Annotated in this window: 35 protein-coding genes (1 of these 35 only partly in view); 22 read left to right on the plus strand and 13 right to left on the minus strand. The window is 71.8% G+C overall.

Features of this window, described 5'->3' with window-relative positions; all coding sequences use genetic code 11:
- Positions 1-59: 59 nt before the first annotated feature.
- The gene (locus WMF46_RS14810) at positions 60-2,627 is read right to left on the minus strand and encodes a polynucleotide kinase-phosphatase (RefSeq protein WP_437986205.1); all 2,568 of its coding nucleotides are present in this window, start codon (positions 2,625-2,627) and stop codon (positions 60-62) included.
- Positions 2,624-4,123, minus strand: coding sequence for a 3' terminal RNA ribose 2'-O-methyltransferase Hen1 (locus WMF46_RS14815; protein WP_437986206.1), 1,500 nt, complete (start codon positions 4,121-4,123; stop codon positions 2,624-2,626). Before WMF46_RS14815 ends, WMF46_RS14810 begins: the two co-directional genes overlap by 4 nt.
- Before the next feature lie 107 nt (positions 4,124-4,230).
- Here WMF46_RS14815 and WMF46_RS14820 point away from each other — a divergent pair, with 107 nt between their 5' ends.
- Positions 4,231-5,265, plus strand: a complete 1,035-nt coding sequence (locus WMF46_RS14820; RefSeq protein WP_437986207.1) for a sensor histidine kinase — start codon at positions 4,231-4,233, stop codon at positions 5,263-5,265.
- Positions 5,262-6,017: a LytR/AlgR family response regulator transcription factor gene (locus WMF46_RS14825; protein ID WP_437986208.1), complete on the plus strand. Its 756-nt coding sequence runs from the start codon at positions 5,262-5,264 to the stop codon at positions 6,015-6,017. Before WMF46_RS14820 ends, WMF46_RS14825 begins: the two co-directional genes overlap by 4 nt.
- Here WMF46_RS14825 and WMF46_RS14830 read toward each other — a convergent pair.
- Positions 6,001-7,068: a serine hydrolase domain-containing protein gene (locus tag WMF46_RS14830; protein WP_437986209.1), complete on the minus strand. Its 1,068-nt coding sequence runs from the start codon at positions 7,066-7,068 to the stop codon at positions 6,001-6,003. The genes WMF46_RS14825 and WMF46_RS14830 overlap by 17 nt on opposite strands.
- Positions 7,069-7,341: 273 nt before the next feature.
- On the opposite strand from WMF46_RS14830, the gene WMF46_RS14835 reads away from it, so the two are divergent.
- The 7 genes from WMF46_RS14835 to WMF46_RS14865 all read left to right on the plus strand — a co-directional run bounded on the left by WMF46_RS14835 (position 7,342) and on the right by WMF46_RS14865 (position 15,484).
- Positions 7,342-8,457 carry an STAS domain-containing protein gene (locus WMF46_RS14835; protein ID WP_437986210.1) on the plus strand — a complete coding sequence of 372 codons (1,116 nt, stop codon included), beginning with the start codon at positions 7,342-7,344 and terminating at the stop codon, positions 8,455-8,457.
- 44 nt (positions 8,458-8,501) lie between these two features.
- A complete protein-coding gene (locus tag WMF46_RS14840; RefSeq protein WP_437986211.1) occupies positions 8,502-9,182 on the plus strand; it encodes a cation diffusion facilitator family transporter in 681 nt (226 codons plus the stop codon).
- A 196-nt stretch (positions 9,183-9,378) separates the two neighbouring features.
- Positions 9,379-9,735, plus strand: a complete 357-nt coding sequence (locus WMF46_RS14845; RefSeq protein WP_437986212.1) for a hypothetical protein — start codon at positions 9,379-9,381, stop codon at positions 9,733-9,735.
- A 317-nt stretch (positions 9,736-10,052) separates the two neighbouring features.
- A complete protein-coding gene (locus tag WMF46_RS14850) occupies positions 10,053-10,382 on the plus strand; it encodes a hypothetical protein (protein WP_437986213.1) in 330 nt (109 codons plus the stop codon).
- A 1-nt stretch (position 10,383) separates the two neighbouring features.
- On the plus strand, positions 10,384-11,757 hold the full coding sequence (locus WMF46_RS14855; RefSeq protein ID WP_437986214.1) for an efflux RND transporter periplasmic adaptor subunit: 1,374 nt from the start codon (positions 10,384-10,386) through the stop codon (positions 11,755-11,757).
- A 10-nt stretch (positions 11,758-11,767) separates the two neighbouring features.
- Complete coding sequence (locus tag WMF46_RS14860) at positions 11,768-14,902, plus strand: efflux RND transporter permease subunit (protein WP_437986215.1); 3,135 nt, start codon at positions 11,768-11,770, stop codon at positions 14,900-14,902.
- Positions 14,903-14,905: 3 nt separating this feature from the next.
- On the plus strand, positions 14,906-15,484 hold the full coding sequence (locus WMF46_RS14865) for a TlpA family protein disulfide reductase (RefSeq protein ID WP_437986216.1): 579 nt from the start codon (positions 14,906-14,908) through the stop codon (positions 15,482-15,484).
- Between the two features lie 12 nt (positions 15,485-15,496).
- On the opposite strand, the gene WMF46_RS14870 is transcribed toward WMF46_RS14865, so the two are convergent.
- Together WMF46_RS14870 and WMF46_RS14875 are read right to left on the minus strand one after the other, a co-directional pair.
- Positions 15,497-17,128 carry a hypothetical protein gene (locus WMF46_RS14870; protein ID WP_437986217.1) on the minus strand — a complete coding sequence of 544 codons (1,632 nt, stop codon included), beginning with the start codon at positions 17,126-17,128 and terminating at the stop codon, positions 15,497-15,499.
- Positions 17,129-17,287: 159 nt separating this feature from the next.
- The gene (locus tag WMF46_RS14875; RefSeq protein WP_437986218.1) at positions 17,288-18,415 is read right to left on the minus strand and encodes a hypothetical protein; all 1,128 of its coding nucleotides are present in this window, start codon (positions 18,413-18,415) and stop codon (positions 17,288-17,290) included.
- Between the two features lie 308 nt (positions 18,416-18,723).
- On the opposite strand from WMF46_RS14875, the gene WMF46_RS14880 reads away from it, so the two are divergent.
- Positions 18,724-20,622, plus strand: coding sequence for a hypothetical protein (locus tag WMF46_RS14880; protein ID WP_437986219.1), 1,899 nt, complete (start codon positions 18,724-18,726; stop codon positions 20,620-20,622).
- Positions 20,623-20,664: 42 nt separating this feature from the next.
- On the opposite strand, the gene WMF46_RS14885 is transcribed toward WMF46_RS14880, so the two are convergent.
- Complete coding sequence (locus WMF46_RS14885) at positions 20,665-21,708, minus strand: MBL fold metallo-hydrolase (RefSeq protein WP_437986220.1); 1,044 nt, start codon at positions 21,706-21,708, stop codon at positions 20,665-20,667.
- A gap of 1,002 nt (positions 21,709-22,710) precedes the next feature.
- Here WMF46_RS14885 and WMF46_RS14890 point away from each other — a divergent pair.
- A complete protein-coding gene (locus WMF46_RS14890; RefSeq protein WP_437986221.1) occupies positions 22,711-25,515 on the plus strand; it encodes an RICIN domain-containing protein in 2,805 nt (934 codons plus the stop codon).
- Between the two features lie 182 nt (positions 25,516-25,697).
- Here WMF46_RS14890 and WMF46_RS14895 read toward each other — a convergent pair whose 3' ends face one another.
- From WMF46_RS14895 to WMF46_RS14905, 3 genes are all read right to left on the minus strand, one after another.
- Positions 25,698-27,182 (minus strand): IS4 family transposase, encoded by a 1,485-nt coding sequence (locus WMF46_RS14895; RefSeq protein WP_437984921.1) that lies wholly within the window; start codon positions 27,180-27,182, stop codon positions 25,698-25,700.
- Between the two features lie 289 nt (positions 27,183-27,471).
- Entirely contained in the window at positions 27,472-28,845 is a 1,374-nt protein-coding gene (locus WMF46_RS14900) for a FecR domain-containing protein (protein WP_437986222.1), read from the minus strand.
- Positions 28,838-29,479 carry an RNA polymerase sigma factor gene (locus tag WMF46_RS14905; RefSeq protein ID WP_437986223.1) on the minus strand — a complete coding sequence of 214 codons (642 nt, stop codon included), beginning with the start codon at positions 29,477-29,479 and terminating at the stop codon, positions 28,838-28,840. The genes WMF46_RS14900 and WMF46_RS14905 overlap by 8 nt, the downstream gene beginning before the upstream one ends.
- Before the next feature lie 264 nt (positions 29,480-29,743).
- On the opposite strand from WMF46_RS14905, the gene WMF46_RS14910 reads away from it, so the two are divergent.
- A complete protein-coding gene (locus WMF46_RS14910; protein WP_437986224.1) occupies positions 29,744-34,885 on the plus strand; it encodes an AAA family ATPase in 5,142 nt (1,713 codons plus the stop codon).
- A 20-nt stretch (positions 34,886-34,905) separates the two neighbouring features.
- On the opposite strand, the gene WMF46_RS14915 is transcribed toward WMF46_RS14910, so the two are convergent.
- Entirely contained in the window at positions 34,906-35,262 is a 357-nt protein-coding gene (locus WMF46_RS14915) for a hypothetical protein (RefSeq protein WP_437986225.1), read from the minus strand.
- A 351-nt stretch (positions 35,263-35,613) separates the two neighbouring features.
- Between WMF46_RS14915 and WMF46_RS14920 the strand changes: the two genes are divergently transcribed.
- Positions 35,614-37,941, plus strand: a complete 2,328-nt coding sequence (locus tag WMF46_RS14920) for a PilZ domain-containing protein (protein ID WP_437986226.1) — start codon at positions 35,614-35,616, stop codon at positions 37,939-37,941.
- A gap of 139 nt (positions 37,942-38,080) precedes the next feature.
- Here WMF46_RS14920 and WMF46_RS14925 read toward each other — a convergent pair whose 3' ends face one another.
- The 3 genes from WMF46_RS14925 to WMF46_RS14935 form a co-directional block, all read right to left on the minus strand.
- Positions 38,081-38,782, minus strand: a complete 702-nt coding sequence (locus WMF46_RS14925; RefSeq protein ID WP_437986227.1) for a hypothetical protein — start codon at positions 38,780-38,782, stop codon at positions 38,081-38,083.
- A gap of 1,059 nt (positions 38,783-39,841) precedes the next feature.
- Complete coding sequence (locus WMF46_RS14930) at positions 39,842-41,128, minus strand: patatin-like phospholipase family protein (protein WP_437552608.1); 1,287 nt, start codon at positions 41,126-41,128, stop codon at positions 39,842-39,844.
- On the minus strand, positions 41,125-45,609 hold the full coding sequence (locus WMF46_RS14935; protein WP_437986228.1) for a serine/threonine-protein kinase: 4,485 nt from the start codon (positions 45,607-45,609) through the stop codon (positions 41,125-41,127). Before WMF46_RS14935 ends, WMF46_RS14930 begins: the two co-directional genes overlap by 4 nt.
- Before the next feature lie 488 nt (positions 45,610-46,097).
- Between WMF46_RS14935 and WMF46_RS14940 the strand changes: the two genes are divergently transcribed.
- From WMF46_RS14940 to ftsH, 9 genes are all read left to right on the plus strand, one after another.
- Entirely contained in the window at positions 46,098-47,831 is a 1,734-nt protein-coding gene (locus WMF46_RS14940; RefSeq protein WP_437986229.1) for a fumarate reductase/succinate dehydrogenase flavoprotein subunit, read from the plus strand.
- A 40-nt stretch (positions 47,832-47,871) separates the two neighbouring features.
- Positions 47,872-48,156 (plus strand): 4Fe-4S dicluster domain-containing protein, encoded by a 285-nt coding sequence (locus tag WMF46_RS14945; protein WP_012235387.1) that lies wholly within the window; start codon positions 47,872-47,874, stop codon positions 48,154-48,156.
- A 21-nt stretch (positions 48,157-48,177) separates the two neighbouring features.
- Positions 48,178-49,164 carry a HEAT repeat domain-containing protein gene (locus tag WMF46_RS14950; protein ID WP_437986230.1) on the plus strand — a complete coding sequence of 329 codons (987 nt, stop codon included), beginning with the start codon at positions 48,178-48,180 and terminating at the stop codon, positions 49,162-49,164.
- A gap of 4 nt (positions 49,165-49,168) precedes the next feature.
- Positions 49,169-50,608 carry an ABC transporter substrate-binding protein gene (locus WMF46_RS14955; protein WP_437986231.1) on the plus strand — a complete coding sequence of 480 codons (1,440 nt, stop codon included), beginning with the start codon at positions 49,169-49,171 and terminating at the stop codon, positions 50,606-50,608.
- Positions 50,605-51,582 carry an ABC transporter permease gene (locus tag WMF46_RS14960; RefSeq protein WP_437986232.1) on the plus strand — a complete coding sequence of 326 codons (978 nt, stop codon included), beginning with the start codon at positions 50,605-50,607 and terminating at the stop codon, positions 51,580-51,582. The genes WMF46_RS14955 and WMF46_RS14960 overlap by 4 nt, the downstream gene beginning before the upstream one ends.
- Entirely contained in the window at positions 51,579-52,424 is an 846-nt protein-coding gene (locus WMF46_RS14965) for an ABC transporter ATP-binding protein (protein ID WP_437978005.1), read from the plus strand. The genes WMF46_RS14960 and WMF46_RS14965 overlap by 4 nt, the downstream gene beginning before the upstream one ends.
- Positions 52,425-52,554: 130 nt before the next feature.
- Positions 52,555-52,980 (plus strand): DoxX family protein, encoded by a 426-nt coding sequence (locus WMF46_RS14970; RefSeq protein ID WP_437986233.1) that lies wholly within the window; start codon positions 52,555-52,557, stop codon positions 52,978-52,980.
- A gap of 232 nt (positions 52,981-53,212) precedes the next feature.
- Positions 53,213-55,594 carry a PAS domain-containing sensor histidine kinase gene (locus WMF46_RS14975; RefSeq protein ID WP_437986234.1) on the plus strand — a complete coding sequence of 794 codons (2,382 nt, stop codon included), beginning with the start codon at positions 53,213-53,215 and terminating at the stop codon, positions 55,592-55,594.
- A gap of 356 nt (positions 55,595-55,950) precedes the next feature.
- Positions 55,951-57,671: the 5' portion of an ATP-dependent zinc metalloprotease FtsH gene (gene ftsH, locus WMF46_RS14980; protein WP_437986235.1), read on the plus strand. The gene runs 67 nt beyond the window's last position; 1,721 of the gene's 1,788 nt are visible here — the first part of the coding sequence; its start codon is at positions 55,951-55,953; its stop codon lies off the right edge, out of view.

The raw sequence follows: 57,671 nt of genomic DNA on the forward strand, positions 1-57,671 counted from the left end.
CGCCGAGCTCGATGGCCAGACGTCTGGCGATGGATAGCCAGGCGTCTGGCCGACCCCCGTCACAGCCGCGGATCGACCGGCTCGCTCTCCAGCGCCAGCACCCCGAACACACACTCGTGCACGCGATGGAGCGGCTCGCCCTCCACGAAGCGGTGGAGCGCCTCCAGGCCGAGCGCGTACTCCCGCAGCGCGAGCGCGCGCTTCCCCGACACGCTCCGGTGGCGCAGCCGCGCGAGGTGCTGCGGCGCCAGGTACTCCGGCCCGTAGATGATGCGCAGGTACTCCGGGCCGCGGCACTTGATCGCCGGCTGGACGAGCCCGCGCGGGCCGCGGACCACCCACTCCCACGACTTGATCACCATGCCCTCGCCGCCGCGCTCGACCATCTCCGTCCAGAAGGCCACCGCCTGCGCCTCGCTCTGCGGGTCCGAGAGATCGACGACGCGATGCGGGGTCTCCACGAAGAACGCCGGATCGACCTCTGCGAGCCGCGCGAGCTGCCGCAGGTGGAAGCCGTGGTCCCGCGCCGCGTGCACCGCGCCCTCGCTCGCGAGCAGGTGGAACGGCGCCAGCCGGATGTCCGCCAGCGACCGCACCGGCCAGCAGTAACGCCGGTAGGCCGCCACGTACCCGTCCATCGCCGCCTTCCGGGCCGCGTGCCGATCGAGCAGCTCCCGCGCGCTCTCGTCGCGCGCGGCGGTCGTCGTGAGCGCCCGCACCGCCGCGTCGAGCGACGCGCGGCCCGACGAGCCCACGGCGGCGTACTGGCCGCGCAGGAGATCCTGCGCCTTCGCCGACCAGGGCAGGAGCTCCGCGTCGAGGCAGACCCAATCCGTGCGCAGCTCGGCCCACAGATCCGCCCGATCCATCGCCGCCCGCACCCGGTCGATGAGCTCCCGGCTCCGCGCCTCGTCCGAGAAGAACGGCCTGCCCGTGCGCGTCGTGCACACGCCGAGCGGCCCCTCGTCGAGGCGGAACCTCCGCCGCCGCGCGGCCTCGTCGCGGCACACGACGAGCACCGCGCGGGACCCCATGTGCTTCTCCTCGCAGACGACGCGGCCCACGCCGTTCTGCCGGAAGTACGCGAACGCCTCGCGCGGGTGCTCGAGCAGGCCCCCGTCCTTCGCCGTCTCGCTCGGCGACATCGTCGGCGGCAGGTAGATGAGCCACCGGGGATCCACGGCGAAGCGGCTCATCGCCTCGAGCGCCGCCGCCGCGTTCTCCTCGCGGATCGTCACCATCCCGTGCACCCGCGTCCGGATCGCGCGCCGGCCGCGCACGTCGTCGATGTCGAGCACGTCGTACGCATGCCCGCGCGCGCCGGCCTTCGGCTCGCCCACGAGCGGCGCGAGCGGCTTCGCGGGCTCGTAGTACACGCGGCGCGCCTTGACCTCGACGAGCTCGCGCTCCGGGTAGCGGAGCGCCGTGAGCGCGCCGCCGAACACGCACCCGGTGTCGATGCAGATCGTGCGGTTCTCCCACTCGGCCACCGTCGTCGGCGTGTGGCCGTAGACCACCATCGCCTTGCCGCGGTACTCCGAGGCCCAGTTGTACCGCACGGGAAGGCCGTACTCGTCGGTCTCGCCCGTGGTCTCGCCGTACAGGCAGAACTCGCGCACCGCGCCCGAGCCCCGGCCCTGGAACGCCTCCTTCACGCCCGCGTGCGCGACCGCGAGGTTGCCGTCGTCGAGCACGTAGTGGCTGACGAGCCCGTCGATGAAGTCCGCCGCCTTCGCCTTGAAGGCGTCCGTCTCCGACTCGAGCTGCTCGAGCGTCCGCTCGAGCCCGTGCGTCGGCTTCACGTCGCGCCCGCGCAGCTTCTTCAGCAGCTTCACGTCGTGGTTGCCGGGCACGCAGAGCGCGGCGCCCGACGCGACCATCGCCATCGCGAGGCGCAGCACGTCGGGCGAGCGCGGCCCGCGGTCCACGAGATCGCCGAGGAAGATCGCGCGCCGGCCCTCGGGGGGCGACACGCGCGGCGCGTCCGGCAGCCCCTCCAGCTTGTAGCCGAGCGCCTCGAGCAGCTCGACAAGCTCGTCGAAGCAGCCGTGGACGTCGCCGATGATGTCGAACGGCCCGCGCTCGTCGCGGCGATCGGTCCACAGGCGCTGCCGCTCGATCGTGGCCGCCGCGACCTCCTCGGGCGAGGAGAGCACGTGCACGTAGCGGAAGCCCTCGCGCCGGAGCTCCTTGAGCGAGCGGCGCAGCTCGCGGCTCTGGCCCCGCACGACGTGCGGGCCGAACTGCCGGTCCGACCGGCCGGCGTTGCGCGCGTGGCAGAGCTTCTCCGGCATGTCGAGCACGATGGCCACCGGCAGCACGTGGTGCTCGCGCGCGAGCGCGACGAGCGGCCTGCGCGCGTCCGCCTGCACGTTGGTCGCGTCGACAACGGCGAGCCGCCCCGAGGCGAGCCGCTTGCCCGCGATGAAGTGCAGGACCTCGAAGGCGACCGCGCTGGCGGCCTGATCGTTCTCGTCGTCGGACACGACGCCGCGGTAGTGATCGGACGAGAGGATCTCGGTCGGCTTGAAGTGCGCCCTCGCGAACGTGCTCTTGCCGGAGCCGGACGCGCCGACGAGCACGACGAGCGAGAGGGAAGGGACGATGAGGGGGGCCTGCTCGCTCACGACGCCACCTCCGTCGCCTGCGCGAGGGCGCTGCCCGCGCCGCCGTCCTGGGCCTCTCCGCCGCCCGCGCCGCCCGTGCCGCTCGTGCCGCCCGCGCCGCCCTCACGCGTGAAGATCGCCATCTGCGTCGGCGCGCCGAGCGATGGATCCATCGGGCCGATGGGCAGGTGCTCGACGGCGTAGCCGTGCGCGGCCGCGACCCCCTCGCAGAAGGCGTGGAACTCGGCGCGCGTCCACTCGAAGCGGTGGTCGCCGTGGCGGAGCGCGCCGCGCGGCAGCCCCTCGAACAGCGCGTTGTACTCGGCGTTCGGGGTGGTCACGAGGACGACGCGCGGCCGCGCGTGCTCGAAGACGCTGCGCGTGAGCGCGCCGAGCCGCGAGAGGTCCACGTGCTCGATGACCTCGACGAGGGTCGCGGCGTCGTAGCCCGAGAAGCGCGCGTCGCGGTAGGTGACCGACGCCTGGAAGAGCTGGATGCGCCGCCGCTGCTTGTCGGGCAGATCGTCGAGGCGCAGGCGGTTCTTCGCGATCTCGAGGCTGCGCATGGAGACGTCCGCGCCCGCGACGCGCTCGAAGACGCGCTCGTCGACGAGGCGCTTCAGCAGCTTGCCCTCGCCGCAGCCGAGGTCGAGCACGCTCCTCGCCTCGGCCCGGCGGAGCGCCGCGACGACGGCCTCGCGCCGCGCCTCGTCGAGGCTGATCCGCGCCTCGCCCCGGTCCTCGGGCGCGGCCTTCTCGTCCTCGGCCTCCTCGGGGCTCGCCTCGTCGTCGGCCACGAGCCGCGCGAGCGCGGCCCGGAAGAGCGGCCGGCTGTGCTTCAGGTAGCGGAGCGCGATCGCCTCGCGCTCCGGGTGCTCCGGGAGCCACCCCTTGCCCTTGGCGAGGAGGTTGTCGACCTCGGCGTCGCCCACGTAGTAGTGCTTCTTGTCGTCGAGCACGGGCACGAGCACGTAGAGGTGCGCGAGCAGCTCCCTGAGCCGGCACGTCCTCGCGAGCGAGACGCGCAGGTAGGTGCTCTGGCCCCACTCCGGGAACGCCTCGTCGAGCGGGAGGCGCTCGGCCGCGATCTCGTAGCCGAGCGGCTCGAAGAGCCGCCGGAGCAGCGCCTCTCCGCCGCGGCACGGCAGGGCCTCGATCGTGGCGGAGAGGGGGATCGGCGCGTCCGCGAGCTCCGGGCGGTCGCGGCACTTGCCGCCGAGCGCCGAGCCGAAGACCTGCGCGATCGCCACGGAGAGGAACGACGAGGCGACGTAGGGCCGGTCGTTCACGTACTGCGCGAGCGTCCCGGGCTCGCCCGCGCCGCGCCCGCGCACGAGGTCCACGGGATCGACGTCGAGCAGGAGCGCGGCGGTGCACCGCTCCTCGGTCGCCTCCGGATAGAACACGTGCGCCTTGCCGAACGACAGCGGGAACGACTGCGTGTACGCCGGGTTCTTGACGAGCAGGTAACCGAGGTCGGTCGCCGGCCGGTGCGTGGTGGTGAGCGTGAGGAGCATCGGGGGCCCGAGTCTACGCGAGAGGGACGACGAGCGACACGCTCGGCGCGACCGCACGGAGGCGGCTTCCCCGACGTGGGGGGCCCGGCGCTGCTAGCGTTGAACGGGTGACGCAGGAGCCCGCAAGCCAGGGAAAGGCTCACGTCGGCAAGGCGGTGGTGATCACCACGGCCGTGCTCTGGCTCCTCGACTGGATCGACCATGGAAGCTTCGATCCCTGGCGCGGGCTGGGCACCGCGGCGTGGGTCGCGGCGGTCCTCGGCGCGCTCACGCTGGTGGCGCGCCGCATCGAAGCGCGGCGCGCGCCGATCTGGCGTCAGCTCGTCGTGCTCGCGTTCACCGCCGGGATCGCCAGCTCCATCGCCACCACCTTCTTCTCCCTGGTCGCCGCGGCGCTGCCCGAGGTGTTCCCAGAGGGACCGCGACGGCCGCTCGTGGCCACCGCCGTCGTGGGCTTCTTCGACGGTGACGCCTTGTTCGGCTTCTGGGCCCTCCTGATCGAGCTGCCTCGACAGATCGGCGCCGAGCGGAGGCTCGAGGACGAGCGGCGCGCGCTGCGCCAGGAGGTCGAGCTCGCGCACATCCGCGCCGCGCTCGAGCCTCACTTCGTGTTGAACACGCTCAACACGATCGCCGGCCTGGTGACCGAAGAGCCGGCCGAGGCTCGCACCCTGATCGCGACGCTCGGCGACCTGCTGCGGGACATCATGCAGGGATCGCGGCGATCCCATCACACCGTCCGCGAGGAGGTGAGCTGGCTGCGGGGCTTCGCGCGCATCCTGGAGTCCCGGCACTTCGGGCGGCTCGCGTTCGAATGGGACGTCGACGCCTCGGTGGACGACTGCGTGCTCCCGGTGCTGCTGCTCCAGCCCCTGCTGGAGAACGCGGTGCACCACGGCGCGCTGCGCCGGCGGGAGCGCGGCCGTGTCGTCCTGCAGATCACCGGGGAGGCAGGACACCTGCGCTGCGCCGTCGAGGACGAGGGCCCCGGCTTCGACCTGGCCGCTGTCCCGCCGGAGGGGCGGGGGCTCGCGCTGGTGCGGCGCCGCGTCGCCCTGGAGTCGGCCGACGCGTCGCTGAGCATCGACTCGAAGCCCGGCCGGACGCGCCTGGAGGTCACGCTGCCCAGGAGGACCGCATGAAACAGCTCTCCGCTCTCGTCGTCGAGGACGAGTGGCCGGCGCGCAACTTCCTCGTGGAGCTGCTGCGCGATACAGGGAGCTTCGGCTACATCGCCGCGGTGACGGACGTCGAGGCGGCTCGAGAGGCGCTCGATCGGTTGGAGCTCGGCATCGACGCCGTCTTCGTCGATATCCGGCTCGTCGATCGCCCTGGAGACACGTCGGGCCTCGACTTCGCCCGCTCCCTCTCGGCTCGCGCGAGCCCGCCGGCGGTGGTGCTCGCCACCGCTCTGGCGCACCACGCGCTCGATGGGTTCGAGATGGGCGCTGTCGACTATCTCCTCAAGCCGTTCACGCTCGACCGCGTCACCACGTGTGTGGCGCGGCTCCTCGAGCGACGCCGGGCGCCGTCCCCCAGCGCGGGAAAGCCGCGCCTGGTCGCGCGAAAAGACGACCGCCTGGTCTTCCTGGACCTCGACGGCATGCTGGCGTTTCAGGCGGCGGAGCGGCTCACCTATCTCCACCACGTCGAGGGCGTGTTCTCGGTGGACCTCTCGCTCAACGCGCTCGGGGCCACGCTGGGCGACCGTGTCCTTCGCGTGCACCGCAACTGGCTCGTCGCCCCTGCGTACGTGCGCGGGCTCGGCCGGCTCGACGGGGAGCTGATCCTCGAGGTCGGTCCAAGTCTCCGCGTGCCCGTCTCGCGCGATCGCGCGCGCGAGGTCCGGCAGCGGCTCCTGGAGAACACCGTCGGCATCACTCTGCCCGACTGAGCTGGCCTCTCTCGGCCGAGAGGACCAGCTTCGCCAGCTCGATCCCGAAGCCCTCGATGTCAAACACGTCGTACGTGTTCGTCCCGAGGATCACGCGCGTGTTCGCCGCCGGGCAGTCGACCGCAACCCCTCCAAGGCCATAGTCCCCGGCGCCGGCCACGGCGTAGACCGTCTTGCCCTCCAGGTCGTGGGCGCCGCCCGAGAGGTAATGCGTCTCGTACGACGCGAATGCGGCCGGACCGAGCACCTCCCCCTTCCAGACGGCGACCAGCCAGCGCTCGAGGTCGGACACCGTCGTCACCAGCCCGCCATTGCCGACGAGCGACCAGGTGTACGGCCATCCGGCGGGGTCGTTCTCCCCGAAGGTCGAGGCGTCGTATCCGATCGCGGTGTCGACCTGCTCCCAGATCGGGTCACCGAAGAACCCGCTCTGTCGCATGTGGGCGGGAGCGAAGAGCTCGTCACGCACGTAATCCATGAACGCTCGTCCCGAGACGGTCTCCACGACGTCGGCGAGCAGCGTGTAGCCGGAGTTCGAGTATTGCTCGTCGCTCCCCGGCTCGAACAGCAGCTCCTGCGCGAAGATCCGCTGGCGTGCTTCGAGCCGCGTCATCGGCTCGAAGTCCCCCTCCGTGTCGTGGTACTCGTCGAACCCGGCGCGGTGCTGGAGGATCTGAACGAGCGTGATCTCGGCCTTGTCGGCCGGCACGTCATCGAAGAGGGTCGCGAGCGAGTCGGTGACCGCGAGCGCGCCGTCGCCTTCGAGCTTGAAGATGGCCGTCGCGGTCAGGTCCTTCATCACGGAGCCGAAGTCGTACGCCGTGCCGGCGACGTTGGGGATGTTGCTGTCTCGATCCGCCAAGCCGTAGCCGCTCGCGAGCACCTCGGCCCCATCGACCGTGACCAGCACCGACCCGGAGAAACCGGCCGCGGCCGCGTCCGAGAGACGACGCTCGAGCTCCTCGCGGAGCTCGTCCCGCTCGGGAAGTGCGGTCGAATCCCCGCTGCACGCGGTTTGTGGGACAGCCAGCGTGACCAGGCCGGCTGCCATCAGCCATTGCGAGATTGGTTTCATGCCGCGCCAGACTGCCAGCCGGGCTCGCGAAGATCAGGGACGAACGGACGAGCGCCAGGTTCTCGGCCACGAGCGGCGGGTTCTGCGGGACGAGCACGTGGGGGCGGCGGCGGCCCGTCCCGAGCCCCAGAGCGCCGTCTTGGCCGGATCGAGGACAGTCGTGGCTCGCCCGTCGAGGGCGACGCGCGCCGGGTCGAGCCGGTACACTGCGGCAGGCGGGCGGGGGGCGCTCGTGGACCCGGAGAATTTATGAGCACAAGCTCTGAGCTTCTGGACAAGAAGATCCGCGTCGTCGTCGGGGGAATGGCGATCGAGTGGGATCTCGAGAACGGGCAGTGCACCTGGGCCGGCGTCCCCTCGGTGTCGATGTTCCTGCCGAGCAGCGTGGTTGGGCTGATGTCCGGCTTCCAGCGGATGGCGGGGACCGAGCGCTTCAACCTCGCCGTGGAGAGCGGCGGGCGGCTCAGCATCGACGACGACTGGAGCTACATCTCCGGTTATCCGACGTTCGAGGAGGGCTTCAAGGCGCTCGGCGTCGGCGCGGCCACGGCGGGCTGGGGTGTGTGGCACGTGCTCTCCCTGGACAGGGAGCGGAAGGAGGCCCGCTTCCGCGTGGTGAACGGGTGGGAGTCGGTCTACCAGAAGGAGCTCGATGTCTGCTGGGGCAGCAGCATGATCGCGGGCAAGCTGGCCGGATACTGCACCCGGCTCTTCGGGGAGGAGTGCGACGTCGAGCAGACGTCGTTCGCCGCCCGGGGCGACGCCCACGACGAGTTCACGGTGCGTCCCGCCACGACCAGCCTGGAGGACCGGCTGCAGCACCTGCTCGACGAGGAGCGGGCGACGAAGACGGATCTGGCCATCGCGCTGCACAAGCTGAAGCGCGAGGTCGAGGAGCGCGCCCGCATCGCCGAGGAGCTCCAGCGGACCGAGCAGGAGCTCCGCGACAAGCTGTCGCTCATCGAGCGGCAGCAGCACGAGCTCCGCGCGCTCGCCACCCCGATCATCCAGGTGTGGGATGGCGTGCTGACGCTCCCGTTGATCGGCACGCTCGACGGCGTGAGGGCCGGGGTGATCACCGAGGAGCTGCTCGACGCCATCGTCAGGACAGGCTCCCGCTATGCGATCCTCGACATGACCGGCGTGGACAGCATCGACGGCGAGACCGCCGATCACGTGATCCGGATCATCCGCGCGGTCGAGCTGCTCGGCGCCAAGGGGGTCATCACCGGCGTGCGCCCCGCGGTGGCCGCGCTGATCACGTCGCTCGGCCTGGAGCTGTCCGCCGTGACCACGCTGCGGAACCTCCGCGAGGGGCTGCGCATGTGCATCCAATCGCTCTCGGACAAGGCTGCAGGGGTGTAAAGACGGCGGCTGGCCCGTCGATCCCTGCGAGGTGGAGGCCTGCGATGGAGATGATCAAGGAGGCGAGCTGCAACCACTGCACGAGCTGCTCCTCGGAGACGGAGGAGCGAGGGCGCCCGGAGCACGTGACGCTGGCGCTGCGGCTCGAGTACCTGACCGTCGGCTGGAACGTCGTCGAGGGCGTCGTCGCCGTGACGGCGGCCGTCCTCGCCGGGAGCGTGGCGCTCCTCGGCTTCGGCATCGACAGCTTCGTCGAGTGCGCCTCCGGCTTCGTGATGATCTGGCGCCTCCGCGCGGAGAGAACACGCCGGCTGACGAGCCAGGCCCTCGATGCCGTCGAGCACCGAGCTCAGCGACTCGTCGCCTCGTCGTTGTTCTTGCTCGCCGCCTACGTCGCCTTCGATGCCGGTCAGGCGCTCTGGAACGGCGAGCGGCCCGAGTTCACGCTCGCGGGGGTAGGGATCACGGGTCTGTCGCTCCTCGTGATGCGCTGGCTGGCGCGCGCGAAGCGTCGCGTGGCTCGGCGGCTCGGCAGCCGGGCCATGGAAGCGGACGCCTTCCAGACCACCGCCTGCGTCTGGCTCTCGCTCGCGACGCTCGCCGGGATCGGGCTCAACGGGGCGCTCGGCTGGTGGTGGGCGGACCCGATCGCTGCCTTGCTCATCGCCGTTCTCGTCGTCAAGGAGGGCGTCGCGGCGTGGCGCGGCGATCACGGCTGTTGCTGAAGGCGTTTCCTGGCCTGGATGAGGCTCTCCGGATGTCGAGGCACAGGAGCGCGGGGCTGCTCCCTCGTGCGGGTGCCCCATCGAGATCTTGCCAGGGATTGCATGTCGCGCCCGGTCATCCGGCATCGTCGATCGCGCGGCCTGGCGGCTGTTGTGGCTCGCGCCGCTCGAGACACATGGTAGGCTCTGTCGGCTCGTGACTCGGCAGCGAAGGCACCACCCACGCTCCAGGTGGACGCGGCGGCTCGTCCGGCTGCTCTCCGTCCTCGTGCTCGCCCTGCTCGCGAGCCAGCTGACGGTGGCGTACGCCTTTGTGGCCGTCGACGACTGCGGTGAGTCGTGTCCCGACGATGACGACGAGGGGGACTGCCCCTGTCCCCTGGACTGCGCCTCGGGGTGTTGCGCGGCGAGGGTGCCGGCCGTCCCGCCCTCGCTCATCGTGCCGGTCTTGCTCGCGCCCTCCTCCGCGGACCTTGCGCTGCTCGTGTCCGAGCGCGCCCCTCCATCGCCAGAGGTGCGCGAAGTGTTCCACGTCCCAAGGCACCTCGCCTAGCACGGCGCTGATGGCCGCTTCGCGGCCCGAGCCGTCGATCGCGCTTTTGCGAGCTCCACATGGGCCTTGCCGGCCCCCGGTGGCCTCAGCGCGGCGTGGCTCAGCGCCCTGCTAGTTCCGAGCGGAGGGCGTGATCGCGGCGCGCGTCGTCGCGCGCCCGCTCCAGCGCGTCGGTTCAGCGCTGATCTACCCAGCTTGCGCGCCGCGCTCGCGGTCAGATCGGCGGTGGTGGCGCCGCTGCGCTGGCGCGCGAGAGCGACCGCATGCCCGAGGCTCGTCCGTCACGTGACGTCGTGAACAACAAGGAGAAAAGTCCCATGAAGTTTCGTTCCATCTCGCTCGTGATCTGTGTCTTCGCCCTCGGTGCTGCGTCGTGCTCGAAGGAAGCGCCGAGCGCTGGCAAGGCCGCGCCCGAGCAGACGCAGGCGAAGGCGGCGCACGCGCCGGCCGACGTGAAGCCCGGCTCCCACGAGGACTGGTGCGGAGAGCACGCGGTGCCCGAGTCTCAGTGCACCCGCTGCAACCCGGATCTGACCCCGGCCTTCAAGGCCACGGGCGACTGGTGCGCGGAGCACGGGCTGCCCGAGTCGCAGTGCCTCAAGTGCAACCCTGACCTGAAGATCGTCCGGCCGCCGAAGGGGAGCTGACATGCCCGGCCGCGTTCACATCGTGGTGCTCCTGCTCCTCGCGGCCAGCTCGGGGTGCGGGTCCAAAGGGTCGAAAGGGACCGACCTTGCCGCGCAGGAGAAGGCTGAGGCCAAGCCCAAGGCCGCGGCGGCCGTCGAGGGCGCCATGTGCAAGGAGCACGGCGTGCTGGAAGCCCTCTGCACGAAGTGCAATCCGAGGCTCGTCCCGGTCTTCCAGGCCAAGGGAGACTGGTGCAAGGAGCACGAGTTTCCGGAATCCATCTGCCCCATCTGCCACCCCGAGCGCGGAGGCAAGCCGGCGGCCGACGTGGCGAGCGACGGCGCGCCTGCCGACGGGACGAAGGTCAAGCTCAAGACCAAGGACACGGCCCGGCTCGCCGGCATCCTCACCGCGAAGGCCGTCGAGCGTCAGGGCGGCGGCGGCATCCCCGTGACCGCCAGGATCGTCTACGACGCGCTCAAGGTGGCGGAGATCAACGCCCGCGCCCCGGGGGTCGTCCGGCAGCTGCACGTGGACGTCGGCGCGGAGGTCAAGAAGGGTGCGCCGCTCGCGATCATCGACAGCGCAGACGTGGGTGCGGATCGATCGCGGCTGGCCAGCGCGCAGTCGCGCCTCACGATCGCCGAGGAGAACCTGAAGCGCGAGGAGCAGCTTGAAAAGGAGGGGATCTCGTCGCGCCGGAGCGTCCTCGCCGCGCAGCAGGAGCTCGACGCCGCCCGCGCCGAGCGCGCCTCCTTCGCGGCCTCCCTGGCCGTCGTGGGCGCGAGCGCGGGCGGGAGCGGGGGCTACACGCTCACGACCCCGCTCGCCGGCGTCGTGACGCAGCGAAAGGCCACCGTGGGCAGGTTGGTCGGCGTCGAGGAGACCTTGTTCGAGGTGGTCGACGTCTCGAGCATGTGGGCCGAGCTCGACGTCCCCGAGACCGATCTACCGGCCGTCTCGCTGAAGCAGCCGGTGGTCATCGAGGTCGACGGCATCGAGGGGCGCGAGCTCAGAGGGGAGATCACGTACGTGGCGCCGGCCATCGACCCGGCCTCGCGCACGGCCAAGGCGCGCGTCCCGCTCGCGAACCCGGGCGGCGCGCTGCGGGCCAACATGTTCGGCCGGGCGCGCATCCTCGCCCCATCCCGCGCGGCGGTCGTTGTGCCCCGCGCCGCGGTGCAGCGCGCGAAGACGGTGAAGCTCGTGTTCGTGCGGCTCGCGGACGATCAGTTCGAGGCGCGGCGGGTCGAGGTCGGGGCGACCGAGGGCGACCTTGTCGAGGTGACCAGGGGCGTGCGCCCGGGCGAGGAGGTCGCGACCGAAGGGAGCTTCCTGCTCAAGACCGAGACGCTCAAGGAGAGCATCGGCGCAGGCTGCTGCGGCGAGGACTGAGGCGCGGGCCATGCTGAACGCCGTCATCACCTGGTCGCTCCGCCACCGTTTCCTCGTGATCCTGGCCTCGATCGGCCTCTCCCTGGCGGGCATCCTCGCGTTCCGCCGCCTGCCTATCGACGCCTTCCCGGACACGACGCCTGTGCAGGTGCAGATCAACACCGTCGCGCCTGCCCTCTCCCCGGTCGAGATCGAGCGCCAGATCACGGCCCCCGTCGAGCAGGCGATCTCGGGATTGCCCAGGATCGAGGAGGTCCGCTCGCTCTCCCGCTTCGGCCTCTCGCAGGTCACGGCGCGCTTCGAGGACGACACGGACATCTACCTGGCCCGCCAGGTCGTCATGGAGCGGCTCCAGACCGTGACGTTGCCGCCGGGGATCCATCGCCCGGAGCTCGGCCCGGTCGCCACCGGGCTCGGCGAGGTGTTCCACTACGTGGTCACGGGCAAGGGCAAGTCGCTGAGCGAGCTGCGGACGGTCCACGACTGGGTCATCGCGCCGCAGCTCCGCTCGGTGCGCGGCGTGGCCGAGGTGAACGCGTGGGGCGGCGATGAGCGGCAGATCCAGGTGCTCGTCGACCCGGCGGAGCTCACCGCGCGGGGGCTCTCGCTCCACGACCTCTCCGAGGCCCTGGAGCGCAACAACGCCAACGTGGGCGGGGGCAACCTGGACCAGGCCGGCGAATCCAGCCTGATCCAGGGCATCGGCATCGCCACGCGCGTGAGCGACATCGAGGACATCGTGGTCGCCGCCAAGGGCGGGGCGCCCATCCGGGTGCGCGACGTCGCCCGGGTGGTCGAGGGGCGCGAGATCCGGCGGGGCGCTGTCACCGCCGACGGCCAGGGCGAGGTCGTGCTCGGCCTCGGCTTCATGCTGATGGGCGAGAACAGCCACGACGTCACGACGCGGCTCAAGGCGCGCCTTTCGGAGGTCGAGAAGAGCCTGCCACCCGGGGTCGACGTCGCCGTCGTGTACGACCGCACCGAGCTCATCGACAGGGTGCTCGGCACCGTGGAGAAGAACCTGCTCGAGGGCGCGCTGCTGGTCGTGGCGGTGCTCTTCGCCTTCCTCGGCAACCTCCGCGCCGGGCTCATCGTGGCCTCGGCCATCCCCCTGTCGATGCTCTTCGCGTTCGACCTCATGCTGCGCGCGGGCGTCGCGGGGAGCCTGATGAGCCTCGGCGCGATCGACTTCGGCCTCGTCGTCGACAGCTCGGTGATCATGGTCGAGAACTCGGTCCGGCGGCTCTCCGAGGATTCGAGCGACCGGAGCACGACAGAGGTCGTGCGCGACGCCTCGATCGAGGTCCGCAAGCCGACGATGTTCGGCGAGCTGATCATCATGATCGTCTACCTGCCGATCCTCGCGCTCGAGGGGGCGGAGGGGAAGCTGTTCCGGCCGATGGCGCTCACCGTCATCTTCGCGCTCATCGGCTCGATGATCCTGTCGCTCACGCTCATGCCGGCGCTCGCGAGCCTGCTCCTGCCGCGCCGCATGAAGGAGCGCGACAACGTGCTCGTGCGCCTCCTCAAGCGGGCCTACCGGCCCGTGCTGCACCTGGCGCTGAGGTGGCGCTGGGCGGTGCTCGCCGGCGCCGTGCTGCTCCTCGGCAACGCCGCCTTCCTCGCGACGCGGCTCGGCGCCGAGTTCGTGCCGCGGCTCCGTGAGGGCACCCTCGTCGCCAACACCGTGCGGCTCTCGGGGGTCTCGGCGGGCGAGTCGATCCGCTACGGCACCCGGCTCGAGCGGGTCCTCCTCGACAGGTTTCCGGACGAGATCGAGCGCGTCTGGACGCGCACGGGCACCGCGGAGGTGGCGACGGACCCGATGGGGCTCGAGCTGTCCGACATGTTCATCACGCTCAAGCCGCGGGAGGCATGGAAGCGCGCCGCCACGCAGGACGAGCTCGTCGAGGCCATGGAGTCCGAGCTCGCGGGGATGCCGGGCATGCGCGTCATCTACACGCAGCCCATCGAGATGCGGGTCAACGAGATGGTCGCGGGGATCCGGGCCGATCTCGGGGTGAAGCTGTTCGGCGACGACTTCGACACGCTCAAGCAGAAGGCGCGCGAGATCGAGGCCGCCCTCAAGACGATCCCCGGCGCCGCGGACGTCGTGACCGAGCAGGTGACAGGCCAGCCCGTGCTCGAGATCGAGGTCGACCGCGCCGCCATCGCCCGCCACGGCATCGCGGCCGCCGACGTCCTGGATGTCGTCGAGGCGCTCGGCGCGCGGGAGGTGGGGCAGCTCCAGGAGGGCGAGCGCCGCTTCCCCGTGGTGCTGCGCATCGACGATCGCTACCGGGAGGATCCCGCCTCCATCGGCCGCATCCTGGTCACCGCGGCCGGCGGGGAGCGCATCCCGCTCGCGCGGCTCGCGAAGATCCGCTCGACCGAGGGGCCGGCCGCGATCAACCGCGAGTGGGCCAAGCGCCGGATCGTCGTGCAGGCGAACGTCCGGGGCCGCGACGTGGGCACCTTCGTCGAGGAGGCGAGGGCGAGGCTCGATCGGGAGGTCGAGCTCCCGCCCGGCTATTACGTCCGCTTCGGCGGGCAGTTCGAGCACCTCGAGCGGGCGCAGGCGCGCCTGCTCGTCGTCGTGCCCATCGCGCTCGGGCTGATCCTGCTCTTGCTCTACTTCACGTACGGGCGGCTCCTGGATGCGGTCCGCGTCTTCACGGGCGTCCCGTTCGCCGCGATCGGCGGCGTCGTCGCGCTCTGGCTCCGCGATCTGCCGTTCAGCATCTCCGCGGGCGTCGGGTTCGTTGCGCTGTCGGGCGTCGCGGTGCTCGGGGACATGGTGCTCGTCTCGACCATCCGGCAGCTCACCGCGGCCGGGATGCCGGTGCGGGACGCCATCGAGCTCGCGGCCGAGCGGCGCCTCCGCCCGGTCCTCATGACGGCGCTCGTCGCCTCCCTGGGCTTCGTGCCGATGGCGCTGAACACGGGCGTCGGCGCCGAGGTCCAGCGCCCGCTCGCGACCGTCGTGATCGGCGGCGTGATCTCCTCCACGCTGCTCACGCTGCTCGTCCTGCCGGCGCTCTACAGCGTGGTCGGCGGAAGGCTCCGCGCGGACGCCGCCGGCGAGGCGGGCGCCTCCGAGCCTCCGCGGCCCGCCGGCCCGGCCCTGTCGCCTGCGGCGGAGTAGCCGGTGCGCGCGCGCTCCCGCCTCCGCGCGATCGCCGCCGCCGCGGGCGTCCTGATCCTCGTCCAGGCGCTCGCCGTGGGGCTCTACTGGGCCGTGGAGCGCCGCCGCGGCGCCGAGCGGCCAGGTCGCCCTTTCGCGGTCGAGCGGCTCCACGACGGCCAGCGCATGCCCGACGCCGCTTTCGAGCAGCCGGACGGGACCTCGCTTCGCGCGGCCGCCCTGCGCGGCCGGCCTGTGCTGCTCCACTTCTGGGCCACCTGGTGCGCCCCCTGCCGCGCCGAGCTCCCGCGCTTGCTGGAGCTCGGCCAAGAGCTGGAGAGGGCCGGCAGGCTCCAGGTCGTGGCCGTGAGCGTCGACGAGAACTGGGAGGTCGTGCGCGCCTTCTTCGGGGGCGAGGTTCCTCCCGGCGTCGTGCGGGCCGGATCCCCTGCGGTGCAGCAGCGGTTCGGGGTCTCGACGTTGCCCGACACCTTCCTGGTCGAGGCGGACGGCAGGATGTCCCTCCGCTTCACGGGCGCGAGGGACTGGCGAGCGCCCGAAGCGACAACGCTGCTGCTTGGACAGCAGCCGCCAGCGCCCTGATCGCGCTTCCCGCTACTCGGCGCCCCCGGCAGACACCGACGAACCATCGAGGGAGCCGCCTGCGCCATTCGTGCCGCCTGCGCCATTCGTGCCGCCTGCGCCATTCGTGCCGCCTGCGCCATTCGTGCCGCCTGCGCCATTCGTGCCGCCTGCGCCATTCGTGCCGCCTGCGCCACCCGAGGCATTCGTGCCGCCGGTGCCATCCGTGCCGCCGGAGCCATCCGTGCCGCCCGCGCCATTCGTGCCGCCTGCGCCACCCGAGGCATCCGTGCCGCCCGCGCCATTCGTGCCGCCTGCGCCACCCGAGGCATTCGTGCCGCCTGCGCCATCCGTGCCGCCCGCGCCATTCGTGCCGCCTGCGCCGCCCGCGGCATCCGTGCCGCCTGCGCCACCCGCGCCACTCGTGCTGCCTGCGCCACTCGTGCTGCCTGCGCCACCGGAGGCATCCGTGCCGCCTGCGCCGCCCGCGGCATCGGCGCCGCCCGTTGCATCGGCTCCACCGGTGCCATCCGCGCCGCCCGTTCCACCGGCGCCGCCACCACCACCCGTACCGCCTGTGTCGGGGTCCTCCAGGGGGAAATTCTCGTCGAGGCACAAGCGGCCTTCAGGCGTCAGGGTGCAGACCTCGCCTTTCGCGCAGGCCCTCTGGCCCCTCGGGCACTTCGTCACGTCGAAGAGGCAGAATCCGTTGGTCTCCACGCCGAAGAACACACACGAGGCGTGCGGCAGGAGGCAGTCGCTGTGGCTGTTGCACGCGGGCGCGCACATTCCGAGGTCACCAACCCCGGGCTCGGCTGCCAGAGGATACAGGCAGAGACCGCTCTCCAGCCCTCCGCAGTCCTCGTTGGCGACGTCCCCGCCGAGCCCGCACAGCTCGGCGCACACGCCGACGTCGGCGCCGATGTCGATGCACCACCCCGCGCAGGGATCCGTGTCGTCGGCTTCGAGCGCGCACGCGGCGCCCGCCGGCAGCCCTTGCGTAGGCTCGTCGATGCAGATGTTCAGGCGGGGATCGCAGACCCGTCCGCCGCACTGGCTGTCCGATCCGCAGTTCGGCATGCACACGGACACATCGTCGATCTCCTCGCAGCGCAGCTCCTCGCGGCCGCGGCACTTCGTCGGATCGAGCTCGTCGACGATGGTCTCGAGCGGCGGCTCTCCCGGGGTGCAGCCGAGAAGGCAGAGGCCGTCGAAGCACGCGCTGCCTTCGCCCTCACAATCGCTGTCTCCCGTGCACGTGGTCGTGCAGTACCCGCCCGCCGGGCCTCCGCCGAGGAACTCGTCGCCCGACTCCGTGAAGCAGAAGCCGCGCCGGCCGCAGTCCGCGTCCCTCTCGCACCGGGCGCCGAGCCCCCGCCCTTCGCCTGAGCCGCCGTCGCCTGAGCCGCCGTCGCCTGAGCCGCCGTCGCCGCCCCCGGCGCCGCTCTGGGCGCTGGAGCCGCCGTCGTTGCCGTCGGAGCCGCCGTCGCCCGAGCCGCCGTCGCCCGAACCGCCATGGCCCGCCGCGCCCGCGCCGTTGCTGCCGGCGCCCGCGCCGTCGCTCGTCGATGTGCCTCCCGTGCCTTCGTCGGAATCGTCAGAGCAGCCGAGAAATCCCGTCGAAACGGCGACCGTGGTGAGCAAAGCCGCCGCAATTCTTCGCATTCTCATCGCTGTCACCCGAACCAGGAGGCCGTGCCCCCATCGGGCGCGCCATCGACTGATTCACAGACGGTACCGGAATCGGCGCCTCTCCAACATCGGCAAACCGCCTTGTGCCGGCGTTCGCTGCCCCCCGCCGGGCCACGCGGGCGCGGCCCCGCCTCAGAGCCGCACGAGCAGCCCAAGAAACCCGGCGAACGTCGGTCTCCCCGCGGTGCCGAGCCGCTCGCCGCCGAGCGTCACGACGGCGCGGGGCTCGGCGAAGATCGCGTGTGCATCCACCAGGAGGGCCGCGCGGTCGGTCAGGCGCAGCCCGGCGCCCCCGCCCAGGGCCGCGGCGACCGACCAGACATCGCCCGTCGCGCTCCGCAGCGGCGGCAGGGGATCACCGCTGACGAACAGGTGAATTCCGCCCACGCCGGCCGAGAGCACAGGCCAGATCGCGCCGCCCGTGTCCAGCGCCCATACCGCCTCCAGAAAGGCCATCTCCTGACGGACCGACACCGTGCCGAGCTCGCCCTCGAGCGTTGGCCCCAGCGTCGGCCCGGCGAACGTCAGCCGCGCCGCGAGCCCCGCGGGCAGCGCGCCGCCGCGGCCGTCCGCGCCGACCCCGTACGACAGCCGCAGCGCGGGCCCCAGCGCCGGCCCGACGCCGTCTGCGCTCAGGAGCGCCACGAAGCCAGCTTCCACGCCCACGCCCGCGAGCATCCCGGCCCGCTCCGGCGCAGGGGGCATCCCGGCCCGCTGCCGGACGGGCGCCATCCACCGCCGCACGTCGTCGGGAACGGCGGCGCCGCCGTCCTCCGCGGCGCGCCCCTGCGGCTCCTGCAGGCTTGCCTCCAGCAGGCTCGCCTGCAGGAGCTCGACCGCGCGCACGGCCATCACCGACGGCGCCGCCGCGCCGGCCGCCTCCACGGCGCGCACCACCGTCTTCTGCGTCACCCGATCGACGATCCAGAGGTCGGCGGTCGCGCCCGTCCGCGAGCGGACGATCGTCGCGGCCGCGAACGCGTCCGCCTCCTTCGCGGCGCGCTCCAGCCCTGCGCGCAGATCGCCCTCGGGCGCTCGCATGACGCGCACCACCTCGAACCCCGCCGCGCCGAGCTCGGCCCGCAGGCGCGTCGCCGCCTCGAGCACGAGCGGGTCGTCCACGCCGGCCTCGACGATCACCACCCGTGACGCGGCCGCCTCCGCCTTCCGTGAGGGCGCGCCGGGCGGCGCCGCGTCGGCCCGCGCCGCGGCGGGCGCCGACGCGAGGAGGAGCCAGAGCAGGAGAGTGAGGGAGCGCACGCGCCAGGGCTCTATCAGATCGCAGGCGTGGGTGGAGGCGCATCGCAGCGAACGGGACGGGGGCCAGGGAGAGGGGAAGGGCCCAGGGAGGGGAGAGGGGGCATGGGGCCCGGCGACGCACCCGAGGAGCCGAGCCACGGGGATCCCGCAGCGTCCGTCCGGACGGGCCACGACCGAGAGGACCTCCACGGTGCGGCGCGCTCTCGCGGAGGAGCGTCGATGGGCATAAGCTCGAGTGGGCCCCAACCTGCCGTCGATGCGCCGCCGCAGGGATCAGGGGCGACCGCGCCGATCGAGGGGGAAACGCCATGGCAGATGGGGAGATCGACGATCTGCAGCAGCTGCCGTCGCGCCAACTCAGCGGCTCGGAGTCGAAGCGCGACGGCGGTCCGCTGGTGCTCGTGAGCCCGACGACCGGGGGGCGGCAGGGGCAGTCAGGTCATCCGGAGGCCTCGCCGGAGGCAGGGCAGCCTCCTTCCAGGCCAGAGCGGGCGCGGCGGCCGCCCGGCGGGCGAGGGGACGTACGGCAGGCGCCGCCCGCCGAGGAGATCGAGCTCGTCAACAAGACGGCTCGCCGGATCTGCATCAGGCGCGATGGCAGCGATCTCGTCGTGGCGCCTTTCGACGTGGTGCGCACGACGGAGACGGCGGCGCAGGGGCTGGATCTGAGCGTCTGGATCGAGCGTGGTTATGTGGAGAAGCGCGCCCCGGTCCAGGCCGAAGAGCCGAGCCTCGACGCCGCCGCCATCGCGGGGGTGCTTGTCCTCGGGGGGCTCACGTCGCTGTTCATGGTCACCCTGGACGGCTGGGCCCGCCTGGCCTTCGGCACGGTCGGCGTCGGGATGATCGCGTTCACCGTGTTCCCGTCGCTGGAGCGCTGGGCCCAGCATCGCCATCGCAGCACCGCGTTGATGCTGCGCGACCAGTTCTGGCGCGCGATCGGCATGCTGGCGGTGTGCCTTGTGGGGTTCGGCATCCCCGCCGCCACGGTCCTCTTGCAGGCCGAGACGCGCCTTCACGAGATCTTCACGTTATCGATGCGCAGCATGGCGCTGCTGCTCCTCTTTGCGCTGTTCATCGGCGCCGCGGCGACGTTGCCCGCGCTCCTGTTCTTTCTGTTCGCGGAGCAGCGCCGGAACGTGGTGAAGGAGCAGTTTCACCGCGACGTGCTGCGGCTCGACCCCGCGCTCCGCACGATCGACGAGGCGGAGCGGGCCTATTCTCCGCTGATGAAGGACGCGCTGGACACCCGGCGCGGTCCGCTGTTCTTCGTCCCGATCATCCTCAGCACGTTCCTCCTCTCGGTCGGCTGGGTGATCTCGGCGCTGCCGACGGTGGCGTCCGTGGCGGAGACGCTGGGGGACAAGCCGGTCGAGCTTCACTCCCTGTTCATCCCCAACCGGACCGCCTTCACGTTCGCGTTCCTCGGCACGTATTTCTTCGCGCTCAACATGGTATTCCGCCGCTATGTGCGGGCGGATCTCGGGCCCAAGGCGTACAGCCACATCTCCGTGCGCATCATCATCGCCACGATCCTGGCCTGGGTCATGAGCAAGACGTTCGAGGGCGCCTCGCTGTCGGGCGGCGCGGCGCCCATCGACAACGCGCCCTGGCACCTGCTTCTGCTCGCCTTCTTCATTGGCATCGTCCCGGACACCGGGCTCGCCATTCTCCATGACCTGCTCAAGACGCGCATGGTCACCTTCTTCGTCCCGACCCTGAAGGACCGCGACCCGCTGACCCATCTCGAGGGCATCACGCTCTACGACAAGGCGCGCCTGCTCGAGGAGGGCATCGAGAACATCGAGAACCTCGCGCACCACAACCTGATCGAGCTGATCCTGCGCACGCGCATCCCGGCCCCGCGCCTTGTCGACCTCGTGGATCAGGCGATCCTGTATCTCCACGCGCGAGACGAGGCCGAGCCGGCCCGGAACGCGCCGTCGAGCATCCTTTCGAGGCTGAAGGCGCATGGGATCCGCACGGCGACCGATCTCGAGCTCTGCATGGCGACGCAGGAGACGCGCGACGCGGTGATACGGCTGTCCTCGGAGTCGCGCATCCTGCTCCTGCTCAGCGCGCTGCGGGACGACGAGTGGATGCCGCAGCTCCGGAGCTGGCGCGAGTTCCGCAAGACCTACGAATACGCCTACACCGTCGAGCAGCTCACTCCGCCCTCGCCCGGGACGAGGCCCCAGGCGGCGTGACCGCGCGAGGCGTGGCGCGGGAGCGGGGCTGGCCGCCGTCCGTCACCGCGGGCCTGCGACCGCTCGCCACCACGGGGTCGGCGCCCCGACGCGCTCGGGCTCGAACGCGGCGCCGATCCGGGGGGTCACGACGCGCGCGCCCCGCTCGGTGGCCAGGGAGAGCAGCGTCTCGGCCGGCTCGTCCCAGTCGTGGAGCCCGAGGTTGAAGGTGCCCCAGTGGACGGGCAGGAGCGTGCCGCCGCCGAGCATCTCGAACGCGGTCAGCGCGTTCTCGGGGCCGAGGTGGATGGTCCCCCACGCAGGGTGATACGCGCCGACCTCGAGCATCACCAGGTCGAAGGGGCCGTGTTGCTTGCCGATGTCCTCGAACCCGGGGAACAGCCCGGTGTCGCCGGAGAAGAAGACCTTGCGCCGCTCCGCCTCGATGACCCAGGAAGCCCAGAGCGTCGCGTTGCGGCTCGTCGGCCCGCGGCCCGAGAAGTGCTGAGAGGGCGTCGCGGTGAAGCGGACGCCGCCGACCTCCGCGCGCTCGTGCCAGTCGAGCTCGGTGATCCGCGCCGGGTCGACGCCGAGCGCCTCGAGGAGCGCGCCCACGCCGAGGGGCGTGACGATGGGGACGCGCGTGCGGGCCAGCGCCTCGATCGTCGGCGCGCAGAGGTGATCGAAGTGGTCGTGGGAGAGCAGGACCGCGTCGAGCGGCGGCAGCTCGTCGAGTGTGGCGGGGACCGGATGGAAGCGCAGCGGCCCGGCAAAGGAGACCGGCGAGGCGCGCTCGCCGAACACCGGATCGGTGAGGACCCGGCGGCCATCGAGCTCGAGGAGGACGGTGCTGTGGCCGAGCCACGTGACCCGCAGTCCGGTGTCGCTCTGCCGGGCCCAGGTCTCGTGGGGCCGCACGACGGGCAGCGGCGCGGGCGGCTCCCGCCGGCCGCGGCGGAAGAAGAACTCGCCGAGCACGGGCAGCGTCGAGCCCTTGGTCATGGTGGGGCCGGCGCCCGACGGGTTCTCGAACTTGCCGTCCTTGAACTGGGCTGAAGCGCGCGCCCGCTCGAGCCGCAGCCCTTTGCGACGCCGTGAATCGTTCATGAGGGGACGACCTCCTGCCAGGCGCGGTGCCTGGCGAGACAGAACACGACCTTGAAGGCGACCGTTCCGCAGCCTGGTCGCCGGAGGAGGCGTGGGCTCCTCCTGCTGGAGCGCGCGCTCGGCCAGGGTGGCTCGCTCACGCACCGGACGAGCTTTGCGATCGGCGCGCCGGCCGTCAAGGTCTGAACTTGACAAATTGTTCTCAACTTGTCAATGTTGACCATCGCCTGACGCTCTCTCCTTGCCCTGGCCCCTCGGCGATTCACCCCGTGTCCCTCCGGGTCCCGCCTCGGGGGAGCGACCTGCCTGGATGTGTGCAGGGATCGACGCACGGCGGATCCCTGGTCATCCGATGATCCAGGGGTGCCGCGGCAACTCTCGTTCAGGCGAGACTCGACCCGTTCAGTGACACGGGCGAAGAGGGCGCGAGAAGCCAAATGTCTCGGTCGATGTGGGACATTGCGGCACAAGTCATTGGCCATCAACTGCCGTGGTCGTGGCTTCGTAAATAGTCGTTCATAAATGCCGGTAAAGTGAACGAGATGGATAGGTGCGCGGCAGAATGAAGAGGATCGAGGGCGGGAGACCGGCGCGGAGATGCGCAAGTTCGTGCGTGTTTGCACGGATTTGTAGACGATCACGCGAACGATCATGCATGTGTTCGAACATGTGAACGCTCACGTGAAAGACCATGTGAACGAACACGTAAATGACCACGCAAACGAACATGCAAATGACGCGGTGGGACGCATGATGGGCTTGACTCGCAACACGATACGGGACAAGAGTAATCCTCTTAGCGGTGCCTGACCGCCTGTCGAACGAGTCCTCCAGCTCCGCACCTCGTGATCGAGATCCCCTGGGGGGGCGATGACCGATGACCACCGCGGCCGTCCCTCCGGAGCCTCCATCGCGCATTGCGTGTCGAGAGCCCCTGACCAGCGCAAGGGCAGCGTCGAGCTGTAGATAGACCGTACTTCTTACTTGACAGAGGAGAACAACATGAGATTCGCATCAAGGAGCGCCTTGCTTGCCTCCGCGACGAGCCTTCTCGCCGTCTCCTGCATCGCTGGTCTGGACGACACCGGCAGCGAGCAAGGCGACGCGCTCGGGGAGAGCCTTACGATCGACCCGAACGCGGTCTACACGCTCGTCGGCGTGCAGAGCAGCAAGTGCGTCGAGATACGCGGGGGCAGCACGGCGAGCTCGGCAGCTGCGCAGATCGCCACGTGCAACGGCGCCACGCGACAGCAGTTCCGGGCGGAGTCCGCGGGGAGTGGATACTTCCGGCTGCGGAACGTGAACAGCGGCCTCTGCCTCGGGATCAACGGTGGATCGACGGCGAACGGCGCCACCGTCGTCCAATCCAGCTGCGGCAACGCCACGAGCCAGCAATTTTCGTTCGTGGACGTCGGCAACAACGCCCAGCGGATCATGGCCCGAAACAGCAACAAGGCGCTCGACGTCACCGGGCGGTCGACCGCGGACGGCGCCGGCCTCCAGCAGTACAGCTGGGCGAACGGCGACAACCAGAAGTTCACGTTCAAGGTCGTGGGGGGCAGCTCAAGCAGCGCGAGCAGCAGCTCAAGCAGCTCAAGCAGCTCAAGCAGCTCCAGCAGCGCGAGCACCGGCGTCGGTGGTTCGGGCGGATCCGGCGGCGCTGGTGGCGCTGGCGGCTCGACCAGCTCAAGCAACTCGACCAGCTCCAGCAGCTCGACCAGCTCAAGCAGCTCCAGCAGCGCGAGCACCGGCGTCGGTGGTTCGGGCGGTGCTGGCGGCGCTGGCGGCTCGGGCGGCGCTGGCGGTTCGGGCGGCGGCGACGCGGACACGGGGGTCAACCCGGCGTCGGGCTGCACGCTCGGCTACAGCCAGATCCCGGACGGGAAGGGCGGCAAGAACGTCGAGGCCGTCTGCCTTCCGAAGGAGATGAACTTCAACATGGCCGCGTCGCTGGAGGCCTTCAAGACGACGGTCTACCCGCTCTTGACCGCCAACTGCTCTGGCTGCCACAGCTCGACGGGCAAGGCCCAGGCGCCCATGCACTCCGACGTCGATCCGGCGCTGGCCCACGAGTACGCGCTCACGCGCGTCAACTTCAAGAAGCCGGCGGACTCCAAGCTCGTGGTCCGGATGGGCATCGACCGGCACAACTGCTTCGGAACGAGCTGCAGAGACGCGAACACGCAGATGCTCAACGCCGTCACGGCGTGGGCGAACGCCGTCGCGCCGACCCTGCCGGCCACCCCGCGCCCCGTCGCGGCCGGCGAGAAGGTCACCGAGGACCAGGTCAAGGCGTGGATCGCGACGGACAAGGCCACCGTCGCCGCGGCGGACGCGGAGTTCATCAAGTACGCCTCGCTGCACGAGCTCCACAACGCGGGCGTCAGCGCAGAGGAGCTCAACGTTGCCAGGGTAGGGCTGTCCAAGGCCCTGAACTCGACAGCGCGCTGGGCCCCCACGATCGTCAACCCGGTGGACATCAACGGCAAGGGCATGGTCTACCGCTTCGATACCCGCAACTACTGGGGGTACAACAAGGGGGTCACGAAGCTCCACTTCGGCGGATCGGACGACGACGTCTTCTTCGGGAGGACCTCGGTCAACTACCTGGGTGAGCCCGTCGGCTCCGACGTCACGTTCAGGGAGCGCTACAGATACACCTCGACGGTCCAGGTGGATCCGAGCTTCGCCAGGCTCGTCTGGGGGCGCGTCCTCGCCGGCAACGTGGAGGGCGCCACGGACAGCCAGGTGCTGCCGCCCAACGTCAACGGCTTCAAGACCGATTACATCGAGGCGAGCCAGCTCGTCTACACGCTGACACGCCCGGACGTCTACAACGCCATCATGGCGATCCCCTGGTACGCGCAGGATCTCGAGGCCGAGCTCGGCGTCATCAAGGACGCGGGGATCAAGTCGTACGAGTACATGCTCACGAAGCAGGCCATCACCGTCGATTCCCGCATGTACTACAGGGCCAGGACGAAGAGCGGCGGGTTCTACTGGAAGACGTGGGACGTCTTCTCCGGGCAGCTCGACGGCGTGACCACCATCGAGCAGGCGTACGAGACGGGCCAGATCCGGTTCCCCTTCTGGGCGCACCCGATCCCCAAGTTCATCAGCGGGGCTGGCGGCTCGGCGAGCAACTACAGCTTCATCGCGACGCTGGCTCAGCCGAACGGCACGGAGCCGGCGGGGTGCGACGGGGCGCCGAGCTACGCGGGCGGTAGCTACATCAACTGCCGCTACTACACCGGGACCGACGGCCTCCAGCAGTCGGCGGAGGAGGTGATCTGGGATCTGCCGAACGGCCTGCAGGCGTACTCGCTCTGGGGCGGCATCAACCAGCGCCGCGTCGACGCCTTCGTCAACATCGTGCGCGATCCGCGCCTCCAGAAGACCGCCTCGGACGCGCAGATCAACAGCACGCTGGGCTTCGCCGCCCAGGACCGCCGCCTGAACACCGGCAGCTCCTGCATCGGTTGCCATGCCGACGGCATGAACCGAGGCAACAACGATCTGCGCGACTGGCTGGACGCCGGCGGCTCGCGCCTCCCGAAGGGCGAGCACGGGGTCGACGGGTGGATCAACGACGCGGCGACTGTGGCTCAGGTCAAGGAGCTGTATCCCCCGTCGACCGTGATGCGGCCGCGCATGGAGGACGATCGCAAGGTCTTCCTGACGGCGATGGCGAAGATGAAGCGGGGGATGGTCCTCGGCGCGGACAAGAACGTGTACGTGGAGCCGACGATCTGGACCATCGAGTGGGCGCAGAACTTCTACAAGTACCCGCTGAGCCGCTCGAACTAGGACCTTCACTTCCGAGCTCATCCGTGCTCGCCGCGCGAGAGGGCGCGGCGAGCTGACCGGCCCGAGGTGGGCAGCGGCGCGCGACAGGGCGCGCCGGATTGCCTTCCTCGGGCCTCCGCCTTCCACCACACCATTGGTCACCAACGTGAACGTGAACGTTTACGTGGTCGTCTGAGGATTGATCACATTTCCCCCTTAGTTTTCGCTGTGTTGGCGAGGGCGGCGTTCCAGCCCGTCTCCAGCATGAGCAAGGTTTGCATTCCGCGCGCAAGCGTCAGCCAGCCGGGGGGGCCGTTGCGCTTGAGATGTCCACCAAGACCGGCAACGGCGTAGAGCGCATCGACTACCGTCGCCCCCTGAGCCGGCAGCTTCTTGGGCTGGTGCTGGTGCAGCAGCTTCAGCTGCGTGGGGTTCAGGGCTCGTTCCGCGGGCGCGTTGGGCTCAAGGCGTGACAGAGAGCGCAGCAGCAGCATCTGCCACGCGATCGGGGCGAACAGCGCCATCGCGTTCGTCAGGCTCCGGAAGCTCTCGAGCTGGCGCGTCTCGAGGGCGCAGCCGGTCTTGAGCGCCTTGAAGAACTCCTCGATGAGCCACCGTGCCCGGTAATGGTCGACGATCGCTGCGATCTGGTCGGGCGTGTCGACGGGCTCGTTGGTCGCCAGCACCCACGCGACCGGCTCTTCGCCCGCTGGCGTGTCGATCTCCTGCACCAACACGACGTTGACCGCGAGCTCTTCGGCCAGCTCGGGCAGGTAGTACGGACGGCGCAGCGCCACGCGCCGAGCGCCGACGCCCAGCGTGGCGCTCCGCTCCGAGCGCGCGGGGTGCGCGCGCTTGCTCGCAGGTACCGGTCCGGCGCGGCGTTGGGTGAGCACAACCTCGCGACTGAGCCGGATCGGCAGCTCGACCAGCGCCTCGCTCAGCCGCAGCGGAGCGCTGTCGTCGAGCGATTCCTCTTCGTCCTCGGCCAGCTCCGACACGTTCCGATCGCGCGCCATGCGCACGACGAAGCGGTGGCCCTGCTCGACCATGGCGCACAGAAGCGGGTAGGCGTCGGCCTCGCGGTCCATGACGTGCAGCAGCGACGTGCGGTCGCCCACGGCCTGCTCGGCCGCCTCTACCTGCCGCAGCCAGCGCGTCGACTCCTTGTCGGTCACGCGCGCATAGTCGCTGCCCGTCCTGTTCTTCTTGCGTGGGCTCTTGGAGAGGGCGGAGGCTTTGCGGGCCCAGCAGGCAAGGCCCAGCAATCCGAGCGGCTGGTTGATCGCGTCGGTGGCCACGGCGAGCGTCGCGTGCGCCAAAAAGCCCTGCGTGTCCTTGCCGTTGAGCGGACCGAGCCCTTTGCGTGCTCCGTCGCCGTCGAAGGCGACCGCGGTGGTGTCATGCACCGCGCGAACCGTGTCGTGACCGGCCATGCGCTCGAGGGTCTGCTCGCTGTGGGCTTGCACCAGCGCACCATACGACACGCGCTTGTTGCCAAGGAGCCGGTAGAAGCCCTCCAGCTCTGCCTCTGTCTTCAGCGAGTCCGGGAAGCTCTCGCCCGGCGCGACGCTCAGCCGTGCCACCACAGCCCGGACCCGCTGATGCAGGCGCGCATCGCCCAGCTGCACCGTCTCGAACTCGCGAACGATCGAAGGCGTCGTTTCCGGCACATCGGGATTTCCCATAACATTTCAGACGCTTGGCGCGTCCGAAACGGATCAAAAAATGTGCGGGATCCTCAGACGTGGTCGTGGTCGTGGTCGTCAACGGTAGGCCGTGAACGACCACGACCACGACCACGTAAACGACCACGACCACGTAAACGAGCACGACCACGACCACGTAAACGTTCGGATGTAGGAGAACGCGGCGCGAAGCCTGGGTAACGCTTATGGGGGTAAGCCCACACCAGCGAACGTTCTCCCGATCGGATCAACCGATGGATGCCAGAACGGGGGAGTCACCCGCCGGGCGTCACGGCGTGAGGAGATCGCGCGCCACGGGCTCATGCGCGCCGCGCGGGTGGCGCTTCAGGTAGAGCTCCGCGATGGGGCGCGCCGCCGCCCGGCCGGCCGTACGCTCGATCGCCACCATCTTGCGGCCGAGCGCCTCGGCCGCGAACGGGCCGCCCGGCGACTCGGCGAGGTACGTGTCGTACCAGGCGACGGCCGCCTCGGGCGAGCCGCCGTCGTGGATCAGGCGGCCGAGCAGGAAGGCCGCCGCCTTGCCCTGGCTCGTCCCCGGGAACCGCTTGCGCGTCGCCGAGAGCGCGCGCTGCGCCACGTCGCCCCGCCGCGCGTACCGCGCCGCGTCCCCGAGGGCGACAAGGTCGTCCAGCGAGCCCCGCTCGAGCACCCCCCCGAGTCCGCGCTGCTCCGCCTCGGCCAGGACCGCCCGGAAATCCCCCGCCGCCACGCGCTGCGCCCAGCTCGGCGCCGCCGCCGCGCCGGCCGGCGCCGCCGGCCCCGCACCGTCCGTCGGAGGGCTCGCGGGCGCCCCCTCTGCCCGCGAGCCCTCCGGCCGTACGGCCCCGGCGTCGCCGCCCCCGGCGTCGCCAGGTCCGATGGTCTTCTCCTCCCGGGGCTGCGCCGCCGTGCCCGCGGGCGGCAGCGCCTTCGGCGCCGGGTCCGCCGCGCTCGCGGCGTCGCCGCTCGAGATCTGCACGTCGCCCTCGCGCATCCGCGCCACGAGCCGCTGCCCGGCGCGGAGCGGCAGCCCGTCGGGCGCGAGCGGCCCGCGCACGGTCACGCTCCCCTCGTGCAGATCGACGCGCAGCGTGCCGTCGCCGCGGCTCCAGGACACGTCGAACGCCGTGCCGGTGACCAGCACCGCGAACGGCCCCGCCTCGACGGACCAGCGCGCCCTCGGCCGCCGCGTGACGCGCAGCGACGCGCGGCCGTCCTCGAGCAGCATGCGCGCCCCGGCCGCGTCGACGTCGACCACGCGCATCGCGCTGCCCGGCGAGAGCGCGACGGAGGTGCCGTCCGTGAAGCGGAGCCGCGCCTCTCCGCCGGCCGTCGCGGCGATGTACCGGCCCGCGGCGGAAGGCGCGCCCTCGACGGCGTAGTCGAGCGGCCGCGCCGGCCAGAGCGCGACGAGCGCGAGCGCGAGCGCCGCCCCGCCGGCGAGCGCGAAGCTCCACCGCGGCCGCCCGGTCAGCGCGCTCCACAGGGGCGAGGCGCGCAGCCACGAGCCCACGCGGCCCAGCGCTCCCGCGCGGCCCGCGCCGCGGCTCACCGCCTCCACGAAGCGGGCGCGCTCGGCGGCGTCGTGCGCCGCGTCGACGTCCGCGGGGACGCCGCTCCGCACGATGTCCGCGAGCCGGCTCAGCTTCTCCGCTTCATTCATCGCGATCTCCTCCGTCGGCGGGGAGGGTCCCGGGCCGATCGAGGTCCTGCGGGGCCTTGGTGAGGTAGGCCGAGAGCGCGGGATCGCGCTCCGCGGCGGTGAGGATCCGGTGGGACGCGCGCGCCAGGTGGCGCTTCGTCGTGGCCAGGGAGCAGCCGAGCGCGGCGGCGATCTCGGTGAGCTCGAGCCCCTCGATGAACCGCAGCACGAAGAGCGTCCGGGACCTGTCGTCGACCTGGTCGAGGATGCGGTAGAGCCGCGTGAGCGCCGCGCGCCCCTGCGGATCCTGCTGCGCGCCCCCCATGTCCGGGAGCTCGCCCGAGGGCGACAGCTGGAGCCAGCGCCGAACGCGCCGGCGCCGCAGCTCGGCGCGCGCGACGCGCACCGCGATGCCGACGATGAAGCTCGAGAGCAGCGAAGGGTCCCTGAGGTCCTTCGCCACGCGGAAGAAGCGCAGGAACGTGTCCTGCACATGATCGTCGACCTCGTCGCCCGGCCCGAGGGTGCGCGTCAGGATCCGGCGCACGAGCGGCGCGAACCTCTGCCAGAGGATCGGCGCGGCGCCCGGGTGCCCCTGCGCGGCGGCGCGCGCGAGCGCCTCGTCGTCGGTCGCCATCAGCGGTAGCGCCTGCACGCCTCGCCTTTGCGTGAAGGGCGCGACCGCTGTCAAGGGCGGGACGGTCGACCGGCGCGTTGGGAACACGCCCAGCAGTGTTCTCCAGAGGTCCACCGCGGCTCAAGATTCGGCACGCCCGCGCACCGGAGGAGCTCGAGACAGGGTTAACGATCGAGGAAGCTCGATACCATGTGCGCTGGGCTAACGATTTCGGTCGCGGCGGATCCCGACGTGGTGTGAACGTTCTCACAGCAGGTTCCGTATCGGTTGTAACCTGTACGCATGACGACACCTGGGGCGGTTCATGTCATCGGATCGGCGACCTCGCCGCAGGGCTACGCCGCGGAGGCCATCCTCCACGAGGGCACGATGATCACCGTGTGCCGCGCGCGCCGCGCGTCGGACGGGCAGCCGGTCGTGCTGAAGGGGCCGAGCGCCGGGCGGGCGTCGCCGCGCGCGATCGCGAGGCTCCGCCACGAGCTGGTCATCACGCGCGAGATCGCGCACCCGGGTGTCCTTCGCGTCCTGGACGTCGAGGAGAGCGACGGGGGGCCCGTGCTCGTCCTGGAGGACTTCGGCGGCGCGTCGCTCGACATCGTCTCGCGGAGCGAGAGGCTCGGCCTGGGCACGACCCTGCGGATCGGCATTCACGTCGCGGACGCCCTCGCGTCGCTGCACCACGCGGGCATCATTCACAAGGACGTCAAGCCGCACAACATCCTCGTCCGCCTCGATCCGCTGGTGGTCAAGCTCTCCGACTTCGGGATCGCAACGCGCCTGTCGCAGGAGGCGCCGAGGGCCGAGAACCCGGGCGCCGTGGAGGGGACCCTTGCGTACATGTCACCCGAGCAGACGGGCTGGATGAACCGCAGCCTCGACTGCCGGACTGACCTCTACTCCCTGGGCGTCACCCTCTACGAGGTGCTCACGGGCGCGCCTCCGTTCACCGCGCCGAGCGCCATGGAGCTCGTGCACTGCCACCTGGCCAGGACGCCGGCGCCGCCGCACGCCGCGTCGGCCGAGATCCCGAGCGTCGTCTCCGATCTCGTCATGAAGCTCCTCTCCAAGGCCGCCGAGGATCGGTACCCGTGCGCCGAGGCGCTGCGCGCCGATCTCGAGGAGTGCCTCCGGAGGTACGAGGCCGACGGCCGCGTCGATCCTTTCCCGCTCGGCGAGCGCGACGCGGGCGGCCGGCTCTGGCTGCCGGAGAAGCTCTACGGGCGCGAGGCCGAAGCGCAGGCGATCGTGGCCGCGTGCGAGCGCGCGGCGGCCGGCGCCGTCGAGCTGTTCCTCATCTCTGGCCACGCCGGCGTCGGCAAGTCCGCCCTCGTCCGCGAGGTCTACAAGGTGCTCGCGCGGCGGCCCGGGTACTTCGTCTCGGGGAAGTTCGGCCAGCTCAAGCAGCGCACCCCCTACGCGGCCATCGCGCGGGCGTTCGGCGAGCTGTGCGAGCGCATCCTGTCGGAGGGCGAGGAGTCCGTGGCGCGCTGGAAGGCCCGGCTGAGCGCCGCGCTCGGCTCGATCGGGCAGGTCGTCGTCGACGTGATCCCCGAGCTCGAGCGCGTCGTCGGACCCCAGCCCGCCGTGCAGCCGCTCGGGCCGAGCGAGTCGAAGAACCGCTTCAGCCTGGCGTTCCAGACCTTCGTCCGCGCCGTCACGGAGGAGCACCTCCTCGCGCTCTTCATCGACGACCTCCAGTGGGCCGACCCGGCCTCGCTGAAGCTCCTCGAGCTCCTCATGACCGATCCCGACGTCCGCGGGATGCTCGTGATCGGCGCCTACCGCGACCACGAAGTCGACGACGCCCACCCGCTGGCGAGGTTCGTCGGCGGCCTGCGGGTCGCGGGCGCGTCCGCCTCCGAGGTGTGGCTCGGGCCGCTCGAGATCGAGGACATCCGCCGGCTCCTCGCCGACGCCCTGCGCTGCCGCCTCGAGGACACGGACGCCTTCGCGGCGCTCATCCTGGAGCGGACCGCGGGCAACCCGTTCTTCATCCACCAGCTCCTGCACGCCCTCGCCGGCGAGGGGATCGTGCGCTTCGATCCGGCCGCGGGGGCGTGGGCGTGGAGCCTCGAGCGCGCCCGGAGCGCGGAGGGCGCGGAGGGCGTCGTCGAGCTGATGGCCGCGAAGATGCGGCGGCTCGCGCCCGGCGCGCAGCGCGCCCTCCGGCTCGCCGCCTGCGTTGGCCACCGCTTCGACCTCCGGACGCTCGCGCTCGTCGCCGAGCAGCCCCCGGGCGAGGTGGCCGCGGCCCTCTGGGAGGCCCTGCGGGCGGGCCTCGTCGTGCCCCTCGATCCCGAGTACCGCCTCGTCCACGCCGGCGAGGCGGCGGTCGCGGGCAGGCTGCTCGAGGACCCCTCGTTCCGCGTCTCGTACCGGTTCCTGCACGATCGCGTCCAGCAGGCGGCGTACGCGCTCATAGACGAACCGGAGCGGAAGCGGCTGCACCACCGCATCGGCCGGCTGCTCGCGGCGAGCCTCGGCGAGGACCCGAGCGACGAGGATCTGTTCGTCGTCGTCGGCCACCTGAACCTCGCCCCGGCCCCGATCGAGGATCCGGCGGAGCGCGGCGAGCTCGTGCGGCTCAACCTGGCCGCGGGGCGGCGCGCGCAGGCGGCGACCGCGTACGACGCCGCGTTCGGCTACCTGAGCGCCGCGGCGTCCGCGCTCGGCCCGGATCCGTGGGCCGGCGAGCCGGGCCTCGCCTTCGGCGCCGTCGACATCTTCGACATTTGCGCCGCGAAGGCCGAGTGCGCGTACCTGAGCGGCCGCAGCGACGAGGCGGAGGCGCTCTTCGACGCCCTCCTCGAGCGCGCCACCTCGGACGTCCAGCGCGCGCGCGTTTACTGCATGCGGATGGTCCTCTACAACGCGCAGCACCGCTGGGCGGCCTCGCTCGCGGTGGCGCTCCAGGGCCTGCGCCTCTTCGGCATGGAGGTGCCCACCGAGGGCGAGGCGCTCGCCGCCGCGCTCCGCGCGGAGCTCGCCGAGGCCGAGCGCGGCTTCGCCGCCCTGCGGGGCGAGGACGTCGGCGCGGCCCCCGAGCTCGCCGATCCGCGCGTCAGGATCGTGGTGGAGATGCTCGGCTACGGCTCGCCCTCGGCGTATATCGTCAACCCGCCGCTGGCCCAGCTCCTCGCCGTCAGGATGACGAACCTGTCGCTCCGGCACGGGATCTCGCCGATGGCCAGCGTGGCGTACGCGCTCCACGGCTTCTACCTGGCCGCGTTCTGGGGCCAGCCGCACGAGGGCTACAGGATCGTGCGGATGGGCGTCGCCCTGAACGACAGGTACCGGGTCGATGCCATCAGGGCGAAGGTCGACTTCAACTACGGGGTCGTCATGAACCACTCGAGGCCGCAGCGCGAGGCGCTCGAGGTCCTCCAGCGGGCGCGGGTCGCCGGGATGGAGACCGGCGACTTCATGTTCGCGTCGGCGGCCTCCAACATCGTCGCGCAGATGAAGCTCAGCCTGGAAGGCGAGCTCCGGCGCGTGCGCGAGGACGTCGGCGGGTTCCTGCGCTTCACCTCCCGCACGAAGGACGCGCTGTCGACGGCGGTCCAGACCCTCGCGCTGCAGGTGATCCAGAACCTCGAGGGACGCACGCTGGACCGCGGCACGCTGAGCGACGCCGGCTTCGACGAGGACGCCTTCGTGCCGAAGCTCGATGGGATGGGCTTCGCGATCGTCGCTGGCTTCTACTACACGAACAAGCTCGCGCTCGCGTACCTCTACGGCGATTACGAGGGCGCGCTGCGGATGGCGCGCCGCGCGCGCGAGCGGGCCCGCGCCGTGACGGGCCAGTACATCGGCATCGTCGATCTGCCGCTCTACACCTGCCTCACCATCCTGGCGCTCGGCCCTCGGGCGAGCGGGGAAGAGGGCGGCGCGCTGGCCGAGATGCTCGCGTCGAGCCACGACAAGCTCGCCGTCCTCGCGCGGGACTGCCCCGAGCTCCGGCACCTGGAGCTGCTCGTCCGGGCGGAGCGCGCGCGCGTCGCCGGGGAGGCGCTGGAGCCGATCCTCGAGCTCTACCAGCAGGCGAGCGACGCGGCGGAGCAGGCGGGGTACGTGCGCTACCGCGCGCTCGTCAGCGAGCTCTGCGGCAGGTTCCTCGCGGCGAGGCGCATGCCGTGGCTCGCGCGCTCGTGCCTCGTCGATGCTTACCAGGCCTACGCGCGCTGGGGCGCCACGGCCAAGCTGCGGCAGATGGAGGAGGCGTACGTCCAGCTGCTCCCCCGCGCGGCGGCGGGCCAGGCCGCGTCCGCGAGCGTCCTGTCGAACCTGACCTCGGTCGCCTCGTCGACGACCGATACGGTCGCGCGGCGCGTGGCGCTGCTCGACGCGGCGGCGCTCATCCGCGCCGCGCAGGCGGTGGCGCGCGAGATCGATCTCGGCCGCGTGATGACGCGGCTGCTCCGGCTCGCCATCGAGAGCGTCGGCGCCCAGCGGGGCGCGCTGATCCTGGACCACGAGGGCGGGCCGCGCGTGGAGGCCATCGCCGAGGACGAGGGCGAGGTGCGCGTCGGCCCGTCCACGCCCGTGCGCGAGAGCGGCGCCGCCGCAGCCCGGGTGATCGAGCTCGCGATGCGCACCGGGAGCGCCGTCGTCGTGGCCGACGCCGCGCAGGACGGGCGGTTCGATGGCGACCCCTACGTCGCGGCGCGCAAGCCGCGATCGGTGCTCGCGCTGCCCATGGTGAGCCAGGGGGAGATCTCGGGCGTCCTCTACCTGGAGAACAACGCCGCGCCCGAGGTGTTCTCGCCCGCCCGCCTCGACGTGCTCGAGCTCGTCGCCGCGCAGGCCGCCATCGCCGTGAAGAACGCGCTGCTCTATGCGCGCGTCCAGGCGGCGAGCGACGAGCTCCGCAGGGCCAACGACGCGCTCGAGGCGGCCGTCGCCGCCCGCACCGCGGAGCTCTTCGCGGCGAAGGTGCAGCTGGAGGCGGAGCTCGTCGAGCGGGAGAGCGCCGAGCGGGCGCGCGCCGCCCTCCAGGAGGACCTCATCCGCGTTCAGCGCGAGCGGCTCGCCGAGCTGTCGACGCCGCTCATCCCGATCACCGACCAGATCATGGTCATGCCGCTCATCGGGACCCTGGACGCGGAGCGGGCCGACGAGGCGCTCGAGACGGCGCTGCACGGCGTGGCGGACACGTCGGCGCAGGTCGTCATCCTGGACATCACGGGCGTGAAGGGCGTGGACAGCAGCGTCGCCGCGACGCTCGTCCGGGCCGCGACCGCGCTGCGGCTGCTCGGCGCCGAGGCGGTGATCACCGGGATCCGAGGCCACGTGTCGCAGACGCTGGTCAGCCTCGGGATCGACCTGAGCGAGACCGTCGTCCAGGGGACGCTCCAGCGCGGGATCGCGTACGCGCTCCGGAAGACCGGCCAGGCGCGGCAGCTCGCCGCCATGGCCCCTCGCTGACGGCCCGCGATCGCGGGCGCTCAGTTGGCGAGCTTGTTCGCCTCTCGCGGGCCGAAGATCGCCTCCCAGTTCGAGCGGTAGGCGTCGGTCGCGACCTGCGCGGGGCCTGACCGGGGCGACTCGCGCGCCGCCGGGAGGAGCACCTCCACGTCGAAGAGCCGCGTGTGCTCGGACCGCTGCGTCAGCTTCACGAGCTCCCCGTTCAGCGGGCGCCCGTGCTCGGTGGGCCGCAGCTCGCCGATCTCGAGCCGGTCCTCCCGGCTCCGGATCACCCGGAAGCCTTCCCCCTGCTCGACGGGGCTATGGATGAAGACGACATCCTGATTCGCGGCGGGCGCGGGCGTGTCCTGGTTCTGCGGGGGCTCGTCCTTGCCCATCGCGAGAGTTTCCCACGTTTGCCCCCCCGAGCGCCAGGTGAAGCGAGCGGTCGATCACCGCTCGGCACCGCTCGGCACCGCTCGGCACCGCCCGGCTCCACCTGTCACCGCCTGCCACCGCCTGCCGCCCATCGCACCCCGCCTACGCCCCCGTTGCTCCGTCGCTCGCCGCGCCACAACGCTGCGCATCACGGCGGCGCGTGTTCACGTGGCACGTGGCGCATGGCGCGTGGCCGGGGCCTCCAAAACTTGGCCAGCGCGTGGCTTACGCCGTACTGCCGGCCAATGGGCCCTTTGCACCGCGGAGGGCCCGCGATGGCGGACGCGGCTTCGCGGCGGAGGAATGGGCGTATGAACGGTCGAGGCGCAGAGGGAGAGGGCGTTCGCAAGGCGCCGGAATCCTTGGACAGGGAGCGCGAGGGCGGCGGCGAGCGGCGCGCTGGCGCCGGGCAGCGGGTCCGCGTCGAGGCGCTCGTCGCGGTCGGCGAGACGTCGGGCGGCGGCTTCGAGGCCGAGTCGATCGACATGTCCCCCGAGGGGATGCGCCTGCGCACGGCGTACCTGCCGCGGGTCGGCGACGCCCTGATCTGCCGGTTCGACGGGCTCGGCAAGGAGCTGGTCGTCGAGGGCGAGGTCTGCTGGCGCGCCGAGCAGGCGCGCGGCGGCGAGTTCGGCCTGCGCTTCACCGGCCTCGACGCCGAGGCGGAGGAGGCGGTGCGCGCGATGTGCTCGTCGATCGACGCGGGCGCCGCGGGCGCCGCGCCGGCGCTCACCGTCCAGGCCGCCGCCGCGTCGCTCGGGGCCGCGCAGCGGGGCTCCCGCGTGCGGCTCCACATCGAGGGGCTGGGCTCGCCGATGAAGGCGCGCGTGCGCGGCGGCGGGCTCGACGACCTCGAGGTCGGCTCCAACCTGGAGTTCCTCAAGGTGGGCCGCTCCCTCGAGCTGGAGGAGGTCGATCAGGGCACGCGCCGCGAGGCGTACATCGATCACGTGAAGGTCGAGGTCGACCCGGCGACGAGCGTGCCGCAGCTCGTTGTCACGCTGTGCTACGAGGCGCCCCGCGCGGCCAGGGCGCCGCGGCCACGGCCCTCGTCGCCCGAGGCGCTCCCCCCGGCCCCGGCGCGATCTTCCCACGACGCCGGCGCGGCGGCGCGGGCGCCGTCGTCGCCGCCGCAGGGCGAGCGCGCGGCTTCGCGGCCGTCGTCGGCGCCGACCGTCCCGGCGCGCGATCATCAGAGCGAGCGCGCGGCTGCGCGGCCTTCCACGGCGCCGACGGTTCCGGCGCGCGATCCTCAGGGCGAGCGCGCGCTGGCGCGGCCTTCCTCGGCGCCGGCGGCCGAGCCTCGGGGCGAGCGCGCCTCATCGGGCGCGAGCGGCGGCGCGAGCGGCGGCGCGGCGGCCCACGCGGACGACGACCACGACAGCGACGTGTCGCCGGCGCTCTCGGCCCGGGAGGCGCGCGCGGGCGCCGAGGCGGCCCCGCCCTCCGCGGACGACGGGGCGCCGCCCTCCGCGAGCGCGGCCGAGGACGCGGGCGCCGAGGCGGCTGCCGATGCGCAGCCGGGCCGGCTGCGCGAGGTCGGCGAGAAGGCCGCGATGGCGGGCAAGGCGGTGGCGGGCAAGATCGCGCCCGCGCTCGCCGGCGCCGGGGCGCGCGCGGCCACGGCGATGGCGGGCCTCGTGGCGAGGATCAAGGCGCGGCGCGCCGCGCGCGCAGGCGACGGCGACGGGTCGGGCAAGGACGGCGGCCCGCGCCGCAAGACGGCGCCGCCGCCGGCTGGCGCGCTGAAGTCCGGCGGGCGCCGGCTGGTGCGCGAGGAGCCCGAGGAGGCGGCGGGCGAGGGCGGGGAGCCGCCGCGCTTCAACAAGAAGGCGGCCGCGGTCGGCAGCTTCCTTGGGCTGGCGGCGGTGCTCGTGGTGTTCGGGGCGGCGCGCTTCCTCGGCCTGCGGGGCGGCGACGCGCCCTCGGCCGGGGCCGAGTCGGCCGCGGGCGCGCCGGCGCTGCCAGCGTCGGCGTCCTCCGGCGCGCCTGCCCTCGCGGCGGCCGCGGGGCCGGCTGCAGCGCCGGGTGGCGCGCTCACGGCGAACGTCCCGCTGTTCGGCGCGACGCCGCTGTCGACGACGGAGCCTGTGCCGCCGACGCCGCCGGCGGAGCCGAGCGCGCTGGCCGGCGACGCGCTCGCGCCGGGCGCGGCGGTCCCGGGCGGCCCGGGCGAGGACGACGAGGTGGAGGCGGCGGACGACGGCGACCAGGAGGGGCCGCGGGAGTGGGGGCAGGGATCGGTGCGGAACCCCATCGTCCTGAAGCTCAAGATGGACGGCCCGATCGAGGAGCTGAACGGCGCGGCCGGCGCGATGGGCTTCACGGTATCGCTGCCCGATCGGCGGGCGCTGTCGTCGGGCAGCGGCCTCGCCCGCAAGGACAAGCGCATCGCGTCGGTGCGCGTGGTCAACACCGCGCACGGCGCGGAGGTCACCCTGCAGTTCAAGGACGGCGTGCCCGCCTACAAGGCGAAGGCGCGCGGCGATCGCCTGGAGATCGCGCTCGGCCGCGGCGAGTCGAAGAAGGTGGCGTCGAAGTCGAAGCCCGAGAAGAACGAGAAGCACGACAAGAAGAAGGGCGACGACGCCAAGAAGAAGAGCGAGAAGGGGAGCGGTAAGAAGGACAAGGAGCGCTGAGGGGCGCTCGGCCGAGCAGAGCCGACGGCTCGCAACGAACCGAGTCCGCCGCTGGTACCGAATCGCTCGACGATCGCCGATCCGCGCGGCGCGCCGCCCGCCTGGCGTCGAATCAGGGCTCGGCTCCTTCCTCTCCTCCTCAGAGGAAGTAGTGGACCGTCAGGTTGACGGACCCGCTGCTGGCGTTGCTGCTCTCGCCCATGTACTCGTAGCTCAGGATCGTCCAGCGCCCGGTCATCTCGAACCCGAAGCCCTTCGGACGACCCCACAGAACGCCCAGCTCCAGCATGCCGCCTAGCGCGTCGTCGAACCGAGCATCGGCGCCGCCGAGGACGCCGTCGCCATAGAGGTGCGGGTTGAGCTCCAGGATCCCGCCCGCGGCCACGACGCCGTGCCACGAGCTGTCGATTGCCACCAGGCTCCGGACGGAGGCCATCAACGGGATGCGCTCCAGCTTGATCGAGCCATCGGCGTCGGCGAGGGTGCTCTTGTACTTCCACCCGGCGTCCAGCCCGAGACCGAGTCCCACGCGATCCCCGAGCCAGAGAGGCGTCCAGGTCAGTCCACCGGAGAGGGAGACCCCTTCTCCGGCGTGGACGGTGGTCGTGGAGCCGTCCGAGTACGTGAGCTCGGCGAGCTCATCGCCGCCGAAGGCGAGGCCGAGCGAAGCGTGCAGCCCCAGAGACGAGAGCCATTCCCCGCGGCGCAGAGCCGGGGCGAACTCGTTCGGAGCGCGATCCTCCTCGGGTGCTGCGGAGGGGGCCTCGGCGCGCGCCACGGAAGCCCAACCCAGTATTCCCACTCCCAGCGCCGTGATCAGGATCTTCGAGTTGATGGTCATGGTTCTCGCTCCAATCCGAGCCGTCAGCCGGTGACGACGATCTTGTCGCGCACGCCGACGAGTACGCGTTTGTCAGCGCGGCTCTTCCCGACGTTGTGCAGCCTCTGAACGCCGTGATGCCGGCACTCGGCGCGGCGTCAGCCTCGGTGAAGGACACGCGTACTGGCGTTGTGTGAGCCTTCGAGTGACGAGGCGATAGACAATGGGTTTGTTGTGAAATCTTGTCAACGACGAAGCAGGGAGAGGTCATGGCGTCATGAAGGCATACCCAGCAGGCTTGGTCGAACTCCCGGGAGCGCTCGCCATGGACGCCGAGCAAGGCTCGGCCGATGGATGCACAGGAGCGTGGCGGTGAGGTCGACCCGTGCATGCCTCTGTCGCGGGATCGGCTGTTGCGGGCGCTGCTTCGCTTCGCCGACGAGGCGGGCCTCGACGCCGTGACGATGCGGGCCGTCGGCCAGCGCTTGCACGTCGAGGCCATGTTCCTCGACAAGCATGTCACTCACAAGGGCGATATCGTCGACGATCTCGTTGAGATCGTTGTCTCCGAGATACTTTGCCTTCGGCGTGGGGGCGCCGCCGGAGGGGGGCGCAGCGGACCGGATCCGCTGGAAGAGGGCGCCGCCAGGGGGGCACAATGGGCCCGGACCGTTGAGGGGGCCGCCGGGGCCGCGACGCGCGCTGACTGTCCGCGCCCTGGGCCCACGTGGCCGAAGGTCCTCCTTGATTCCCCATCCACGGCAGCCGCGGTAGGCCCCCGTGGCATAGGTGTTAACCAGCGCGTTCAGGGCCCCAAGCCAGCCCCCCAGCAGCCACCACTGCGGTCGTGAACGTGAACGTGGTCGTGGTCGTGAACGTGGTCGTGGTCGTTAACGGCTCAGTCGTGAACGTGAACGTCTCGTCCCGTTAATGGTCGACCAAGGTACCGGCGGAACGTTCACGTCTACGATCATGTCGTCGACGACCACGACCACGTTCACGACCACGTTCACGTTGGTGAACGCTGGGGGGGTCGGGCGGGGCCCTGAGCGCGACCGAACGACCTCCGCCCCCGCCTCGCTACACCGATCTCCCCGGCCCCACCGGTGGCGGGATCGACCACTCCGCGCTGTCCGACAGCCGGGGCTCCGCCTCCTCCGCCGCGCTCCCGAAGAAGTCCGCGACGTCGTGCCGCCTCGCCTCCGCGTCCGCGCGCCCCAGCTCGATGAGCTTCCGCGTGAACGAGCCGTCGAACAGCAGGTAGCTCGCGAGATCCGCGTCGTTCTCCGCGCCGACGTCCACCAGCGAGAGCAGCCTCCGCATCATCGCCGGGCCGCCCTGCAGCTTGCCCGCCCTCACGTGCTCCGCCGCCAGGCGCCCGAGATCCGCGCTCGGCCGCACCACCAGCGTCTCCACCCTCCGGTACGGCAGCGCCCCGCGCAGCGCCGCGGCCCCGTTGATCGATTGCAGGAAATCCGGGCCGAACGCCTGCTCCCCGTCCTCGATCATGTGGTTCACCCGCGTCAGCACCTCGAAATCGGTCTGGATGTGGTCGAGCAGGAACGCGTTCAGCACCTTGCCGAGCACGAGCGCCATCCCCGGCGGCTTGCCGCTGTCCCCCGCGTCGATGCTCCTCACCTCGCGCGACAGCCCGATCGCCAGGACGTGCGTCGCCCCCAGCCGCAGCGCCGGCGCGATCGGCGTGTTCTGCCGCACGCCCCCGTCCATGTACAGATCGCGGCCGATCCGCACCGGCGGGAACAGGATCGGGATCGCCGCGGACGCGAGCGCGTGCTGCGGGCCTATCAGCGCCCCCCGGATGATCGTCCGCGGCGGCGCCGTCGTCGGCAGCGCCCCGTCCGGGCCCGTCTGCATGAAGATCACCGTGCGGCCCGTCCCGATCTCCGTCGCCGACACGCTCACCGCCGAGAGGTAGCCGTGGCGCAGCGTCCGCGCGATCGCGCGCCACGGGATCTCCCGCTCGACGAGCCGCTGCATCGGCGACACGTCGAACAGGCCCACCCCCTCCGACCCGCCCCCGAACAGCAGCTTCGGCATCGAGATCGCCTGCCGGACCCCGAAGCCGAGCACCGTCTCCAGCTTCAGCTGCGTCCACAGGTTGACGAGGCGCCGCACCCCCAGCGTCGGATCGTCGAGGTGCGCCGCGAGGTAACACGCGTTCACCGCGCCCACCGACGTCCCGCACAGGATGTCGATGCGCGGCGGCGCCCCGCGGAGGCGGGCGAACGCGTCGAGGACGTACGACAGCACGCCGACCTCGTACGCGCCCCGCGCGCCTCCGCCCGAGAGGATCACCGCCACCTTGCGCCGCGGCTTCGCCCCGGTCCTCGCGCCCGTTCCCGTCATGCCATCTCCCCGCGGCGGAGCGGGTCGTGCGCCGCCGCCGGTCCGTCCGCCTCCGCGGCGAGGACCCGCCGCACCACGGTGCGCTCCAGGAACAGCGCCCTGAGCCGCGCGTCGCGGATGTAGCCCGCCACCCTCCGCACGTGCGCCGCCGCGCGGTGGTACGCGTCCGTCGAGCTCGCCGGCGCGCCCTTCTGCAGCGCCTCGCAGCAGAGGTCGCGCACCTCGATGCCGTACTCCGAGCTGCCCGCCTCGACAGCGCCGAGCGCCGTCCGCGCGAGCAGCACCCCGGAGTGGACCTCCCCCGCGTCCACCCGCGACGCCGCCTCGATCGCCGTCGCGTGGGCGTGGTAGCTCATCAGCCCCTGCGACTCGGCGAGCTGCCGCGCCTCGGAGGCGCTCGCGATCGCGCCCTGGATGTCGCCTCGCGCCCTGGCCAGCAGGCCGCGGACGTTGCGCTCGTGGATCATGTCGTAGACGCTGCCGGTCACCGCGATGAGCGCGCCCGCGTCGGCGCAGAGCGTGTGCGCGGCGTCGACGTCGCCCGCCTCGAGGAGGATCCCTGCCGAGCAGAGGAGCGTGTCGGCCCGCGCATCCTGATCGTCATAGCGCTCGTGGGCCTCGCGCGCCCGCTTCATGTACGCCAGGCTCCGCGGCACGTCCCCCAGCTTCGCGTAGGCGTGGCCGATGTTGCTTAACGTCTTGGCGATCTGGAACCGGCCGCCGATCGCGAGATCGATGGAGATCGACGAGAGCCCGACCGCGATCGCGTCCTCGAAGCGCTCGAGCACGAACATCGCCACCGCGAGCGAGTTCTTCGCGCGCGCCTCGCTGCGGCGCGCCCCCACCGCGCGGAACACCGCGATCGCCTCGGCGTAGGCCTCCACCGCCTCCTGCACGCGGCCGACCCGGCGCAGGAGCACCCCCTTCGTGCGCAGCACCTCCGCGCGCGCCCGCGGCGTCAGCCCGCCCGCCTGCGTCACCCGGAGCGCGCGATCCGCCGCGCTGATCGCGCCCTGGACGTCGCCGAGCTCGCGCAGCACCTCCGACAGGATCGTGAGCGCCTCGACCTCGAGCGCAGGGCGGCGCGCGATGCGCGCGATCTCGGCCGCGCGCTGCGCCACCGGCAGGCCGCGGGCGAGGTAGCCGTCGTCGAGGTCGAACCGCGCGGTGCGCACGAGGGCGAGCGCCGCCCAGCGGGCGTGGCCGCTCTCCTTCGCGAGCTGGCGCAGCGCCGCGAGGTGCCGCCGCCGGTCGCGGCGGCGGCCGAGGTGGCGGAAGATCGCCTCCAGCGCCTCGTGCGCGATCATCCGCCGCGTGTCGCCGGTCGGCAGGAGCGACAGCGCGCGCTCGTAGTACCGCCGCGACAGCTGCGCCTGGTGCCCCGCGCGCGCGGCCCGCGCGGCGTCGAGGTAGAGCTCCGCCGCCGGCCCGGGCGCCTCGCCCCGCGCCAGGTGCTGCGCCACGATCGCGGCCGAGAGCCCCTGCGAGAGCGGCGTCGTCGAGAGGTGCTCGCCGAGCCGCCGGTGCATGCGCACGCGGCTCGCGCCGTCGAGCGCGAGGTAGGCCACGTCGCGCACGAGCGGGTGCCGGAAGTCCACCGCCCCGGCGCGGCGATCGCACAGGCCGCGCGCGCAGAGGCGCGTCACCGCCTCGTCGTCGGCGAGCCGCGTCAGGTTCAGGATGTCGTCCTTGAGCAGCGGCCCCCCCGCGACCGCCAGCCAGTTCACGACGTCGTGCTCCGCCGGCGGCAGCTCGCGCAGGCGGTCGCCGATGAGCTGCTCCAGCGTCGAGGGCAGCGGCTCGCCGCGATCCCCCGTCCGGTCGTGGCGCACGAGCTCGTGCCGCCCGCCCGGGTGCTCGACGATCTCCAGCGTGCCCCGCTCGAGGAGCGCGTCGATCATCTCGAGCAGGAAGAACGGATTGCCGGCGACGCGCGGCACGAGCTCGCCGCAGACGGCCGCCACCCCGTCGCGCACGCCGAGGCGGGCCTCGACGAGGCGCATCTGCTCCTCGGCGCTGAGCCCGCGGAGCTCGATCCGCACGAGCCCCTCGATGAACGGGGTCACGCGCTCCTCGGGGCGCGTGAGGAGCAGCACGAGCACCGGGAGCCGCTCCGCGCGCTGCTTCAGGAGCTCCGAGAGCAGCTCCAGGCTCGGCCGGTCGGCCCACTGGAGGCCGTCGATGACGACGACGAGCGGCTGGTGGCGCGCCAGCGAGCCGAGCAGGTACTTCACGCCCCGCACCACCACGTCGCGGCCGTAGGCGGCCGCCTCCTCCTCGGGGTGCTCGAGCTGCTTGCCGGTGACGAGCTCGGCGAGCCGCGTGACGATGCGCGCGCCGAGCGGCGAGCGGGCGATGGGCCCGAGCAGCGCGCGGATCACGTGGGAGGCGTCGTCGATCGCGTGGTCGAGCCCCATCCCGGTGACATCGCGGAGCACGTCGCAGACCGTGGCGAGCGGCAGCTCGCTCTTCACGGGCGAGCACTCGACGTGGAGCACGCGCGCGTCGCCGGGGAGCTCCGAGAGGAACGTGGAGATGAGCGCGCTCTTGCCGATGCCCATCTCGCCGACGATGACGCGCGCCACGGATTGCCCGCGGAGCGCGCCGATCGGCGGGCTCGAGGGCCTGCTCGAGATGCTCGGGGGCCTGCTCTGCCGGCTCCCCGGCGGCTCGCTCTCGCCGAAGCGCGCGGGCGGCTCGACGTTGCCCTTCACGGGCGGCGAGATCGCCCGGTGGTAGGCCGCGTGCAGATCGGCCCGCTCCGCGTCGCGCCCCACGAGGTCGTTCGGCGAGAGCGCGATCTCCGCCATGCGCTCCTCGCGGGTGAGCGGGCGCTGCAGCGCGTAGAGCCGCATCTGGTGCGGGACCGGGTAGCCGCGGGCGTCGTCGAGGTCGAGCGAGGGCGCGTCGCCCCAGCGGAAGTCGCGGCGGACGAGGCGGTAGACGCCGCCCGCGACCCAGGTCTTGCCGAACGGGGTGCGGCTGCCGATGCGCTCGGCGAGGAAGTTCGCGGGCTCCTTGAGCGCGTGGTTGATGAGGTGCCCCTGCTCGTCGCGCTCGCCGTACGCGATGCCGCGGACGATGCCGATCGCGGCGCGGAGCTCGACGGGCAGATCCTCCGACGCGCCGGCGAGCGCCTCGTGCACGTCGACCGCCAGCGAGGCCGCGTCGGCCGCGGCGCGCGAGGGGTTCGCGAGCAGCCCGACCACCGCGCGCGCGCCCGCGTGCGACTCCCACGACCAGATCGCCCCGTGCTTGAAGGCGATCGCGTCGAGGGTGGTCCGGATCGAGCGCCCGCTGCGCTTGCCGGCGAGCCGGCCCTGCGCCCCGAGCAGCGCGTCGACGCCCTCGATGCGCAGCGTGACCACGGCGACGTGGCGCACCTCGCGCACGGCGCGCGGCGCGCCCGTGCCCTCGGCGTCGCCGCCCGTGCGCGCGGCCGGCACCGCCGCGAGCGTCTGCGGCTGCGCCACGGAGCCGTCGTCGGCGGGCTGCTCCTCCGCGCCCTCCGCGCCCTCCACGCGGCGCGCGGCGCCCTCGCGCGCCTCCTCCGCGCGGTCGCGGCCGAGCAGGTGGGCCACGGTCTGCTCGACCGAGGCGTTGTCGACGAGCTCCTGCCGCGCGAGCAGACCGCGCGCGACCGCCCCGGCCAGGTCGCGCGCGGTCTGGAAGCGGGCCTCGGGCTCGCGCTCCATGGCGCGCATCACGATCGCCTCGAGCTCCGCGGGGATGTCGCGCGCGTGCGACGACGGGGGGTCGAACCGGCCCTCCTTCACGGCCTGGAGCAGCGCCTCGTCGTCGAGCTTGCCGTACGGCGAGCGCATGGCGAGCAGCTCGTAGAGCACGACGCCGAGGGCGTAGATGTCGCTGCGCCGGTCGACGCGCTCGCCGCGCGCCTGCTCGGGCGACATGTACCCGAACTTGCCCTTCAGCACGCCGGGCTCCTCGCGGAAGAGGTTGGCGCTGGCGATGCCGAAGTCGGCGATCTTCACGACGCCCTCGAGCGAGAGCAGGATGTTCTGCGGCGAGACGTCGCGGTGGACGATGGCGAGCGGCATGCCGCCCTCGTCCTTGCGCTCGTGGGCGTAGTGCAGCCCCTTCGCCGCCTCGGAGACGATGAACGCCGACACGAGCGGCGGGATCCGCGACTCCTTCTGCTGGGCGGCCCGCATCAGCTTGCCGAGGTCGAAGCCCTCGACGTACTCCATCGAGAGGAGCAGCCCGTCCTCGCCGTGGTCGGAGAACTCGTAGACCTGGACGATGTTCGGGTGGTTCAGGCGCGTGGCGAGGTGGGCCTCCTCCACGAACATCGCGCGGAAGCGCCGCGAGGCCCCGTGCGCGGGAAGGATGCGCTTGACGACGAGGAGCTTGTACGTCCCCTCGGCGCCCCGCTTCTTGGCGAGGAAGACCTCCGCCATGCCGCCAGCGCCGAGGCGGCGCTGGATCTCTAGGTCGGCGAGCTGGGACGGGTGCTTGGCCATGCAGCGAAGCGGCGCGCGGGCGCCCTGGCTGGGAGGCGCCGAGCGCGGTGAATCGGGTGACCGGTGATGAACAAGGTCCGCGCTCGGTTCCCCCGATCCATGGGAGGACTACGAGTTGACCCGCATGGTAGCGTCCCGCCCGGGTCTCCGGGGAGACAACCAGGGTGGAAAGGCGAATCTTTCTGGGTGGCTCGGGGATCCCCGCCGGGGGTGAGCCTGCCCGCGCGCCGCACATCCGCCATGGCGGCGCCGCCAGACCCCGGCCCTGACGCTTCGCTTGCAAGGCGCCCTCCCACGGCGCCCGACACCTGGCCGGTGCTGCGCCAGCAGCAACAAAGCTGTTGCCGAAGCACAGGCCGTCTGTTAAAACGGATGCTGCGTCTGTGATGAGAGACGCCGGGCGTCCGACCCCGGCCGCTGGCCATTGGCCACTGGGCCGAGAGGCGGTGGGGTCGTCGTGTGCGCGCCCGAAACCTTGAGGGCTTGTAATGGACATTCGCGTGACAGAGGCGGACGTCGTCGTCGTGGGCGGCGGCAGCGCAGGCTCCACTGCAGCGGTGGAGGCGCAACAGCGGTTGCCCCGGGGGAGGGTCGTCCTCCTCGAGAAGGCGCATATCAAGCGGAGCGGCGCCATCGCGATAGGCATGGATGGGCTGAACAACGCCATCATCCCGGGGCACGCGACGCCGGAGCAGTACGTGAAGGAGATCACGGTGGCCAACGATGGCATCGTGAACCAGCGCGCCGTCTATGAATATGCGCGCAACAGCTTCGCGATGATCCAGGAGCTCGATTCCTGGGGCGTGAAGTTCCAGAAGACGCGATCGGGCGATTTCGACGTCAAGAAGGTCCACCACAACGGGAGCTACGTCCTCCCGATGCCCGAGGGCTACGATCTCAAGAAGATCCTGACGCGCATGGTCAAGCGCGCCGGCGTGAAGGTCGTCAACCGCGTGATGGCGACGCGTATCCTCGTGACCGACGGCCACGTCGCCGGGGTGATCGGCTTCGACACCCGGGAAGGACATATCGAGATCATCAAGGCGAGGGCGGTCATCCTGTGCTGCGGCGCCTCGGGGCGGCTCGGGCTGCCGGCGTCGGGCTACCTCCACGGGACGTACGAGAACCCGTCGAACGCGGGAGACGGCTACTCGATGGCGTACCACGCGGGCGCCGAGCTCTCGGGCATCGAGTGCTTCCAGGTGAACCCGCTCATCAAGGACTACAACGGTCCGGCGTGCGCGTACGTGACAGGCCCGCTCGGCGGGCACACGGTCAACGCGCGGGGGCACCGCTTCATCGAGAGCGATTACTGGAGCGGGCAGATGATGCTCGAGTTCTACCGGGAGCTCCACTCCGCGAACGGCCCCGTCTACCTGCAGCTCACCCACCTCGCCCCGGAGACGATCACCGAGGTCGAGCGGGTCCTGCACCAGACGGAGCGCCCGAGCCGCGGGCGCTTCCACGAGGGGAGGGGGCACAGCTACGCGAGCGATCTCGTCGAGATGCACATCTCCGAGATCGGCCTGTGCAGCGGGCACAGCGCGTCGGGGGTCTGGGTCAACGAGAAGGGCGAGACCACGGTGCCCGGGCTCTACGCCGCGGGCGACATGGCGTGCGTGCCGCACAACTACCTGCTCGGCGCGCTCACCTACGGGAAGATCTGCGCCCAGAGCGCGCTCGATTACCTGGAGCGCGCGCCCGCGGTCGAGCCGCTCGCCGCCGCGGTCGACGCCGAGCGGGAGCGCATCCTCGCCCCCCTCTCGCGGAAGAGCGGGGTGGCGCCGCACCAGTACGAATACAAGGTGCGGCGCCTGGTGAACGATTATCTCCAGCCGCCCAAGACGGGGAACAAGATGACGCTCGGGCTCGAGTACTTCCTGCGGGCGAAGGAGGAGCTCGAGGAGGTCACCGCGGAGAGCCCCCACGAGCTCATGCGGGTGATGGAGTGCCATTTCATCCGCGACTGCGCGGAGATGGCGGCGCGCGCGTCGCTGTACCGGACCGAGAGCCGCTGGGGCCTCTACCACTACCGGCTCGATTACCCCGAGATGGACGACCGCAGCTGGTTCACGCACGTGCAACTGAAGAAGGACGAGCGCGGCGAGATGGTCGCCTTCAAGAGGCCGGTGGAGCCCTATCTCTTCCCGATCGACGACGGCGAGCGCAATGCCTACCACCGGCTGCGCATCCCGGCCGAAGAGCAGCGCGCGTCGGCCTGACGAGCGCGCGAGAACGCGAGAACACGAGGTCAATCAAGCGATGGGTCACCTGCTCAACCGCGAATCCGTCAAGGCGCAGAGCGCCAGGTCCGTGGGCCACGCCGAGGCCGCCGTGCGGCTCGATCTGCCTGTCGTCATCGACGAGGCGTCGTGCATCAAGGGCTGCCGCATCTGCATCGACTCGTGCCCGGTCGATTGCCTCGCGATCGATCCCGAGACGAAGAAGGCCCGCATGGCCTACGACGAGTGCTGGTATTGCCTCGCGTGCGAGATCGATTGCCCCAAAGAGGCCATCACCGTGAAGATCCCCTTTCTTATCCGATAGCGACACCACGGCAGAGACGACATGACACAGCCTTCGCTCGCGCAGGATCTCGAGGGCATCCTCGGGGATCCCGACCCCGGCGCGCGCCAGCTGGCGCTGACGCAGATAGAGGATCTCTCGGATCCGGAGATCATCCACCCCCTGATCGCGGCCGTCCGCGACGAGGATCCGACGGTGCGGGCGCTCGCGCTCGGGCACCTCGAGGATCTCGGCGACGCCCGCGCGGTGCCCGCCGTCGTCGGGGCGCTCGACGACGAGGACGACCGCGTGCGGGAGGCGGCCGCCACGGCGCTCCGCGAGATCCGCGGGGCAGACGCCGCCACGCACCTCATCAAGGCGCTGGGGCACACGAGCCCGTTCGTCCGCACCTCGGTGATCGTGGCGCTCCGCGAGATCCGCGACCCGCGCGCGCTCGCGCCCCTCGAAGGCGCGCTCGGCGACCCGGATCCCGAGGTGCGGCGCGAGGCGGTCCTCTCTCTGGCTTACCTGCGGCGGCCCGAGTCGGCGCCGGCGCTCCGCCCGAGCCTGCGTGATCCCGACGCGCGGGTGCGGCAACTCGCGATCGGCGCGCTCGAGTCGCTCGGCGCGCCGGGACTCGTCCAGGACCTCGTGGGGCTGCTCTCCGATCCGGACTGGCGGGTGCGGGTCGAGGCCGCCATCGTGCTCGGCCGCTCGGAGCACGGCCTCGCGGCGCCGCACCTCCGGAGCGCGCTCGACGACGGCGCCTGGCAGGTCCGGAAGGAGGCGGCGCTCGCGCTCGGGCGGCTCCGGGCCACCTCGGCCACGGAGGACCTCGTCGGGCTGCTCGGGAGCGATCTCGCGGATCTGCGCAAGGCGGCCGCGCAGGCGCTCGGCGAGATCGAGGCGGCGGTCGCGGAGGCGCCGCTCCGCCGGCTGCTCGGCGACGCCGACGTCGAGGTGCGGAAGGCGGCCGGCCGCGCGCTCGAGGCCATCCGGACGGGAATCGGGCGAGGCAACGAACGACATGAGACCTTTGCGAGGGATTGAACCGATGACCAGGGCACTTCGCGCGCTCGTCTTCCTCACGTTGCTCGCTGCGGTCCTCGCCGGGCTGTCGTGCAAGCCGGAGGCGAAGCAGACGATCCGGATCGCTATCGGGACGCAGGACACGACCATCAATTGCGCCACCGGCGGGCTGCTCATCCGGGAGCTCAAGCTGCTCGAGAAGCACCTGCCGAGGGACGGCAAGTACAAGGACGTCACCTACGAGATCGAGTGGAAAGACTTCACCTCGGGGCCGCCGCTGACGACCGAGATGGTGGCCGAGAAGCTCGATATCGGCGCGATGGCCGACTTCCCCGGCGTGCTGAACGGCGTGGCGTTCCAGAAGCAGGGGAGCCGCAGCCGCTTCATCGCCACGCTCTCCGGCAGCGCGCTGGGGAGCGGCAACGGGATCGTCGTGCCGAGCGACTCCCCGGCACAGGGCCTGAAGGACCTCAAGGGCAAGCAGATCTCGGTGCCGTTCGGGTCGTCGGCCCATGGCATGTTGCTCCGGGCGATCCGCGATCTCGGCTGGGACCCGGACAAGGACGTGACGCTCGTCTCGCAGTCGCCGGAGGTGGGCGGCTCGTCGCTCAAGGCGAACAAGATCGACGCGCACGCGGATTTCGTCCCGTTCGCGGAGCTGTTCCCCTTCCGCGGCTTCGCCCGGAAGATCTACGACGGCTCCGGCGTGAAGGTGCCGACGGCGCACGGCGTGCTGGTGCGCGAGGCGTATGCTTCGAAATACCCGGAGATCGTCGTGGCCTTCCTCAAGGCGGCGCTCGAGGCCGACCGCCTGTTCGCGGAGGAGCCCGAGAAGTACAGCGAGCTCATCGAGAAGGTGACCGGGGTGGACGCCGAGGTCGCCTACATGTTCCACGGACCGCTCGGTATCCAGACGCGGGACTTCACGATCAAGCCCGAGGTCCGCCGCGCGCTCCAGGTGGCGGTCGACACGCTCACGCTGCTGAAGCGCACCGACACGACCCTCGATGTCGGCACGTTCGTGGACGACCGGTACATCCGGCGCGCGGCGGCGGAGCTCGGGCTCGACTACGAGGCGCGGCTCGCGAGCTACGCGAAGCTCCCGCTGTCCGGGAAGGACGCGCTGTCCGGGGAGCCGATCGCCGAGCCGACGCTCGTCGCGCAGATCTGGGTCGCGGGCGAGCCGAAGGTGCGCGCGTACGCCAGCCCGGGCACGGCGCTCGCCGCGCTCGGGCAGCTGACGATCGAGGGCAAGGAGATCCGCGCGGTGTTCGTGCACGATCGCGCGAGCGGGGTGAAGCTCCTGGCCGATCGCGCGTGGTACGCGAGGCGCCCGGACGGCGGCCTGTCGGCGTTCCTGGCGAAGGAGGACGCGGAGCGGTGGGCCGCGGAGAACGGCGCGGCGGTCGTCGACTTCGCGACCCTGCGGGCCGAGCGCGCGAAGCTCACGGCGGCGGCGCCATGACGATGATCTCCGAGCGCAGCGCGCCGGCCGGGGCGGAGCTCGCAGGCGGCGCGGCCTTCGCGCCCGCCCCGGCGAGCGCGGCCTTCACGCCCGCAGCGGCGAGCGCGGCCTTCGCGCCCGCAGCGGCGAGCGCGGCCCGGCGGGGCGCGTCGTCCCCCGCGCCGGATCGCGCGCCCCGCGACGGGCGCCCGCGCCGCGACCTCCGCCGCGCCTTCCTGCGCGCCCTGTCCGTGGCGGCGTGCGTCGGCCTCTGGCAGTGGGCGTCGATGACCCGCGCGGATCTCGGCGTCGTCACGTTCCTCAACGTGCCTGCGCCGACCGACGTCCTCGCCGCGGCGCGGGAGCTCTTCGCCTCGCCGAAGCTCTGGCAGCACCTCGGGAACAGCGTGTTCCGCGTCCTCGCGGGGTTCGCCGCCGCGGGCGCCACGGGCGTCGTGCTCGGGCTCCTCATCGGCAGGTCGCGGCTCGCCGAGGACACCCTGCTGCCGCCGCTCGAGATCCTGCGCCCCATCCCCGGCGTCGCCTGGCTCCCGCTCGCGATCCTGATGTTCCCGTCGGCCGAGCTGAGCATGATCTTCATCACGTACATGGGCGCGCTGTTCCCGATCCTGATCGCGACGATCCACGGCGTGGGCGCGCTCGATCCGCGGCTCATCGCGAGCTCCCGCAGCCTGGGCGCGCGCCCGCTCCGCCTGTTCCTCGAGGTGGTCCTGCCGGGCGCGCTGCCGAGCATCGTCACGGGGATGAGCATCGGTATGGGGACGTCCTGGTTCTGCCTCGTGACCGCCGAGATGATCGGGGGGCAGTACGGCATCGGCTACTTCACCTGGGAGTCGTACAACTTGCAGCGCTATCCGGACATCGTCCTCGGCATGCTGCTCATCGGCCTGCTCGGCATGCTCAGCAGCGCGCTCGTCCTGCGGGTCGGCGCGTGGCTCACCCCGTGGCAAGAGCCCCAGGAGAAGGGCCGATGACGCTCGACGCGAACCGCGCGGCGCGCCGGGAGAGCCCGGGGGGCGCCGTGGAGATCCGCGGCCTGTCCGTGGCCCTCGGGACGGGCGCCCGCCGCGTCGAGGCGGTGCGCGACCTCGACCTCCGCGTCGAGGGCGGCGAGCTCGTGAGCCTGCTCGGCCCGTCCGGGTGCGGGAAGTCGACGATCCTGAACGCCGTCGCCGGGTACGTGGCGCCGGAGCGCGGCAGCATCGTCGTCGGCGGCGAGCGGGTCGAGGGGCCGGGGCCGGCGCGCGGCATGGTCTTCCAGCAGAGCTCCCTGCTCCCCTGGAAGACGGTGCTGAACAACGTTGGCTTCGGCCTCAAGGTGCGCGGCGTCCCCGAGCGCGAGCGCAGGGAGGCGTCCCGGCGCCTGCTCTCGCTTGTCGGGCTGTCGGGGTTCGAGGACGCCTATCCGGCGCAGCTCTCCGGCGGCATGCAGCAGCGCGTCGAGATCGCGCGCGTGCTGATCACGGAGCCGCGCGTCGTGCTGATGGACGAGCCGTTCAGCGCGCTGGACGCCCAGACCAGGCTCTCGATGCAGGAGCTCTTGCTCGACGTCTTCCGCCAGGTCCGCACGACGGTGCTGTTCGTCACGCACGACATCGACGAGGCCATCTTCCTGTCCGACCGCATCGCCCTCATGACCCGCCGCCCCTGCCGCGTCGGCGCGGAGATCGCGGTGCCGTTCGGGAGGCCGAGGACCGCGGCGATCGTGGGCTCCGGCGAGTTCGCGGCGATCAAGCGGCGGTGCCTCGAGGCCCTCCGCGACGAGCGCGCCGCCGCCGCGCACCGCCACGACCTGGAGGCCGAGACAAGCGCGTGAGGCGCGGGCCGGCCCACCGTGCCCGGGCCGCGGGGGCGCGGCGCCTCGGGTCCGGCGGCTCCGGTCCTCTCGTACGCGCTTGATGTCCCGGGCGTTCCTCCTTACTACCGAGCCGAGAGGAGTGTTCCCGATGCTCAAGAGATTCCTGCGGGTGACTGACGTGCCGTTCTCGGCCTCGGTCGGGCTGCTCGCGCTGCGCGTCGTTATCGGCGTCGCGTTCATGTTTCACGGCTGGGGGAAGATCCAGGCCCCCTTCAGCTGGATGGGGCCCACCGCGCCCGTTCCTGGGTTCTTGCAAGGGCTGGCCGCGCTCTCGGAGTTCGGGGGCGGCCTTGCCTGGGTCCTCGGCCTCCTGACGCCGCTCGCGTCGCTGGGCCTCGCCGCCACCATGGCCGTCGCGGTCGCGGTTCACGTCTCGAACGGCGATCCGTTCGTCGCGATGGGAGGACCCTCCTACGAGGCGGCGGCGGTCTACCTCGGCATCTCCGTTGCGCTCCTCCTCGTCGGGCCGGGGAGGCTCTCCGTCGACGCGGCGGTCTTCGGGACGAAGCGCTGAGCTCTCGCGCGCGCCCTCGCGCGGTCCGCGCGAGGGCGTCGCTGCTCGCTCTCGCGCGGCCGATCGGAGCCGCGCTGCCCTGCTGCGTCCGGCCGGGCGGATGATGTCGGCACGCGCTGGAGCGCCCTGATCCAGCTGGGTGGGACAGCGCGTGCGCCGACCCATGTGCGCGCTTGAATTGCGCCTGTGAAGCCGCGCCGTCCCGACACTATGCTCCGGTCGGGAGGACCCGATGAGAGACGCCGAGGCGATGGCGCCTTCGAGCAGCGCGCGGCGCGGTGTCGTCATCGCAGCGACCTGTTCGTTCGCCGTTGGGTGCGTGACGCTGCTCGGCTGGTGGATCGGGGCGACCGCCCTCGTCGCCATCGCGGACGGCCTGCCGCTCATGGTGCCCAACACCGCCGTCGCCCTCGTTTTGGCGGGGGTGTCGCTCTGGGCGCTGGGCGCGCGAGAGTGCCCGGCGCCGCTCCGCCGGCTGGGACAGGCGTGCGCCGCCGTCGTCCTCGCGCTCGGCCTCGCGGTCCTCGCGCAGTACATCTTCGCCTGGGATCTCGGCATCGATCGCGTGCTGCTCGCGGGGCGCGTGGATTTCCCGAGCAAGTTCCCGGGCAGGCCGCCGCCAAACACCTCGCTCTGCTGCGTCCTGATCGGCCTTTCGCTCCTCTCGCTGCGCGTGAAGACGCGGCGAGCGTGCCTGTTCTCGGAATGGAGCGCGCTCCTTGCCGCGGCGCTCGCGCTGACGGCGCTGACCGGCTACGTGTTCGGCGTCGGCTACTTCTACGGGCTGCCGCCGCTATTTCCGTTCACGGGCATGGCGCTCCACGCGGCGATCGCTTTCCTCGCCCTCTGCGCCGGGCTCCTCATGGCGCGGCCCGATTGCACGACGTTCGCCACGCTGACGGCCGGCCAGTCCGGAGGCATCCTGCTGCGGCGCTTCCTGCCCTACGTCGTCCTCGTTCCGCTCGTGAGCGGCCGCCTCTTCCTGTTCGGCGCGGATCGCGGGGCATACCCCATCGCGGCGTCGCTATCGCTCGCCTCCGCCATCACGACGCTCCTGCTCGGGGCCATGCTCTGGGTCAGCGCGGCGCGCATGAACCTCCTCGACGAGGCGCGGCAGCGCGCCGAGGAGGCGCGCGCCTTCCTCGCGACCGTCGCGCAGGCCTCGGACGACGCCGTGATCGGCACCTCGCTCGACGGGACCATCCTGAGCTGGAACCCGGCGGCGGAGCGCCTTTACGGCTACTGCGTCTGCGAGGCGATCGGGAAGAAGCTGCCCCTCCTGTGCCTGCCCGAGCGCGCCGCCGAGGCAGAGGCCGTCCTCGCGCGCCTGCGCCGCGGCGAGCGCGTCGAGCGCTTCGAGGCCGTGAGCCGGACCAAGGACGGGAAGAGCATCGACATCGAGGTCACGGTGTCGTCGATCGTGGACGCGTCGGGGCGCGTCACCGGCATCTCGACGATCTGCCGCGACATCGGGCGCCGCAAGGCGATGGAGGCCGAGGTCTCGAGCGCGCACGAGGCGGAGCGGCGCATCCGTTCGCACCTCGAGGCGGTCATCGAGCAGCTGCCTGAAGCGGCGATCCTTGTCGACGCCAAGGGGCGGCTCATCAGCTGCAACAAGCTCGCGCTCCAGTACGCGTCGAGCGTCGAGGACGATCCCGATCCCTGGGGCAACCGGCTGTGTTTCGAGCACAGGACGCCGGCGGGAGAGCCCCTCGTCTGGGACGAGCGCCCGCTGATCCGGGCCCTTGAGCGCGGGGAGGCCGTGACGGGCGTCGAAGCGCTCTTGCGGCGCGCCGACTGGGGCCTCGTCCCGGTGCTGGTCAACGCGGTTCAGGTGCGCTCGGACGACGGTGAGCTCCAGGGCGCCGTCGCCGTCTTTCATGACATCTCGGCGTTCAAGGAGATGGAGCGGCAGCGTCAGGAGTGGATCGGCGTCATCGCTCACGATCTCCGCCAGCCCATCCAGGTCATCGCGACCGCGAGCCGGCTCCTGGGTCGCGCGGCCGGCGAGCGGCCCGTCGCGGACTGCCAAAAACAGCTCGACAGGATCACCTCGTCCATCGAGCGGCTGCGCCGCATGATCGACGACCTCCTCGACGCGTCGCGGATCGAGGCGCGGCAGCTCACGCTGGATCGTTCGCCGGTCAATCTGCGCGCCCAGCTCGGCGAGATCCTCGAGAAGTCGGCCGAGGTGACCGCGGGTCACGCCCTGAGCCTGGAGGTGAAGGGCGATGTGCCCGCCGTCCTGGCGGACCCAGGGCGGCTTGAGCAGATCGTCACCAACCTGCTCTCCAACGCGGCCAAGTACGGTCGGCCGGAGGGCGACATCGTGGTCGCGGTCGACGCCGGGCCGGGCAGCGCGCACGTCGCGGTGACCAACTGGGGCGGCGGTATCCCGGAGGCGTCGCTCCCGTACCTGTTCAAGCGCTTCTGGCGCGCGCCCGACGCCGCTCCGCGCGGCGTCCGCGGCGTCGGTCTCGGCCTCTACATCACGAAGGGCCTCGTGGAGGCCCACGGGGGCAGCATCTCCGTCGAGAGCAGCCCCCGCGGCGCGACGACATTCCGCTTCTCGCTGCCGTTCGCGCCCGATACCGCGCCAGCCGCCGGGGCGTAGCGCGCAGACAGCCCCTCTCTGCCCCTCTCTGCCCCTCGCTCCTGGTTCCTGCTCCACCGGCGACTCCATCCCGAGAAGGAGGCTCTCAGGCGAGCTCGTCAATCCGCCATCGGCGAGCTCGTCGATGGGTCGTCCCAATCCTCCCAAGATCGCAGAGACGTTTGTCCTGTCGCTGTCCGTTCTCCGTATTCCGTTTTGCGGTGCTGCCATCCTTTCGCAGGTTTCTACGGCTCAGATCGTCAGAATGATTGCAGAAGGAACTTCCTGAGGTTCGTATCCTTGCTACACCTGAGATCCGCTCCGGCCCGACGCCGGAGCAGTAAGGTGGCGCAGCAGTGAATTCCTGGTTCTTGCAGGTGAGTAAGCGGCTGGGGCCCGCGGGGCGCCGGCTCTGGGTGCTTGGGTTCATGGGGGTGGTGCTTGCGGTCACGCTCGGGCTCGCCCTGCGCGCGGCGGGCGAGTCGTCTACGCAGCGTACGGCGACGTACACCGAGCTCCTCCAGATCGCGCAGGCGGGGCAGGCGACCGCGGTCGAGGTGAGCGGGGATCGTTTCCTCGTGCGTCAGGCGGGCGGCGCCGCGGTGACGGCCGTCGTCGACGAGCCGACGCTCCGGCAGGAGCTGGTCTCCCGGTTCGCGGGCGCCGGCGCCTCTGTCGACTTCGCCTCCCGGGAGGATCCGTCGCGCGCCGCGTCCGCGGTGCTCCCGGTGGTCGTGCTGGCCGCGGTCGGCTTCGCGCTCTTCACGGTGAGCCGGCGGCGCAGCCCGAAGGTCTTCTCCGACGTGAAGGCCGGGGCGGCGCGGGCGGCGGTGCGCTTCGCCGACGTCGCGGGGATGCACGAGGTCAAGCAGGAGCTCGCCGAGACGGTCGAGTTCCTGAAGAGCCCGGATCGCTTCGCGCGCCTCGGCGGCCGCCCGCCGCGCGGCGTGCTGCTGACGGGCGAGCCCGGGACCGGCAAGACGCTGCTCGCGCGCGCCGTCGCGTGCGAGGCGGGCGTGCGGTTCCTCTCGGCGTCGGGGTCGAGCTTCCAGGAGATGTTCGTCGGCGTGGGCGCCTCCCGCGTCCGCGCGCTCTTCGCCGAGGCGCGCAAGTCCGCGCCGTGCATCGTCTTCATCGACGAGATCGACGCCGTGGGGCGGGCTCGCGCGAAGGGGCACGGCGACTCCGCCTCCGCGGAGCATGACCAGACCTTGAACCAGCTGCTCGTCGAGATGGACGGGTTCGACCACGAGACCGGCATCGTGGTCATCGCGTCGACCAACCGCGCCGACATGCTCGACCCGGCGCTGCTCCGGCCGGGGCGCTTCGACCGCAAGGTCACCGTGCCGCTCCCCGACGTGCGCGGCCGCGAGGAGATCCTCAACGTCCACGCCGGGCCGATCCCGCTCCAGGGGGAGGTCGATCTCGGCTACATCGCCCGCGGCACGCCGGGCTTCTCGGGCGCCGACCTGGCCAACCTCCTGAACGAGGCGGCCATCCTCGCGGCCCGCGAGGGCGCCGACGCGGTGGACCCGACGCACATCGACCGCGCGCGCGACCGGGTGCTCATGGGGCTCGAGCGCAAGGGGGTGCTCGTCGACGAGGACGAGCGTTATGCGACCGCCGTCCACGAGGCCGGGCACGTCGCGGTCGGGCTCATCGCGCCGAGCTGCGATCCCGTGCACAAGGTGTCGATCCTGCCGCGGGGCCGCGCGCTCGGCGTGACCCAGGCGCTGCCCGAGAAGGATCGGCTGATGTACCGGAAAGAGTACCTCGAGGATCAGATCTGCATGCTGATGGGCGGCCGCGCCGCCGAGATGGTCGTCCTCGGGACGATGACGGCGGGCGCCTCGGACGACATCCAGCGCGCCTCGACGATCGCGTGGAAGATGGTCGCGGAGCTCGGCATGAGCCACCTCGGCCCCATCTGCGTCGGCGACGGGCACCCCTCGCGGAGCCCGGCCCTGCTCGACCGGGTCGACGAGACGGCGCGGGCGCTCACGGAAGCGCAGCTCTCGCGCGCCATCGAGATCGTGAGGTCCCGGCGCGGCGAGATCGAGGCGCTCGTCAGGGCGCTCCTCGAGAAGGAGACGCTCGG

This window comes from Sorangium sp. So ce117, assembly GCF_051524395.1.
GTDB lineage: Bacteria > Myxococcota_A > Polyangia > Polyangiales > Polyangiaceae > Sorangium > Sorangium cellulosum_B.

Bases quoted from the DNA above. Each gene is read 5' to 3' on its own strand.
- WMF46_RS14815 (WP_437986206.1), bottom strand. From the start codon at position 4,123: ATGCTCCTCACGCTCACCACCACGCACCGGCCGGCGACCGACCTCGGT.
- WMF46_RS14825 (WP_437986208.1), top strand. From the start codon at position 5,262: ATGAAACAGCTCTCCGCTCTCGTCGTCGAGGACGAGTGGCCGGCGCGC.
- WMF46_RS14830 (WP_437986209.1), bottom strand. From the start codon at position 7,068: ATGGCAGCCGGCCTGGTCACGCTGGCTGTCCCACAAACCGCGTGCAGC.
- WMF46_RS14835 (WP_437986210.1), top strand. From the start codon at position 7,342: ATGAGCACAAGCTCTGAGCTTCTGGACAAGAAGATCCGCGTCGTCGTC.
- WMF46_RS14840 (WP_437986211.1), top strand. From the start codon at position 8,502: ATGGAGATGATCAAGGAGGCGAGCTGCAACCACTGCACGAGCTGCTCC.
- WMF46_RS14850 (WP_437986213.1), top strand. From the start codon at position 10,053: ATGAAGTTTCGTTCCATCTCGCTCGTGATCTGTGTCTTCGCCCTCGGT.
- WMF46_RS14855 (WP_437986214.1), top strand. From the start codon at position 10,384: ATGCCCGGCCGCGTTCACATCGTGGTGCTCCTGCTCCTCGCGGCCAGC.
- WMF46_RS14860 (WP_437986215.1), top strand. From the start codon at position 11,768: ATGCTGAACGCCGTCATCACCTGGTCGCTCCGCCACCGTTTCCTCGTG.
- WMF46_RS14870 (WP_437986217.1), bottom strand. From the start codon at position 17,128: ATGCGAAGAATTGCGGCGGCTTTGCTCACCACGGTCGCCGTTTCGACG.
- WMF46_RS14880 (WP_437986219.1), top strand. From the start codon at position 18,724: ATGGCAGATGGGGAGATCGACGATCTGCAGCAGCTGCCGTCGCGCCAA.
- WMF46_RS14885 (WP_437986220.1), bottom strand. From the start codon at position 21,708: ATGAACGATTCACGGCGTCGCAAAGGGCTGCGGCTCGAGCGGGCGCGC.
- WMF46_RS14890 (WP_437986221.1), top strand. From the start codon at position 22,711: ATGAGATTCGCATCAAGGAGCGCCTTGCTTGCCTCCGCGACGAGCCTT.
- WMF46_RS14895 (WP_437984921.1), bottom strand. From the start codon at position 27,182: ATGGGAAATCCCGATGTGCCGGAAACGACGCCTTCGATCGTTCGCGAG.
- WMF46_RS14900 (WP_437986222.1), bottom strand. From the start codon at position 28,845: ATGAATGAAGCGGAGAAGCTGAGCCGGCTCGCGGACATCGTGCGGAGC.
- WMF46_RS14910 (WP_437986224.1), top strand. From the start codon at position 29,744: ATGACGACACCTGGGGCGGTTCATGTCATCGGATCGGCGACCTCGCCG.
- WMF46_RS14915 (WP_437986225.1), bottom strand. From the start codon at position 35,262: ATGGGCAAGGACGAGCCCCCGCAGAACCAGGACACGCCCGCGCCCGCC.
- WMF46_RS14920 (WP_437986226.1), top strand. From the start codon at position 35,614: ATGAACGGTCGAGGCGCAGAGGGAGAGGGCGTTCGCAAGGCGCCGGAA.
- WMF46_RS14925 (WP_437986227.1), bottom strand. From the start codon at position 38,782: ATGACCATCAACTCGAAGATCCTGATCACGGCGCTGGGAGTGGGAATA.
- WMF46_RS14930 (WP_437552608.1), bottom strand. From the start codon at position 41,128: ATGACGGGAACGGGCGCGAGGACCGGGGCGAAGCCGCGGCGCAAGGTG.
- WMF46_RS14935 (WP_437986228.1), bottom strand. From the start codon at position 45,609: ATGGCCAAGCACCCGTCCCAGCTCGCCGACCTAGAGATCCAGCGCCGC.
- WMF46_RS14940 (WP_437986229.1), top strand. From the start codon at position 46,098: ATGGACATTCGCGTGACAGAGGCGGACGTCGTCGTCGTGGGCGGCGGC.
- WMF46_RS14945 (WP_012235387.1), top strand. From the start codon at position 47,872: ATGGGTCACCTGCTCAACCGCGAATCCGTCAAGGCGCAGAGCGCCAGG.
- WMF46_RS14950 (WP_437986230.1), top strand. From the start codon at position 48,178: ATGACACAGCCTTCGCTCGCGCAGGATCTCGAGGGCATCCTCGGGGAT.
- WMF46_RS14955 (WP_437986231.1), top strand. From the start codon at position 49,169: ATGACCAGGGCACTTCGCGCGCTCGTCTTCCTCACGTTGCTCGCTGCG.
- WMF46_RS14960 (WP_437986232.1), top strand. From the start codon at position 50,605: ATGACGATGATCTCCGAGCGCAGCGCGCCGGCCGGGGCGGAGCTCGCA.
- WMF46_RS14965 (WP_437978005.1), top strand. From the start codon at position 51,579: ATGACGCTCGACGCGAACCGCGCGGCGCGCCGGGAGAGCCCGGGGGGC.
- WMF46_RS14970 (WP_437986233.1), top strand. From the start codon at position 52,555: ATGCTCAAGAGATTCCTGCGGGTGACTGACGTGCCGTTCTCGGCCTCG.
- WMF46_RS14975 (WP_437986234.1), top strand. From the start codon at position 53,213: ATGAGAGACGCCGAGGCGATGGCGCCTTCGAGCAGCGCGCGGCGCGGT.